This window comes from Leuconostoc sp. S50 (genome assembly GCF_016624925.1).
GTDB lineage: Bacteria > Bacillota > Bacilli > Lactobacillales > Lactobacillaceae > Leuconostoc > Leuconostoc pseudomesenteroides.
This window is the reverse complement of record NZ_JACVUE010000001.1, coordinates 288,358-346,028: the sequence shown is the minus strand read 5'-3', so window position 1 is coordinate 346,028 and position 57,671 is coordinate 288,358. Positions and strand designations below refer to the sequence as shown.

Below are 57,671 nucleotides of genomic sequence, written 5' to 3'. Positions count from 1 at the left end.
TTGATAACATATAGTTTATCCAAAAAACCATCTTGGACTAAGGACAGACTGGGATATGAGCCAGTCGCAACGACTAATTTATCAAAATGATCTTCTTTTTCCACACCATAAACCATGTCAACATAGTGAATTGACTTATGATTGAGATCAACAGCATCAATCACCGTTTGTGTTTTAACCGTAATATGTTTTTCTTCTAGTTCAGCAATTGTGGTATAACTTGATAACTTCAAAAAATTACTATCGCCACCTAAATAGAGCGGTATACTTTGCGCTACAAAACCAATACTTTTTTGCTTTTCATAAATGATAATGTTACTGTCTGGATTTTCTTCCCTCGCGCGTAACGCACACGCTATGCCGGCGTGACTAGCGCCGATGATTCTAATTTCCATATCACTTCTCCTTGCTCAATATTGGCTATTATAATGTTAATAATCTCCAAAATTTTACTCAATCATCATAAAACTAATATTATTACCTATTTACGTTCATTTTACATGATAAATGTGAATTTTATGTGATTTATAGGTACATTAGAACTAATGTTATTTAGAATGATTATTGATTAAAATGATTATTTAGCGTATGATAGCACTAGTTTAATAATTGGAGGGAAAAAATGACAGTTAATCCATTAAAAGCACAAGATGTTTGGAAAGATGTTGGCGAGCACGTTCAATTCACCGTGCTCAAGTTCAAGAGAATAGATCGCGCAAAGACACAAGCTGCGATTCAGGAATTTGCTGACCGTTCACAGGCAATTATTCGTTCGTTACGCATTCGTGATTCTCATTTGGCAACAGAATCAAGCTTGAAAGTTGCCATTGGATTTAGTGAAGCAGCTTGGGAATATCTTTTCCCAAATCAGCCAAAACCTTCTGAGTTAGAAACATTCAGCGGTGTAAAGGGCCCAGAATACGAAATGCCTGCTTCAACTGGCGATCTTTTTTTCCACATACGCGCTAGTAATGAGGCTGTTGTCTATGAAGCGCAGACACAATTTATGCGTTTTCTAAAAAATATCACTGATGTGGTTGATGAAACTAAAGGATTCCGATATTTTGAGGGACGTGCAATCATTGGTTTTATTGATGGTACGGAAGCGCCGGCCGTTGAAGATGCTGCTGGTTATGCCCTAATTGGTGAGGAAGATCCTAAATTCATCAACGGTGCTTATGCTTTTGCCCAAAAGTGGCATCACAATATGGATTTTTGGGGACATCTCAATAATGAAACCCAAGAAAAGGCAATCGGACGTGAAAAATTCACCGATTTAGAATTAGAAGATGATGATAAATTCAAGAACGCTCACAACGTTGCTTCTAAATTTGAAAAAAATGGCGAAGAACAAAAAATTGTTCGCATGAATGTACCATTTTCAGATCCAGCTTCAGGCAACACCGGTACTTACTTCATTGGGTATTCACGCTATTGGTCAGTTACCAAAGGCATGCTAACAAATATGGTAGAACAGTCTGATTATTTACTCACATTTTCAGATATTTTATCAGGTCAACTTTTCTTTATTCCTTCTCGTGATACTTTAGCTGACATCGCCGATGGTGTTTATAATCAATAAAAAAAGTTACTTCAGTTCATCACTGAAGTAACTTTTTTAGTCTAATAACTGGTTAAGTCCAATTACGAGATGATCTAATTTTGTAACAGCATTTAATGCCATAATGACACCTGGCACAAAAGCAGCACGACTTGTTGTGCTTTGGGACAATGTAAGTTGCTCATCAATGCCACCAAAGTACACTGTTTGTTGCGCAATGTAACCTGGTAAACGCATCGCGTGCACAGGCACATCATGAACTCTTTCGCCACGCGCTTCACCAACACTTGTTTGTGCTGGTGCTTTTTGTCGTGAACTCGCAATCATCCGTGCAGTCTGTTTTGCAGTGCCTGATGGTGAGTCCACTTTTTTGGGGTTATGTGCTTCAACAATTTCCACATCTGGAAAGTATTGCGCTGCCGTTTTTGAGAATTGCATTAACAATACAGCTGACAAACTAAAGTTTGGGACAATTAAAATACCATTTGTCGCTGAAGCTTTAAGGTGAGTGACTTGCGCATCGCTTAATCCTGTCGCACCAATGACTAATGCCATATGATGAGCAATTGCGTACTGGGCGTTCTCATATACGGTCGCTGGTGTGCTCACATCAAGCCAGATATCTGCTGATACATCAATGTCTGCAAGAGATGTCCAAACTGGTATGTCACTATCATGCTGATGACCACTTAAAATGCCAACAATTTCATAATCGGCCTTGAGACCATTTTGGATCGCCTCACCTAATTTGCCGAAACCACCTGCTAAAATAATTTTTGTCATGAATTCTCCAATAAATCATTCAGATGTGCCTTTTCAGCTTCAGCCAAGGCTAAAATAGGCAATCGAACATCTTCTCTAATCAAACCAAGATCAGCCAGTTTTGTTTTAACTGGTGCTGGAGATGGGTAAGCAAACAATGCATTCATTCTTGGTGTCAAATACCGTTGCAATCTGCCTGCTTCTTGCCAATTATTTGTAGCCATCGCTTTAAATAACGCTGTCATCTCATCACCATATAAGTGTGAAGCAACTGAAATAGTACCCGCCCCACCCACAACGTAAGCTGATAAGGTCATCGCATCTTCACCAGTATAAACTGAGAAATCAGTCGTACCAGCAACTTCAGCTGCAATTAAATCAACCGAAGTTGTTTCTTTGATAGCGTTAATGTTTGGATGCTTTGCAAGCTTTAAAACACTGTCTAATGTCAAACCAACCACGGTACGGCCCGGAATATTGTAAAGCATGACTGGTTTGCTAGCAGCGTCTGCTATGGCTTCAAAGTGGGCGATCATCCCTGCCTGACTGGGCTTATTGTAGTAAGGTGTAACCGCTAAAATACCATCAACGCCTGCAATAGCACTTAATTCGCGCGCTGCCATAACAGACTCTTTAGTATTATTAGAGCCAGCATTCGCAATTACTAACGCACGGCCGCTGACTTGTTCGACAATATGCGTGGTTAAAGCCAACTTTTCTTCGTGAGTTAGTGTGGGGGATTCGCCGGTTGTACCTGCAACAACAAAACCTTGCGTACCATGCTGCAACAAATGCTCTATCAAACTATCCAACGCGTTATAATCAATACTGTCATCGGCTGTAAACGGTGTTACAATTGCGGTGATTAAACGAATATTTTCGTACATTTTCAATCTCCTTGCGACATGCGATAAACTAAAAAGGATTTAAGGGCCAAAAATCCGGGCATCAGTGCTGCTTCATCAATGTTAAGCTTGGCACTATGAAGTGGATGGGAATCGTTTACGCCTAACCACAACATCACGCCAGGAATATGCTGTAATAAATACCCAAAATCCTCGCCTGTCATAGCTGGTTTGGCTAATTCAAAGTTGATATTGTCATCTTCCGTCATATAATTAATCAAGTTTTCAGCCAATTTTGGATCATTTTCCACTGGCAAATAACTGCCACTTTCCAAAGACACTTCGATAGTCAAATCGTCGGCTAAGGCAATACCATCAGCTATTTTTTGAATGCGTGCCATCATCGTTTTCAATCCAGCTAATGTCATGCTACGTACTGTACCTTCCAAATGAACACGATCTGGAATAACGTTATTTGCGAAGCCACCTTGGATTGTGCCAATACTGACAACCCCACCTTCAATTGGATCAACACCACGCGAAACAACTGTTTGTAACGTTGTGATCAACTCCGCGGCGCCTACAATTGGATCATGAACCAAGTGAGGATAGGCTGCATGACCACCTTGACCAATGACATCCACCTTTAACTCAGCAGTACCAGCAAATAAAGTGCCTGCTAACGTACTCAAAGTACCAGCAGGTAAATCAGGTTGATCATGAATACCATAGAATTCATCGGGGCGCCATTGCCCTTCAAATAAATTCAGTTCATAAGCTAATTTTCCACCACTCTTTTCTTCTTCTGCTGGTTGGAAAAAGATAATGACATGATCTTCTGGCTGATGTTCACTGAAATATTTAGTAATGGCCAAAGCCAAACTCATGTGAACATCATGCCCACAGGCATGCATGCGACCATCGTGTATTGAAGAAAAGGGTAGCTGCGTATCTTCTGTAATTGGCAAAGCATCAATATCTGATCGGTAACCAATTGTTCTTTTAGGATGGGAACCCTCAAATCTTACTAACAAAGCTGTTGGTAGCTCTGGTACCTCTCTTATAGTCATAAAATCAGTCTGCCATGACTGAACTTTTTTGAGCAAATAATCATGTGTTTGAAATTCGGATAAAGCTAGTTCTGGTATTTGGTGTAATTCACGCCGAAATGTCTGTATATCTGCTTCAGAAACTGTCATTAAAGACTCCTTAGTGCATCAATTAAAGCGGTTTTTTGTTGCGTTTGTTCATCGATTGTTTTGATTACTTTGGCAGGTACACCAGCAACCACCGTGTTTGCCGGTACATCTTTGGTGACAATCGCACCAGCAGCAACAACGGCACCGTCACCAACTTGCACGCCTTCAATGACGACCGCATTTGCACCAACCAAAACATTATCTCCAACTCGCACAGGTTGGGCAGATGCTGGTTCAATCACACCTGCCAGTACGGCACCAGCGCCAATATGTGAATTTTTACCAACAATCGCACGGCCACCAAGGACGGCTCCCATATCAATCATTGTCCCCGCGCCAATCTCGGCACCAATATTAATGACGGCACCAAGCATAATCACAGCTGAATCACCAATGCTAACTTGATCACGAATAATAGCGCCGGGCTCAATTCGAGCATTGATAGCCTTTTTGTCCAGCAACGGTACTGCTGAATTACGTGAATCATTTTCAATCAAAACACTGTCTTCTGGCAAATTTGAAATCAATGGCGCAACATCAGCCCAATCACCGATTAACTGACCAAAAATATCATTACCAAAATGTTTGACTTGGTCTGGCACCTCAGCATTAAGTGATCCTTTATAGGTCACTTTCACAGGTGTTTTTTTGGGTGCATTTGCAATAAAGTTGATCAAACGTTGTGCTTCGTTTTCAGGCATTCTACTATTCTCCTAGAGTATAATCTCGGTCTAATGACACTAAATGTTCAAATGTTTCTCGTTCTACAACCAATTGGTGTTGGCCGTTTTCGACAAATACTACTGCTGGTCTGGGATTGCGGTTATAATTCGAGGCCATGGCATAACCATAAGCACCCGTTGCATTTACCGCTAAGATATCCCCTGGTTTTGTGGCCGGTAAGGCTTGTTGCCAGACTAATACATCACCAGATTCGCAATATTTACCAGCAACCCGAACGACTTCTTCAGTTTGAGCATTCGGTTGATTGGCTAATACGGCTGTGTAATTAGCTTGATATAACGCCGGTCGAATATTATCACCCATACCACCATCAACGGCCAAATAATGACGAATATCAGGAATGTCTTTTCTTGAGCCAATTGTATACAATGTTTTTCCAGCTGGTCCAACAATTGAACGTCCAGGTTCAATCCATATTTCTGGCATTTTCCAATCATATTCAGCAGCTTTTGCTTTCAATACACGGATAATAGCCTGTGCAAATTCACTTTCAGGTAACGGCTTATCCTCATCAGTATATTTAATACCAAAACCACCACCGGCGTTAATGACTTCAGGTTGCCACCCCCAAGCATTAGCCGTATCAGCAAGAAGCGCGGCGTTTTGTTCAAAACCAGTGACATCAAAAATTTGTGACCCAATATGTGCGTGCAAACCACGTAAGTTTAAATGATCATCATTGATGGCAATATCAAAAGCTTCTTTCGCCTGCCCAGATATTAAATCAAAACCAAATTTACTATCTTGCTGACCCGTACTGATAAACTCGTGTGTATGTGCTGAAATGCCAGGCGAAATTCGTAACAGAATGTCCTGTTTAATGGCATTTTTTTCAGCAATTTCAGAAAGTAATTTTAGTTCTAAAAAATTATCGACAATGATAGTTCCGACACCTTCTTTAACAGCAAATGTCAATTCGTCATAACTTTTATTATTACCATTAAAACTTAAATGCGCTGCTGGGAAGCCAGCAGCTAGCGCTGTATATAATTCACCACCAGACACCACATCTGCATGAATGCCTTCCTGAGCGACAACTTGATAGATTGCTTTTGTGGCAAATGCTTTTCCAGCATAACTAATTACAAATGGAATCTTTTCTTGTTCAAATACTTGTTTAAAAGCACGGATTGTCTGTCTGATATGACTTACATCATAAACATACAGCGGTGTGCCATACTTTTGCGCTAATTCAATGGTATCGACGTCTTCAATTGTTAAATGCTGATTCGTATTCGTTGGATAACTCATGCTTTCCCCTTATTCACAATAAAAAGCCATTAGTCTGAGCCTCACGGTTACAGTCTAACGGCTTTTTAATTTACCAATTTTGACAGTTGCCATAGCTCACCGCACGTATGCGACAGTCTAACGGTTCTTAACCCTTAGCCCAACACGTTTCATTTGTAGATAAAACGTATTTCGGCGACGTCCCCTAACCTACCATCAACCCCTACAAGAGCTCCGGCAGGCGCAATGTCAATCGCAACCTCTATGTGAAATATATAAGTATTTAGACTATTATCCCTTGAAAATTAGAAAATGTCAAGGTAATTATTTACTTGTCTTTAATCTTAACTTATAACCTTATTTTGTGAACAAGATAATGATTAAAATTCTTGATCAATAAATGTTAGCCCAAGCTCTTTACCATAGCGTCTTATTGTTGATTCTGCTAAGTTCATTTCAAAAGCTAAATCAATGTAACTAGTCATCCCCTGATTAAACAAAACTTGCATTTGCGCTTTTCTTTCATCTTTTCCGATAGCTGATTCAGTGCCTAATGCTTTAATGCCACGACCAACCATACCCGTATCCGGTTCACTAATCGGTTGATGATCACGTTTATCACGTTGACGCCATGCTTGTGCTGCGGCTTTTTCATCTAGTCGGGTGACTTTGACTGACATATCGTCATCACTTGGTTGTTTACTAAAATGATAGTTTAATCCCACTTGTTATTAGTCCTTTCAATCATGATTGTTGGCGCGAGCCAATATGTCCGCACCATTAATTGGTGATACAATCCCATTATGGTAGACTACCTCTAATAGATCTTCACCAGGTTCGTTTTGCGAAACAGTGATGATTTTATGGTCACGCTGAATGACTTTCAAACGTCCTGATTTTGATGCCTTTGAGACATCAGTTTTAGGCATTTTTTGAATGTTGAGATGATCACCGTTAGATTTCTCGGCATACGCGGCTTTAATAGCAAACCGTTCGGTATCACGTGTGAATCCTTCTTGTAGCAAGCCACCACCAGAACCAACGACCAAATTATCAGCTGACCACCCTTCTGCCATCAGCTTTTCATAAAGTGATACGATGGTATCAGCTTTCATACCGTCACCTTGGATGATACCAACATTATGTTGAATCACGCGATAGCCTTTATCGTTTGTTTCAGTACCAAAAATGTCACCCAAACACCTTAATACCTCTAAATCAATCTGTTCTGGATCACCTGAATCAGGACGCAACACTATTCTACCTGAACGTTTCATAATTCTTGATTTAATTGAATCAGAGCCAATCACATTTTTGACAAAGTTGATGGCATCATAAGAATCAATCACGATCGACAAAACAGCATCTTCTGGTGCACGATCAAGTTGCGCATTCACGTAATCGAATTCACCTTGCCCATCACCATAAGCAGTTGCGACCGAATGTTCAGTCGCCCAAACAGACAAAGCCCGACCTGCAATACCATAAACGTTCTCGAAGTATTGCGACGCCGCCAAATTATCAGATCCTTGAAAATGTAACAAATGCGCAGCACCCCCGCGTTTACCAGATTCCAAACTCGTAGCGCCTCGCAGCCCAAAATCATTCACTGCTAAAAACAAATCATCAACTGAACCAGACTGCTCAAACAATGGCCGCAAACGTTTTTTAATCACCATAGAGTTAGTGGCAATTGTCGTTGGATACCAGACATGCATTAAAATGACTTCCAAAGCATTCAACGTTGTGGCGAACCACGGTGCTGTCGTTTCAATTGTAAATAACGCATTTCCCGTTGGCACAGTCATGCCTTCAGGTAATGCCTTGATAGTAACAGGAAAGTAGCCTAAGTCACGAACTTTTTCCCAGACAGCACGATTAAAGTAAGCTGATGTTCCAAATGTTTGTAAAGACATTTTTTCAGCTTCGTCTATCATATCATCAGTAATTTTGGTATGAAAATAATCATGCAAAATCATCCCCAAACCAAACCAACTGACTTGATCAAACTGACCACCGACACGTGCTTCGCCATAGGAATATAACTTAGTAATATCATCAGGATACTGTAAATGGTGAGTTAACTTGTAAGCATCTGTCGCTATAATTAAATTTTCAGCCATGCTTTATCTCCGTCAATTCAGTCGTGACAAGCATACGAGTCACGTCTGTAAACGTTTCGCCACTATGACGAATCAAGCGCCAATCATATTCTTTATCATCGTTAAATTCATCAATATAGGGTTCAAACTCACCATCAGTTTGTAAAATTAAATAGCCAGCAAAAGCGGCAACAAATTCTGACTCTGTTTCGATGATTCGTGTTAATTGATTGTTATCAAAAAAGCCAACTGCAAGTTTATCAGATTCCCACTGACCTTCAAATGCCCATTTTAAGGTTATCCAGTCTGACATTGTTATACCAAGATTCAACAAATAGTCGACAGATAGGCGAATGTGAATAGGGTGCGTTAGCTTTTGTGTCTCGATACCTTTGGCATCCAATTGCGCTGAAAAAATACCACTGAGCGCTTCTAGTTCACTGACCGTTGGCATGATGGCTTCATTTTCCCAAGCCAAAACGGTTTCACTTTCAACATCAAGTGCATCAGCAATTTCTTGACGGGTCATTTGGGTTAACTGTTGTAATTTTTCAATATTATTCATGGTTTCATCTCATACCATCGGTATTCCGAGGGCTTATCTCATTTTCTTTCTATTGTAACACGAGAGCAATCATTACTTAATTGAATTTATCATAAAACCACCTGATATAGTAGTACATCAGGTGGTTACGATATATTTTATTATTTAGATAACTTCTTTTGTCGGCGTGAAATCATCGCTGAACGAATGATACCAATAATCGTTGGCAACAATGTTACTAAGGCGATCCCTAAAATAATAATTGAAAAATGCGCCTTAACAAACGGAATATTGCCAAACAAGTAACCTGCCCCTGTGGCAATCAAGCTCCACGTAAACGCAGCAATCACGCTGTTTTTCAAAAAGCGGCTATACGGGAACTGACTAATACCTGCCACAAACGGCACAAAGGTTCTCACAATTGGCATGTAACGCGCAATAATGATGGCAACCGCACCCCTTTTCTCGAAAAAGCCCTCCGCTTCTCGAATATGCTCCTCTTTAATGAAGCGCCCAATTAAGGGGTGCCGAATCAGCTGATAACCACCTGTTCGGCCAATCCAAAAGTTCAAAGAGTCACCCAAAACGGCTGCAAAAAAGAAAACAAACATAAACACCCAATGATTTAGTCCGGCATTGAGTCCAGCCGGCGTGGCAGCAATTGCACCCGCAGCAAATAGTAAGGAATCCCCAGGTAAAAAGGGCATGATGACTGCACCAGTTTCAATAAAAATAACTGCGAATAAGATAAGATATGTCCATAAACCAAATGATTGCACCAAATTAGCAATATGAGCATCGATATGTAGAATAAAATCAATTAAAAAAGCCATGATGAGTTTGCGCCGGTCATAATCTGCAACAGCGACGCATTTTCCTTCCAATTTCAGTAATTCTATTTTACCATATCGTTGTTACAACAACGACGCAACTATTGATTGTCGCTTTACTTAGTCGAAAAAAGTCTTTCTAGGGTATTAACATCATCTTCAAAATTCGCAAAAGCACTATCAAGATACTCCCCACTGACCATATCAACCCCTGCTGACTTAATGAGATTAACTGGATAATCGACACCGCCTGAAGCCAAAAAACGATGATAGTGATCTAGCACTTGCTTATCGCCACTCAAGATTTTATTGGCAATCGCACTGGCCACCGCATACGATGTCGCATATTGATAGACATAGAAATTGTAATAAAAATGTGGCACGCTGGCAAAATGTACACTATAACTGTCATCCGGAAAATCATCAACAATCTGCTCACCATTGAATTGATGCTCTAATTGTGTCGCCATTTGATTCAATACTGTTAAAGACAATGCTTGACCATTTTGCTCTGTTTGGTATGTTAGTTGCTCAAATTCTGCAAACTTTACCTGAGTAACAAACGTTCCCAAAAAAGTAGCAATTGATTTGGTACGCAAATAAATTTGCGCGTCACGGTCATTTTGGTATTTTTTGATCAAATAATTTTGCAATAAAATCTCGTTGAGCGTGGAAGCAATCTCGGCATTGAAAGTTGCCGCTTCACTATATTGAACCGGTTGTGTTTGATTACTTCGGACACTGTGTATCGCGTGACCCATTTCATGCACCAAAATATTAGTGCTATACAATTTATTTGTCCAATTTAATAAAATATACGGATGAACTGTTGCAATACCAATTTCAAAACCACCAGAAGACTTGCCGACATTTTCTGCAACATCAATCCAGCGATTATTTAATGCCTCTTTAACTTGGTTAACGTAATCCTCACCAAGTGGCTGCAATGCCTCTAGTGCCAGCTTTTTTCCCTCTTCATAGGTTGTTGGCAAGAAATCTTTACCAGTTAATGGTACAGATAGATCATAGTGATGTAACTGCTCAACCCCAAGCACTTTTTTTCTTAAATCGTAATAGCGGTAAACCGTATTGATATGTTCATGGGTTTTACTGATGAGCACGTCATATAGTGCTTCGGGAATGTTATTTTGTGCTAATTGCTGTGAGCGCGCACTGTGATAGCCACGTAAAGCAGCAATCGTATTTTGACTGTGAACATGGGTATTATAAAGTTTAGCCATGGTGTGCGAAACGCTAATATGCGCATGCGCTATCATATCAACGGCCTTTTTTCTGATGTCACGATTTTGCGACTGAATAAACTGCGAAGCATTCCCCATGGTTAATTCAATTTCATCGCCATTTTCATCTTTCAATGTACCAAAATTCAAATCAATATCATTAAGCGTGTCAAAAATATCATTAGGACTCTGAAGAGTTGCGTTTAACGTACCCAATAATTTTTCTTCTGTCGCTGTTAATTGATGGGCACTATTTAAACGAATTCTGTCAAAATAAAATTGATAATTTAACAATTTTGGTTCTTGCGTCATATATGACTTCAATTTATCGGATTTAATACCTGATATTTCAATTTTGTAAAAAGCTGTCCCCGCGTAAAAAGTTGCCATGAGGTCCTCAGATGCCCCCTTAACTTGCTGGGCAACTGGATTGGTCATATCGCTAGCATACAAAAGTTCTGCATAAGCCCAAGTTTTATCAATATTAACGTCGATCACATTCACTAACTTTTCAGTTGCCAACAATAAATTTTGAGGACTATCACCCAGATGATCTTTAAAGTCCGCAAAATGTTTAATTGTAGCTGTCGTTTGTTGGCACGCATTATCGTAATCTGCTTTTGTTTTAAAAATGTCAGTTAAGTCCCAAGTCAAATTCACCGGAACTTCGGACCGCTTTAGTTTTCTTTTATGAGTCATGATGAGTTTTTCCTTTTCATATTCTAACATTCATCATATCTTTTTAAAATAAAAAAGCAAGCCATTAAGACTTACTTTGCAAAGCTAATTGTTTTAGGTTGTCTCATTGCAATGAGACCAAAGACAATGAGCCATATCGTTGACCCTAGCGCCGGAACACGGGATTCAGGATTGAAAAATAGCGTTATGAACACAAAAACAAAAAATACAATGGCCATTGGCACAAGCACTTTTGGTGCAATCACTAGGAAACCATCCGACATATAATCGTTCGATTGACGATAACGCATGTAGGCAATCAAAATGAGGACATAGATCATCAAAAACAGATCTGTGGATGCACTTGTCACGAAACTAAAAGCATTGGTGATCGTTGGAATTAATGAAATAATTGCAGAAAATGCAACCATTAGAGATGTAAACAAAATTGCTCTCACTGGTAATTTAGCATGAGACATTTTACGGAATGGTTTTATAAATGAAGCTTTTGACTGATAAGCCAAGGCGTAAAAATTACGACTAGCACTAAATAACACCGAATTGAGGGCCGACGCAGCACTAGTTAATACAACAAAGTTCACCAAGGCTGCCGCCCATTTAATGCCAGCCAATTGGAATACCATTACAAACGGGCTCTGATTAGCAGGAATTTTTTGCCAAGGATAAATCGTCATGATAATAAATAACGCACCAAGATAAAAGAACAAGATTCGCCATGGAATTTGATTAATAGCTTTTGGCAAGACAGCACGGGGATTCTCTGTTTCTGCCGTGGTCATGCCAATAAATTCCATACCAACAAAGGCAAACATCACCATTTGAAAAGCATTAATAAAGTTACCAACACCATTTGGAAAAAGACTAAAATGATGCCAAACATTACTGAATGCAACATCACCAACCGTTGTTTTAAAGCCCGTCAATGCCATGATGATACCTGTGGCAATCAGTGCCAAAATAGCTACGATTTTAATCATTGCAAACCAAAATTCCGTTTCACCATACAAAGCAACCGTAACCAAATTCACACATGTCAATAATACCAAAATCACGACTTGAATCAGCCAACTTGGCAAATCTGGCAGCCAAAACTGAATATATTTTGCAACAGCAGTCAACTCGGCCATGCCCATAAACACAATTGTTAGCCAATAAGACCATCGCGCAAAAAAGCCAGCACGATTCCCCATATATTTAGTAATGAAGGTGATAAAAGTATGTTGCGTTGGATCCGCATATAACAACTCACCAATAGCGCGCATCATCACAAACATAAAAAAACCAATGATGAGATAAACCAACAGGATAGATGGTCCGGCAAAATGAATGGAATTTCCAGCACCCATAAACAAACCGGTCCCAATTGTGCCGCCAATAGCAATTAGTTGCACATGTCGATTTTTTAGACCATGTTGCTGCGGTTGATGACTCTCTTTCGTTTCTGACATATTAATATTTAAATTCTCCTTTTACTGCAAAGCACCCTGCGAAATTCGTAGGGTGCTTTTATAACAACGCCATAATTGAACTTTTTAATCGTTAATCGTTTACTTCACGCGAATAGTGTGAAACATCAGTCAATATGATGTTTTGGAAGTCTTCAAATGACATGGTTTGTGTCTTGTCTTCGCCATATTTACGGACTGTGACAGTTTGACCATCAACCTCAGAATCACCTAGAACCAAAGTATATGGAATCTTGTTTGTTTGTGCTTCTCGGATTAAATAACCCATCTTGGCATCTTTAGTTTCAACATGTGCACGCAATCCAGCAGCTTGCAACTTTTGTTGAATATCTCGAGAATACTCGCCATGCGCATCAACATTCACGGGAATGATTTGCACTTGTAGTGGTGCTAACCATGTTGGGAAAGCGCCCTTATACATTTCAATCAAGTAAGCTGTAAAGCGCTCCATTGTGCCCACAATACCACGGTGTAACATAACCGGACGATGGTTATCTTGTCCATCAGCACCAATATAAGTCAAATTGAAACGTTCTGGTAACAGAAAATCAAGTTGAATGGTTGACATTGTTTCCTCACCACCCAATGCTGTCTTAGTTTGGACATCTAACTTGGGACCGTAAAAGGCAGCTTCACCTTCTGCTTCAAAGTAATCAAGGTTAAGATCATCCATTGCGCGTTTCAATTGTGCTTGAGACTTTTCCCACATGTCATCATCATCAAAATACTTTTCTGTATTTTTAGGATCACGATATGACAAGCGGAAACGATAGTCAGTGATGTCAAAATCACGATAAACTTCCATCATCATTGTCAAAATTGATTTAAATTCTTCTTCAAGCTTTTCGGGTTCAACAAATGTATGCCCATCGTTTAAAGTCATTTCACGAACACGTGACAATCCTGTCAAAGCTCCTGATTTTTCATAACGATGCATCATACCAAGCTCTGCAATGCGCATGGGCAATTCTCGATATGATCGTGGCTTATGTTTGAAGACCATAATATGTGAAGGACAATTCATTGGCCGCAACTCTAGGAATTCGCCATCACCCATATCCATTGGTGGGAACATATCTTCACGGTAGTGATCCCAATGCCCCGACGTTTTATACAAATTCAGGTTCGACAACACTGGTGTATAAACATGTTGGTAGCCATTTGCTAATTCTTTGTCGATAATATAACGTTCAACTTGTCGACGAATAGTTGCACCATTTGGTAACCACACTGGCAACCCAGAGCCAACTTCTTGGCTAGTGAAGAACAAGTCTAGATCACGACCAATGGTACGATGATCACGTTCTTTAGCCTCCTCACGACGTTTAACTTCGGCATCGACGTCAGCTTGCTTCCATTCGGCAATACCATAAATACGTTGCATCATTGGATTAGATGATTTACCACGCCAGTAGGCTCCGGCAACTGAAGTTAATTTGAAATGTTTTACCCAACCTGTTGATGGCACAAGTCCACCTTTGTCTAATTCAACATGATCGCCTTGAACAGCAATTGTGATTTTCTCATCGGCTGGCAAATCATTAATGAGTTCAATCTTGTATGGATCATTTTTAAATAATGTCAACGCTTCGTCACGTGAAATTTCGCGTGATACAATTGGCAAATCTTCTGCAACAATCTTGTGCATCATGGCTTCAATTTCTGCAAAATCGTCAATTGAGACTTGATTACCTGAACCGTTATCAGTGTCATAATAAAAGCCATTATCAATAAATGGTCCAACACCAAAGTGCATATTGGCAAACTTAGGAATACGTTTCAAAGCTTGCGCCAACAAATGAGATGCTGAATGACGTAAAAGTTCCAACGCTTCATCATCGCTTGTTGTAATTAATGCGAATTCACCATCATTTTCAAGTGCATCATTCATGCCAACATATTGACCATTCAACTTCGCGGAAACCGCTTTTTTGGCCAGAGACTTTGAAATGCCAGCTGCAACCTCAATTGGTTTTGTACCTGCTGCAAAAGATTTTACAGCGCCATCTGGAAATGTTAATTGAATTTCTGTCATATACTTTCCCTCTTCATATTAAATATCAAATTACGTTTTGAAACCCTGTTAAGTGCTTGAAAAAAGCGTCCCTCTGAGCCAAAAGGCTCAAAGGGACGCTTTACCGTGGTACCACCCAAGTTTTGCACCATTAAGATGCAACTTAAATGACAGCTAACGGCGTCACCCGAATGAATTTCGCTATATTCTACTCATCATCACTCAAAGGTAGTCTATCAAACCTACGTTGTTCATTTCCACCAAACATGAACTCTCTTTAAACGCACAGCAATCAAGTTGTCCTCATCAAAGTTTCTAAAAATAATCTTAGCACTTTTTTAGAATTTTTGCAATTTAATTTTTCAAATCCACCAATACCTGCTTCAAAGCATCATGGGCAACGTCATCATGATCAAGAATACCATTGTCATACACGTTTTGTAATGCTGCTATTTGTTCTTTTGATAATGCCATTATATTACTCTCCTTTTATATCACTTGTTTTACACTTACTGTTCAATACCAGAACTGCCATCCGAAACATTGACATGTCGTGGTCTGGAGCCATCAGCTGGACCGATATAACCACTTGCTTCTAAGTCATCAATTAGGCGCGCAGCTCGATTATAGCCAATCCTAAATCGTCGTTGTAATAACGAAGTCGATGCCTTTTGTTGTTCAATCACAAATTGCAATGCGTCTTGGAACAATTCATCCTCACTATTACCATCCGACATATCACTACTATCTTGAGCCACTTCTTCATCGGTCACTGTCATAGCTTCAGAATATTGAACCTCTTGCTGTGCTTTAACAAAATCTACTACACTAGTAACATCAGCGTTACTAATGAAAGCACCTTGTACACGTTGCGTCGGCTTGCCTGGTGGCGCAAAAATCATGTCCCCTCTGCCTAACAACTTTTCTGCACCGTTACTATCCAAAATCGTACGTGAATCAATGCCTGAAGCGGTTCTGAAAGCAATTCTTCCAGGAATGTTACTTTTGATAGTACCATTGACTACTTTAACATCTGGACGCTGAGTAGCCAAAATCATATGAATGCCAGCTGCTCTGGCTTTGGCACCTAATCGGGCAATAGAAACCTCAATTTCACTACCAACCGTGCTCATTAAATCTGCAAACTCATCGACAATTGCGACGATATATGGCATTTTTTGCATAATCGGATCACCTGTTTCAACGGCATCAGCATTTTGTTTATCAACTGCAGCGTTATATTCACCAATATTACGTTTGCCAAACTGTGCTAGCAATTTATAACGATTTTCCATTTCGTCAACTACTTTTTGCAATGATTTGGCAGCTTTTCTTGGCTCAGAAACAACCGGCGTTAACAAATGCGGAATGCCATTATAAATCGATAATTCAACTACTTTGGGATCAACCATCATTAATTTAACTTCATTAGGCTTGGCTCGAAGTAGAATTGAAATGATAATGCCGTTGAGGCCCACAGATTTACCAGATCCTGTTGAACCGGCAATTAATAAATGTGGCATGGCTGATAAATCGGCCATAATAATATTACCAGTAACATCTCTCCCAAGTGGCACATTTAATGGATTATCATCAAACGGTGCATGTTCAATCATATCTCGGAACCCAACAGTTGCCTGTGTATCATTTGGTACTTCAATACCAACATATGGTTTCCCTGGAATTGGTGCCTCTATACGTATTGATTTAGCTGCTAGTGCTAACGCCAAATCATCTGCTAAATTGGCTATACGATTCACTTTAACCCCTTGTCCGGGTTTTAATTCATACTGCGTAACAGTTGGCCCCAACGACACACTTGTCACTTCAGCTTCCACACCAAAACTTTGTAATGTGTCATGAACTAAGCGTGACTTCTCAGTCAAACTTTTAAATTCTTTTGTTTGATCCGCCGGAGGTACCTGTGTTAACAAGTCTGCTGACGGCAGCTGATAGTCTGGATTATTCGCCTCTGGTGTATCGGTCGCTAGTGAAACCTCTTCGTCGCCCTGTGACCCTTTTGGATCGGATTGAGGTAATTCATCTGATGGTTTGTCATCATCAGTCGGCACTGGTCCATTCCACTTGATTTCTGGTTCAATAAATTCATGCGTTTGAGGTTGAGAGACATCTTCATTTATATTGTCAGCCTGATTAGCTACTTCTGACGTAGTTGAATGATCAACACCTAAAGGATTGTCACCATAATCGGTAATATCTTTTTTACGGGTATTTCTTTTAAATAGTGGCTCGCGTTTTGGCGCGTTAGCCCTTTGTTCCTGAATATAGGCCACACCCTCTTGCGCTTTTTCAACACTTTTTTCAGCAATATCACGTGCTGGAATTCGGAAAAAGATAATCACACCAGCGAATAATAACAGAGTTGTGACAATCCAAGTACCAACATTTGACATTAACATGAACAAAACATGGTACACTATAGCACCAATCACGCCACCACCAACTGGGGTGTTAGCTGATTGGTTAACAAAATCTTGTTTAATAATGCGAATGACTTCATTTACATATCCGGTACCATCTTGCAGCGTATAGGTGAAGAACAGTAAAGAGGAAATAACTTCAATGGCAACAAATGCCATGCTGGCTCCTATCCAAAAATGCCCAGCAACTTTCGGCAACTTTCGCATGAGCATATAATATAGTACACCGACTGTTAAGGGGACAATAATTGCTAGGTAAATGTTTCCAAAGAAAAACCGGAAAATATTCGCTACAAAAATGCCAATTAAACCCAGTTTAAAAGTCCCTAAAATGCCTAGAATAGCGCTAATTAATAACGTCAAATTTCTAGCAAGTGGGTGTTGTTGTTTTTTTGCACGTGAACTCGTAGTTCGTCGTTTTCTGGTTGTTTTTCTGGTCGCCAAAATTATTACCTCAATATATTACTAACGCCCTATTTTATCATGTTTAAAATACGAACGCGTGTTCATCTCGAATTCTTAAGAATTGCTTAACTGTAAACGGGGTCGGAAAATTTCAACAATGAAACACAAAAAGCCGCAACCGAAGTTGCGACTTTTAGTAGCTCGTGAGAGAATCGAACTCTCGATTCCGCCGTGAAAGGGCAGCGTCTTCGCCACTTGACCAACGAGCCATGGTCTTTGTTATTTCGCTGTTGAAACAACTATATAATCATAACAAGTTTTTTTAGTGACGTCAACCCCCTATTTCAGTTTATCTTGTTCGTAGGTATGAACAGTATCAAGATTTGGAAACGACTGTTGACGTAGCGCCTCATAAATCACAATGGCAACAGTATTTGATAAATTCAATGATCGTATATGGGTGTCATCTTGTGGAATCCGAATGGCCTTTTCTGGATTTTGACGCATAAATACTTCTGGTAAACCAGTCGTTTCTTTACCAAATAGGAAGTAATTATCCCCATCTGTCTTTGTATAGTCAGGCTCTGTATAATCTTGGTTCGCAAATTTAGAAACCAGATACAATTGATCCGTAGGTGCCAACGTTTCCAAAAAATCCGGTAAGCTTGAATGCCTTACCAACTGCACGTGCTCCCAATAATCAAGTCCAGCGCGTTTAACATGCTTATCATCTAAATCAAAACCCAAGGGCTCAATTAAATGTAAAACAGCATCCGTACCAGCCGTTGTACGCGCAATGTTCCCTGTATTAGCAGGCATTAATGGTTCAAATAAAACAACATGATTAGTCATTTTTCAATAGTTCCTTCCACTTTAAACAATTCTGAATTATGTCGCCACCACTCGTAAATGTGCGTGACAAGGACTTTAACAACAGCGTATGCAGGAACGCCTAACACGACACCTAGTACACCAAAAATATGACCGCCGCTTAGCAATACGACGATAACTGTTACAGGATGAATAGATAACGCTTCACCTAGTATTTTTGGTGCAATAACATGCCCCTCTATTGGCTGTTCGATTACCAAAACGATTATCGCCAAAATCAGCAATTTTGGTCCACCAGCAATTAACGCTACTGTAAATACTGGTACTTGGGCAAGAATAGATCCCACATACGGGATCATATTAAAGAAGCCAGCCATTAAAGCCAATAATATACCATACGGCAATCCAATGACGGTGTAACCAATCGAGAACATAATGATAACCGCTAAAGCAACACCAAGTTGTCCACGAATGTATTGTGCCACTTGCGAGCTTACTTCTCTCAATAAATGATAAACTGATATTTGTGCTTTTTGTGGAAATTTATCAGCCACAACGGCCGAAAATTTATGCCCATCAAGTAACATATAATAAAGAATAAATGGCGTAGACACCATAGTGACACCAATTGAAGTCAATGTCGACGCAAACGAACTAATACCAGCGACACCGCTTGTCAAATACTTTTTGCTCCAGTCAATCACATTTTGGTTGATATCAGCATTCGTATGATTTAGGTAATCACGAATATATTTAAATTGATCAGAAGCAAATGTATCATTAATAAAACGTTCACTCGTGCGCCAATATTGTGGCCAATTATCAATAAATGATACAACTTGCGTGCGCAATACCATGTAAACAGCAACAATCACTCCAGCAATAACTGCTAAAAGTGCAATCAATACAATGCCAATTGACAACTTTCTAGGTAAATGAACATGCTTTTCCAACAAATTCACCAATGGGCTTAGCAAATAATATAAAACCCCTGCAATGATGATTGGGGCACCTACTGCCGTAAATAAAGCTCGCATTGGTTCAAAAACAAATCGAACCTGCCAAGCCAGAAAAATAATCAACAAAATTAGTAGTATGACAATGAGTCCATTGAGTAAGTTGTTGCCAGAAAACCATCGCCTATACCATGACTGTTGTTCTTGGTCTTTTAACATAAATATTCCCCGATTCATCACGTTTATTATTATTTTACCATAGAAATAACAATCATGTTGCCCGCCTGAACCGCGCAGTCTCATCATGCTTTTCAAGCTTATTGTCAGCCATGTCGACAAAGAAATTTGTGAAAAGGCTTACATTCGAGTATAATAAATTTAGACATTTTAAAGGAGTCCTATCATGGCAATTTATAAAATTTTGTTTGGCACCTACACAAAGAGAATCTCAAAGGGATTGTATGAAGCGGAACTTGATACTGAGAAAAAGCTATTACAAAACCCAACACTTGTTGGTGAACTCACTAATCCAACCTATCTTGCAGTCTCAAAGGCAAACAAGGTTTACGCGGTTGAAAATCGTGATGGTCAAGGCGGCGTTGTCACCTTTGATAATTCTGTACGCCCACTGGCTGAAATTGATGCGCAACTCAGTGAAGGATCTGCTCCAGCCTATATTGGCGTTGATGAAGTACGCCAATTAGTGTACGCTGGCTACTATCACCGCGGTACTGTGGAAATTTATCATATTAATGCTGATGGTAATTTGACATTAACTGATCAATGGCAAAATGAAGGTTCCGGTCCGCGCCCAGAACAAGGTTCATCACATATTCACTTTAGCAATTTAACACCAGATAATCGGTTGGTTGCTGTGGATCTTGGGGCTGACGAAGTCATTACTTTTGATGTTTCTGATGATGGCAAACTGACTGAAGCGTCACGCTTCAAAACTGAAGCTGGTTTTGGTCCAAGACATATTCGCTTCTCACCAGATGGTCAATACGCCTACCTGCTTGGAGAATTGTCAAGTTTGCTGAGCGTGCTGAAGTATAATTCTGAAGATGGCTCTTTTGAACACGTTCAAACTGCCTCTACAATACCAACAGACTGGACAGAACATAACGGATCAGCAGCTCTTCGTTTGAGTAAGGACGGACACTACATCTATGCCTCAAACCGTGGGCATAATTCAGTTTCCGTGTTCAAAGTTTCAAATCTTGGGGCAGAAATTGAACGAATCCAACTCATTAGCACTGAGGGAGAATTCCCACGTGATATGAATTGGGACAAGGACGAACAATTCTTAGTTGTTGCTAATCAAGATACAGATAACGTATCGTTATACGGTCGTGACAGCGAGTCCGGCGAACTGTCACTTTTGCAAAAAGACTTTGCTATTCCTGAGGGCGTCCGCGTGACTTTTGAGTATTAAATTCAACTACAAAACAACCACTTCGAGGGTACCCATCCAAGTGGTTGTTTTTATATTGCCCGGTTGCACTGACAAAAAATTAAGCGTATAATCAAATCGTTTGAACTATCACAAGACGTCGATAATTCTAACCAGCAAATAAAGATTACCTGTGAGTAATCATTTCAAGGAGAATTAATATGCAACAAACTGGTATGTCCCCGCTCAACGCGCATCACTTTAGTGGTTACCAAAAAAAGGTAATCGCTTCTACTGCAGCAGGTTTTGGGTTGGAAAACATGGATGTAATGTTTTTATCTTTTACACTATCATCCATGATTGTTGATTTGAATATATCAGGCGCAGCTGCTGGCTTGATATCATCAATCACAAACTTAGGTATGCTAATTGGTGGTCTCTTTTTCGGTATATTAGCTGACAAGTATGGTCGTGTAAAAGTCTTTACATATACTATCTGGATTTTTGCAATCGCAACTGCGTTAATGTTTTTTGCCAAGAATGTCTATTGGGTCTATGCCTTGCGTTTTTTGGCTGGAATAGGTGCCGGCGGTGAATATGGTTCTGGAATGGCTATTATCGCTGAAAGTTTTCCCAAAAGAGCCATTGCCAAAGTGACTTCTCTTTCAGCTATTGGTGGTCAAGTTGGCGCCATATTAGCAGCTATTTTGGCAGCTGTAATTTTGCCAATGTTTGGTTGGCACGCACTTTATGTTTTTGGTTTAGTCCCAGTCATCTTGATTTTTTTTATTCGCCGACACCTATCGGAAAGTAAAGTATTCACCGATATGAAAGCTAAACAAACCAGCACAGAGTATCGTCCTGGTTCAATTGCGGCACTATTTGCAACACCAGCACAAGCATGGCAAACAATCGCTTTAATGATTATGGTCATGGTTCAAATCGCTGGCTACTTTGGACTTATGAATTGGCTGCCTTCCATCATGCAAAAGCGAATTGGACTGAGTGCTTCAAGTTCGTCCCTATGGATGATCGCCACAATAATTGGTATGAGTCTTGGCATGTTAACCTTTGGCGCCATTATGGATAAATTTGGCGCAAGACGCGCTTATACCATATTTCTAATTGCTTCAGCACTCGCAGTTTTTGTGTTAACAATGGCATCAAACAAAGTAGAATTACTTCTAGCACAAATGCTAGTTGGTTTCTTTGCAAATGGTATGTACGGTGGCTATGGTGCAATTATGGGCCATTTATACCCCACGGAAATTCGTGCCACTGCCAATAACACCATCATGAATTTTGGTCGTGCAGTTGGCGGATTCTCGAGTGTTCTCATCGGCTTTCTAATGGATCGCTATTCATTGGTCATCGTCATGGGATTTCTATCTGTCTTGTACCTGATTAGCCTAAGTGTCATGCTAACCATTCCAAAATTAAAATCAAAAGCCATCTAAAAAGACTTGATTAAAAAATCAAGTCTTTTTTAATAGCTCTTAATATTAACGAGATGTCCTGTTCATACGATTTTCAGCATAACCCAACGCACGACTAATACCAAATGTTAAGACAAAGTAGATTAATGATGTAATCACCAATGGGAAAAATGGCTTAAAAGATGCACCTTGGACAACACCCGTTTGGAACATCAACTCACCAACACCAATGACGGATACAACAGATCCTTCCTTAATGACTGTCACAAATTCATTACCCAAAGCCGGCAAAATGTTTTTAACAGCTTGTGGCAAAATAATATAGCTCATTGCCTTGCCTTTAGACAATCCTAGTGAGCGAGCCGCTTCGTTTTGACCATTATCAACTGAGTTAATACCGGAACGGATGATTTCTGCCACATAGGCGGCAGAATTTAATCCCATTGCTAAAGCACCGGCCGCGAAAGCAGATAAATTAAAGCCAATCACTTGTGTACCGAAAAATACCATAAATGCTTGAACAAGCAGTGGCGTGCCACGGACATATTCGACGTATATATTACCAATTGCTTTTAGGATAAAATTAGGTGACAACTTAAATAATGCAAATACCGTACCTAATATAACGCCAATCACAACAGCAATAGCGGCTAACGCCAGCGTTAGCAATGTACCTTTAATAAATAAGTTACCGTACTTCGCCCAGAAAGACTGATCAGCAAACATTAACTTATTGGCTTTTTTCTGGTATGCTGCCAATTTTCCAGATTTGACAATCTTAGTGATGGAAGCATTAATTTTTGCCTTCAAAACTGGTGAGTTTTTGGGCATAGCTACTGAAACTGCCCCCTCGCCTGAAGCAGGCTTTGGATAAATAATTTTGAAAGTTTTATTTTGTTGTGTATATGCTTTAGAAATTGGTTCATTCAACACAATTCCAGCTATCTTGCCAGTTGATAACTGTGCAACCAAATCAGGCACTTTTTGCAGGCTAACTAATGTTGAACTACTCATGTTATCTTGAACGTAAGTTTCTTGAGTCGTTTGCTTTTGGGCACCAATTTTTTTACCAGCAAAGGAAGACAAATTACTCGAATACTTGCTAGCATCCTTTTTGAGAACCATTATTGTTTGTAATGGTTTCAAATACGCTTCCGAAAAGTCAACAACTTGTTCACGTTCCGGTGTTGCGTTGATACCTGAAATGATAACGTCGATTTTACCGGTCTGTAGGGCACCTATCAGGCCGTCAAATCCCATTTCTTTAATAACTGGCTTAACGCCTAAGTCCTTGGCTATTTGCTTAGCCATGTCAACTTCAAAACCAACAATTTGATCGCGACCATTAACGGTCGCATGAAATTCAAAAGGGGCATAATCAGCTGACAAACCAATGACTAATGTGCCTTTTTTCTTAATTTTAGTCAAAGCAGGATCAGTGGTTGCTGCGCTAACCTTGCTTTGACCTAAAATACCTGCAAATGGCATTAAAATAATTGAAAGCATTGTTACAATCATTATTTTTTTAATTATTTTCTGCATATCCGAATCTCTCCTTGTGCTGTATCACAATAATAACAGTTTACGCGATAATGAATTTTTATACAATGATATTTTCTGTTTATGCAAAAAATAACTGCATATTATTATTTTTTATTCACTAAAAAAACTCGCCGAAGCGAGCTCACCTGATATAAGTATCTGTAGGCCATGTTTTGTTCCAGTGATATGCAGGTACATATCACCTTCGGTAATCATCTATCTAAGTTCAATTGCTCAAACCATACCAATCATCGTTTCGTTTCACTAGATTAGCCGCCCCTACCAAAAGTTTGGGTTGCCCGCTTGTGGGGTTTACCTCGTCTCAAATGCCAATTTTCACTGACATATACGTTTCTATGGCACCTTCGTATCTATTCAGACATAGCTAGAAGCCTTAGCCTTTTCGATCGCCGTAACATTGCTGTCCCCGGGTTTATTCTTTATCCCGGCACAAACACTACACCCATCTCAGAGTGTGCGAGCATGGACCTTCCTCACGCCAGAAATATGACGCGCAATTACCCGATACTTATACAATACGAATTATATTTTACGCATTTTCAGAATGGTCACGACCAAAAACAGCTCGTTCCAAGTTAGCAACACGTTTAATCAAATCAAGATTAGTCACAGTATTAGCTGAAGGTGCAACCGGTTTTACTTCAGGTGTAACAACAGGTGCTACTGTCTCAACAACAGGCGCAGGTGTAACATTTGCAGCTTGAACGCTCTGTTGTTTGACAAGAACTAACTGATCCTGCGCATCTTTTAGCGCTGTCTGCAAACGCGCGACTTCACCTTGAAGTTGTTCAATACGTCCACCAAAGGCACCGTAGTCTTTGATGATATCATCTAAAAAGCTGTCAACATCGGCGGGATCATATCCAACGCCCATGCGCTTTTGTTTAAAAACACGTTCTAAAATATCTTTTTGCGTGTATTTTACTTGTTCCACAAGAAACACCTCGTTTAATTTTTTAACTTAATTTATATTACCAATAAATTCTCAGAATTACAAGAAAAATGAACAATTATTCATCAAATATTATATTTTCTATACGTTGCTCCTCGTAATCCGTCGCATAATCTTGTAATGCTAACATGTCAATTTGTGTCAATGGATAAGGCGTTTTTTGTTGATATATCTGAATAGTTTGACTATCAAATTGTGTTTTCCCTGGGTAGTCTGTATCGTAAACTAATAAAGCGCCATCCGTGTGTGACAGCATGAATTGTTGATAAGCTCTAAGCTGACTTGCACTTTGATACTCTTGTGTAGAGACACTCTCTGCAAAGTCACTCTGTGTGATTAAGTCTCGCAACTTTTCTTGATTAGATGACTGCCATTGATTTCCAAAATTTTTGAAAGGGAACATCATAGCAACTTTTAAATCTGGATAATCATTTTTTAACTCTTGAACGACTGACACTACCCACTGTTCAATTCCCAACTGACCACCAGTAATAACCCACTCTAACCCTTCATCTAATTGCGCCTTTAATACCTGCTTTAAGGCAAATTTAATTACCTTAATTTTTGGATCTTGATCACCAAAAGTACCAAGCTCATAACTACGATATCCGGTAACCCATAGACGCATTTTCTCCTCCAAATATAAAGAACAATCAAAACCATTTGCGGTCAGATTGTTCGATCAAATTCTGATTAATTGTTTCCTGTTGTAGACCCAGTTGATGCAGAGTTCGCCGAAATACCCGCTTCAGCCGGTGTTTCCCCCGACTGAGCAATAGAAGTTACACTCGGCAGACCACCATTACTCCAAGAAGCATTTTTAACTTCATATTCAACGATATTTCCCTTGACAGTTTGTTTAACTGTATCAGGCACGGTCCAGTCCGTGTTGTCCTTGTTTTGCATAGCATAAGCCATTACTTTGGCATAGTATTGTGCTGGCAAATCTTGTTCTGTCCATGGAATGTAGTTTTGCTTTGGATAATCAAAACCGGTCCAAACAGATAATGCATATGATCGTGTGTAACCAGTGAACCAGGCGTCAGAAATGGCACGATCAGGCATATTATCATCTTCATCATACCCAACTAAGCCAGATTTACCGGCTTGATGTAGACCAGTAATTGCAGCATCAGCAGCTGTAGCATTAGGTTTAATAACACCCTTTAACATATCTGTCAACATGAAAGCGGTGCTCGTTTTCATCGCGCGTGTGCCAGTAGTTGTGTAGTTATGTGTAGTGCCATCAGCCGTCACTACTTTGGTAATATAAGTTGGTTTGTAATAAGTACCGCCGTTAGCAATAGCGCCAAAAGCAGCTGCTTCTTGTTCTGATGTTACCGGAATACCAATGGCATCCGAACCACCAGGCGTTCCGTCTGTTGTAATGCCTAAGCCATTAACAAACTTTTCAGCATTAGCGCCACCAACTTCTTCAAGTGTCCGAGCAGCAGGAATATTACGAGATTGGGTCAGGGCAGTACGCATAGTGATATTGCCCATATACTTTTTATCCCAATCATAAACATCTTTATCGGTACCGACATACTTATATTTTTTATCGACAACTGTTCGATACGTCGGCCAATTCAAATACTCAATCGCTGGTCCGTAGTCAAGCAGCGGTTTGATAGATGATCCTGATGAACGTGAGGATTGTGTCGCACGGTTTAAGCCAAATGTTGTCGTGACATTACGACCGCCAATTTGTGCCACAACACGTCCATTATTAGGATTGGTCATCGTTGCACTAATCTGCAAGTTAGCACTAGAAAAAGCAACTGATCCATCGTTCGCATTATCGTACAAAGATTGTTGCAAACTAGAATCCATACTTGTATATATCTTCAGACCGGATTTAGAAGTATCATATCCAAGTTTCTGAGCTTCAGAAATGACTGATTTAGCATAAGCATCAACCACCTTGCGATTTTGGTCTGCATTTTCTGCTTTCGTTGTTAAATCTTGTAAGCCATCATTAACAGGAGTAGCAATGGCTGCTTTGGCTTGCTTTTCAGTAATAGCACCATATTTAACCATTGCTTCAATAACAGTATCCCGTCGTTCTTTGGCAGCAGAATTATTTTTTAAGTAAGGATCATAATAAGTTGGCGATTGTGGCATTCCCGCCAGTAATGCTAACTGTGGTAACGACAGTTCTGTTAACGGCTTGCTATAAAAATATTCAGCAGCCGTTTTCATGCCGTAAATACCATGACCCATATAAACTTTATTGATGTAGAAAGTCAGAATTTCGTTTTTAGTAAAATTCTTTTCAACTCGAAGCGCAAGCCACGCTTCTTGAGCTTTACGTTTTAATGTTTGGTCGGCTGATGATGTACTGAAGACAGATAACTTAACTAGTTGCTGAGTTAATGTTGATCCCCCCTGCATCCCCAGAGAAGACCCTTTAATGTTAGCTAATGCGGCACCCATAATACGAATTGGGTCCACACCATTGTGCTTATAAAAACGTCGATCTTCAATTGAAACAACCGCCTGCTTCAACGTTTTAGGAATTTCGTTTGCATTCGCATAATCACGCTCCTGCGTGGCCATAGTCCAAAACACATTCCCTTGACTGTCTAATAATTGTGTTGAATTCTCAGAAGCTAAATCTGATTCAGTAATATTAGGTGCATCAGTGGCGTAAGTGAAAAATAACGCAGCACCGGCCAAGCTTCCAATAATTCCAAGTGTTAATAGCCAAAGGAAAATGGCAAGTATCCATCTTCGTTTTTTTCTTGGCTTACGAGGTTTTTTTGGTCCGCTACCCTTGCCTTTGGGTCTGGGCCTTGGTGGTTCTTGACCTGGCTGATTATCGTACATATTTTGGTTGCGATTAACACGCGACCATTGATTTGAATTATCATTTGCCATAATACTGGGAAAACTCCTACATATTTATTTTAACGATTCAAGCATTAGATCAACAGCTTTTAGATAATCCAAACTTGGATTTAAGCTTTCTGGAATGAGGTACCCTTGTGCCACAATGTCACGATATGAAATTGATTGTTTACCCTTTAAATCTTGCCATTGCTTGATCAATGAACTTGCGGGGTAAACATATCCCTCATTTAAGGTCGTAAATTTGATAATTACAAAACCAATACCACCTTGAGATAAAATGTTTGCTAAATGTGTGATTTGATGTGGATGAAAATTTTTCAAAGGAAATGATGTTTTATTTTTAGTTTCCTTGGCATCAAAATCAATATAACGTCCCTGATAAACACCATTATAATCTGTCGTCGAAGCCTGCTTGAAGTATGCTTCCGTAATTTTAGCTGCAGCTCTTGCTGGGTAGTCAACTTTTACAATTGTAATAGGTGTCGGCTTTTTGTGGACAACAGCAAGACGATTGGCCAAGTAATAATCGTTGGCCTCATTAATTTCATCTTCCAATCCCATTCCACGCTTACCGAAAGTCAAGGCTTTTTTTGTTGTTTTGCCCGTTCGTATTGTATTTTGAACAGAGTTGTTCTGGCGTGTGCCTGCTGGATATTTAATGGTCATCACTGCTCTCATCACTTTTTTAAATATATATCTTTTATTTTACCATAAAAAAATGACTAAACCACAATTGTATAACCTTTGAAATCACGAATGGCCGCAAAAAGCAACGCATGATTATTTTCAACTGAAGTTACTATCTTATTTTGTTAATCAACTCGCTAACATGTAAAGATTGACAATACTAACTTTTTTATGTTAGGCTGGAAAAATTTGAATTTTTCGAGGTAATTTAAGTATGAAGAAAATTAATAGACATGTCATTCACACTTTTTTTGGCATGAGTACAATGGCCATCCCCTTATTAATTAGTGGGCTATTTAATAATCTGTGGTTAGGCGTGATGAGTTGTTTTGGTGCATTGATATTTATGTATTACGTACCTGCTAATCAGCAAAAAACAATGTCACAGCTGCTGATAGTAGACGCTATTTCTGTTCTAGCTTTGCCTATCAGCGCGTTATTAGCTGGATCAATGGCTACCGTATTGTGGATTGGAATATTAGCCTTTAGTTCACAATATATACTAACTAAAGAAAAAATGTTTGGCCCTCAAGCTTTTTTTATCTTGATGATTAATGGTATGTTATCCAGTCTGGATCAAATATCAATCATAACAAGACTTTTACTCACTTTATACATTATTTTTGGGATAGGCATTGCAACTATTTTCGCACTAATCGAAAATTGGTGTTATGACAAATATGCCATCACAGTTCGTTTAACAAGCGTAAAATTTACTCAAAGAATTGAATTTATGCGTGCTGTTAACTATTCTCTTTTTGCTATGTTAGCTTATTTTATTGGTATTCATAGTCACCTCAATAACTATTATTGGTTGTTAGTATCTGCTATCACCATTTTACAAGCAGAGAATATACCCACTGCTAGACATCGCCAATATCACTACGTGATTGCTGGTGTTGTTGGTTGTATCTTTGCATTGTTAATCTATACTACAATCCACGAAACATTCTTATTGATGATTCTTGCAGTTATATTGATGGGAATAATTTGTTTCACGATGCCAAAAAGTTACTTGGTTGGCAATTTTTTTACAACACCAATTGCACTTATTCTTTTCAAACTGGTTCGACCTGAATTAGGAACAAATTTAATCATCACGCGATTAATCGCTATTTTAATTGGTACCAGTATTGGCATTGTTGGTGTTGTTGTTTTTGATATTATCATGCGCCAAATTAAGTCACTCTAGTATCGTCTAACTATTCACCGGCCGTCATTTTAATGCCAATAATAGCCACAATCAATAGAACCACAAAAAACCAAGTGGCGCCAGAAAATTTATCATGAAACAATGATACACCGATGATTACCGAACCAACTGCACCAATACCTGTCCAGATAGGATAAGCCAAGCTAAACGACAAATGTTTGACTGCTTGGAGCAAGAACAGCATACTTGCAATCAATCCAACTACTGTTACGATAGCCCAACTAACTTTCGAAAAACCATCGCTCAGCTTCATTGCAGTTGACCAAAGTATTTCCGATAAACCAGCCATTAGTAAAAAAATCCACGACATGTCAGACCTCCAAATAAAAAAAGTTGTAACGCCTTACTGGACAAAATTTGTTCATTAGGTGACACAGCTTTGTTGACATTTCCCTTTATGGGACTCACAATGACTATCATTTTATCACATGACAATAGGTTAGCCAAATTATGATATCATCAAAGTAATTTCATTAAAATATGACTGTTGCAATGTTTATTCATCACAACTGTCATCGAATACAACAGCGCTGAAATAAGAAGTAACATAGCATTTCTCAGCAACCCTGCTTTAGCAATTGATGAATCAACTTTCTTTTGAACAAAAGCACGAGCACTGCCTAAAATTAGATCACTGATCGTTAGTAATGCTAAAAACGTGTCAGAGCAGATACCTTTACCCAAACCACTAAATAAATGTTTGATATTTTCCATGCAACCACAGTGCATTAAAACAAAACGTTGTTTAAATTTTTCTGTGAGTTATTTTGAATGGTGAAACGGTGGTGTTAAATCGGCCAATTAAACCGTACTTTTTAAGGGTCCACTGTATTTTTTGATAAACCGAGTCGCGTATCTTATTACCAACTTTTCGAATGACCACGATTTTAGATTTGTGGCTGAAACGAATTTTCCGCATCATCATGTCAACTAATTTCAACGCAACCACTGATGATTTGCTGCTCAACCAGCTTATCATTTTGTGGATAACGTTTCATAATATCCCGCATAGCACTAATTTGTATCTTGAAATCAGCCGTTTTTTCAGTCTTTTCTATCCCAATAGGTGTTGCCACAACGACAGTTTCTGTTATATCACTGCTAACTATACTCGTTAGTCTTTCAAGCACTTGTTGCGCTGTCATAATTTTTGGTGAAGCGATTTGATTCAAACGCCTTCTGCTATGTACACATTGTGCGAATACACCTCGGATATCGCTCTATTCAATTGTCTATGTCTTGAGTGCCCTTGTTGCATAACGTCCTCCTCATTCACTGCAAAATAAAAAGCGCTTATAGCACTTAGTTAAAAATTATTTAGTTACTTTAAAAAAAATAAAGATGTATAATCAATCATTTACCCAAGTCATGTGCTTTTGATAATTAATATTATTATTTCCTAAAATTTCAGCTTTACTTTGTTCTTTAGATCGCAAACGACGTTCTTTACTGGCTTGTTTTAGCTCTGTAGCATGTCGCTTATTAATTTGGGTCGCGTTGACAATATTGTCTTTCGTTAATTCTTTTTTTATAGATTCACTCATGATCATCCTCCGGAAACTTGTTTTTAGATTTAACTGTTTTAATATAACGTGTCCGTCCGCTCTTATATTATTAATTTTTTGTTTTATTCTAAAAAAATTCCATAATCACAGATAATCTTGATTAGTACTTAGACAAGTCCTTGTTCAATTGATTTACTTCGCCTACTTTTACATTAAACATAACTGTGCCATCTTCATTGACTAGAAAATTAGCAAACTCTTGTTCAAAATTGGTCAGTACTTTGGAATCTAGACGCTGTCCAAGTAACGCATATGTCATTGTTTTTCCGTTTGATTTCAACGTGTAATAGCTATCACTTTGATGGCTCTTTTTAATAATCATTGTCATGTTAATATTCTCCTTCTGATGATTATACTACTAACGTTTTATTCAGCTAAATAAAGTGTTCAACTTCCCAGCGGTGATCATTGTACGCAAGTGAATAATCTAAATCTATTTTCATAATTTTTTTCCAAACAAAAACCGCCGTTAGATTTAACTAACGAACGGTTTTAAATACCTATTAGTTTTTCAAAGTAAAGTACTGGATTAACTTGAAAATGCCAATAACTAACAATGCCATTCCAAAGAACGTCAAGACAATCAATCCACCTAATACTGGACTGAATAGGAGACTTAATCCTCCCAATATACTAATCAACGCAGAAATAATTGACCACGTCTTATTCGTACTAATTTGGTTGATGATTGTGATTTGAATGAAGCCTTCAATTAACCATGTCATACCTGTTAATATACCAACAACTAGAATTAACGAAATAGCTGCTGATTGCATGTCGATAAAAATGAAAATACCGGCAACAAGATAGATAATCGACACGATCAGGTTTCCTAATCTGGCCATGCCATTTTCTACATCACGTTTGAATACAGCTAGTAACTTGAACAATCCAACAGCAATTAAGGCAGCACCAATCATTCCAGCGGCTGCTCTAGCACTACGATTAGGCAAAAATACGATCAAAGCACCAATTATAGTTGAAATCAAACCATCAAATCCTATTGTACGACGCAACTTATTAAAGAATTCATCTGACATAAAATATCTCCCTCTAATCTAGAACCTTACAAGCACTATTTTACGCTATTTATTAATTATATTGCAAAAGTAATTAATTTCGATAAAAAAGCACCCGTTAAGGTGCAGCTATTAAGGATTGCTTAATAGATCGACTATTTCCAAAATGGAAACTGTCATGGTTGTAAACCATTAGTTGACTACCAATATACCATCAACCTAGTGACACTTGTGCGACATCAAAGTGACATTTTTCACTCGTCGTAAATATGAAAATCGTGTACTGTTTCAAACGTATCAGCGAAATACAAAAATGCTAAATCACGCTTGAATTTGCTTAGTCAGGCGTTCGTCAACATGATTGCCATTGCTAGCTGATTTTGGCATATCAGACATCATTGGGGATTTTAGACCACTAAGGTCTTCTTGTGCCACCCTGGCAATGCGATCCACTTCATTCTCAAAGAAGCGTCGAACATTATTGATTGTCGCCTTTTCATCAATCTCTGGTAGTAGCATTTTGTCATCCCTCGTTTCGCACTCAATCTAAAGTAATGGTGATTGTTTAATCCAATTGGCTGGCACACCATCTTTAATCAAATAATCTCGTGTCCCGGTGCTGTCTGTATACTCCAACGTTATGCGATCTCCATATTTATGTTGAAAGCTAGACACAATCACATCAGCCATATTAGTAATGCTCATACCAAGATTGTCCTCTTCAATCAAAAAATAATTAGTATTTATTTTTTGACACGTTGTAAAACCCATAATAAAAACTGCTATTCAATTTTTCAATTGAATAGCGGTGTTACTTGAAAAACATTTGCAACATGCGTAACGTTTTTTGTAATGTTTCATCATCAATTTTTTTAACGAAACTGATTTTTCGTGCTGTGTAATCAATGGACCGTGTTTGCTCTGGATGCAATTTCCCATCACTCTGTAGTGATTGATTAGTTGGAAGTTTGATGTGTGTGGCAAACTCCCAATCACCGTGAATTATTGGCGTCACAATGGCAAACTTCGAATTATTTTGAATGTGATTATCACTCACAACCAAAGCAGGTCTTGTTTTCCCTTTTTCTGCACCTATGGTTGGATCAAAGTCAAGCCAAATGATGTCACCTTGCCTAGGCTTGTAACTCATAGCTCATCACCTACAGAACCCATTGAATCCCAATCATCTGCTTCCCCAGTTGGCGCATAGTAACCGTGCCAATCCTTGAACACATCATCAAGCGACTGTGGTTGCTTAGGCTCAACGACAATTCGTCCACTTTGAATAGTCAATTGAATTTCATCATGTTCTGATAAGCCACTTGCTGCTAACATTTGTTTAGTCAAACGAATGCCACTACCATTGCCCCATGTTTTGATACTAGTTGTTGAAACCACCATGTTTACACCTCCGTTTATACTTAAAGTATAAACAAATGTTAATACAATGTCAGTCCCGCTATTCAGTTGTCAATGTGTTGTACTGAACCATTCGTCATATCAACAAATTACTCATACTCTCCGCGTAATAATCCAATGATTGCATCACTATTTGAATTTATTTTATACTAAATATTGTGTTTTGTGGTTTTCCATATTCACTGGCTTTTCTAAAATAAACTTCTTGGTAAACAGCAATCCAACTTTAATTTGCATAGCCGCTCAAATATAACATTCACTTTGCAAGTAAATGCTCACTTGCGAAAAGAAAAAGAACAAGCGCAAGATGCACTTGTTCTAGAAATTCTTTCATGATAAGAATTTTCTTGTGTCCCAAAAGAGCCCTATGAAATAGCGGTATTAAAGGGTGCATTTTATTCCCACTCAACAGTTGCTGGTGGCTTAGCAGTAATGTCGTACACGACACGATTAATATGCCCTACTTCATTAACGATTCGTGCTGAGATTTTTTGAAGTAACTCCCACGGAATATGAGCAAAGTCAGCCGTCATACCATCAACAGATGTGATTGCGCGAATGGCAATTGTATAATCATACGTACGATAATCTCCCATCACACCAACTGAACGAACACCAGTTAATACGGTGAAGTATTGCCAAATATCACCTTCAAGTCCAGCTTTAGCAATTTCATCACGCAAGATCCAATCAGAATCACGCACAATTTCTAATTTATCTTCAGTAATGTCGCCAAGAATACGGATACCCAGTCCCGGTCCTGGGAAAGGTTGACGCCAAACCATCTCATGAGGCATATTCAACTTTTCACCAAGTTCACGCACCTCATCTTTGAACAAAGTATTAAGAGGTTCAATCAACTTAAATTGCAGGTCTTCAGGTAACCCGCCAACGTTATGGTGAGACTTAATCGTTTGTGCAGTATCTGTGCCTGACTCAATGACATCTGTATATAGTGTGCCTTGTGCTAGAAATTCAATCCCATCAAGTTTTTTTGCTTCATCATTGAAAACTTGAATAAACTCATTACCAATAATTTTACGTTTTCTCTCAGGATCAGTTACACCAGCCAACTTGTCTAAGAAACGCGCTTGTGCATCAACTTTGATAATATTCAGACCAAATTTACCACCAAGCATGGACATGACTTGTTCTGCTTCGTTTTTACGCAACAAACCATGATCTACAAAAATAGAAGTTAACTGATCCCCAATTGCGCGGTGTAATAAAACACCAACGACGGAAGAGTCAACACCACCTGACAAACCAAGTAGCACTTTTTTATCACCAACAATTTCACGAATTTTGGCAATTTGATCATCAATAAAGCCACTCATGTCCCAATTTGGCGTCGCACCAGCAATATCTTTAACAAAGTTCTGCAAGATTTGCTTCCCGTTCTCCGACAATGTTGTCTCGGCATGGAATTGGACACCGTAGAGACGCCGTTTCTCATCAGCAATAGCTGCGATCGGCGTTTTTTCCGAACCACCAATTACTTCAAATCCTGCTGGCAATGCTGTCACATTATCAGAATGACTCATCAGAACAGTCTGTGAAGCTGGTGTGTTCGCCAACAGTCGACCAGCATATTCAGTGTGATTTAATGTGGTTTGACCAAATTCACCGTTTCCCGGATTTGCTTCAACTTTTCCACCTAGGTTTTGTGCCATTAACTGCATGCCATAACAAACACCCAAAACTGGAACACCTAACTCAAATATTTCATTATCAATTGTAAAAGCATTTTCTTCGTAGACAGACTTAGGACCGCCAGAAAGAATAATTGCCTTTGGATTGTATTCTCGAATTTCTGAAGCCGTCATTTTTCGTGATTTTAATTCAGAAAAGACCCCCATCTCTCTAATTCGACGAGTAATGAGTTGATTATATTGACTACCGTAGTCAAGAACTAAAACTTTATCTAGTGCGTCAGCCATGAATTATCCTTTCGCGTAGTTAGGGGCTTGCTTGGTAATTTCAACGTCATGCGGATGTGACTCACGCAGACCATTATCTGTAATCTGCACAAATTTAGCATGTAATTTTAAATCTTGAATTGTTGCAGACCCAGTATAGCCCATGCCAGCTCGAAGACCACCATCAGTTTGGAAGATGGCATCATCAATTGCCATATCACCGCCTTTAAATGAGCCATCTGCTTCAAGAACTTCGCCTTTTAACAAATCAGAAACAAGCGTTGCATCTGCTCCAGCAGCCAATGCCTTCACGACATCCCCAGAATAATGGACACCGCCAACGGCAATGACTGATTTATTGTCATAATTTGATGCCACATCTGCTATGCCCATTGTCACTGTCAAAAATGGATAAGTCAAATCATTTGGCAAAGGTGAGTTGACGCATCGTCCTGCAAGAACAGCATCTGCTCCAGCCTCATAGATTTGCGCAGCAACATCAGGATCTTCGACAACACCAACAGCTACCAGCAATTCTGGGTGTGTTTGTTTTGTTGCTTTAATAATTGCTGTTGCACTATCATCCAAAGCAGCATGCAAGTAAAAGAAAATAGCATTGACGCCAGCACTGATAAGAGCATCTACCCGTTGGTTGGCTTCAGCGCCCAACCAAACTTCAGCACCAACAACTAATTTTCCTTGTTCATCTGTTAAAGCATTTGGAAATTTTTGTTCGTCAATAACAGTAGCTTTTGCTGATTTGATTAATTCAACTTGTTCATCCACTGATTCTTGTTGCACCAAGATACCCAAACCACCATTAAGTGCAATTGGTATAACACGTTGATCTGTTTCAGCATCATAAGCCTCAGAAATTAGTGGTATGTTTAATTTAAAATTTGGTGATAAATGACTGGCTAATGATACTGTATGTGGTAAAACATTTGAAGCGCCCGGTACAAGTAAAGCTTGATCATAACCAAGGCCGATAAATTGAGTTGATTCAGACATGATTTCTCCTAAGATTAATTTAAAGAACAGTGGATGCTTTTTGTGTCAATAGGGCTTCAAAATCAACAGCTTGCGTTGACTTTGCTAAATGGCCATTTGCCACTAGTCCAATTACCGCTGATTCACCTAATGAGGCCATTTCTTGACGCATACCTGTCAAAATATCATTTAACACATCCACTAGTGCACCTTTATAGGCCACTCTTGCTTCAATACCTTCGGGTACCATCTTGTTAGCTTCATTGACTTCCCCTTGGAAATAACGGTCTTTCGATCCATTTTCCATAGCCGCAATTGATCCCATACCACGATAACTCTTATAAAGATGACCATTATCTTCAAATGAATCACCTGGTGTTTCTTCTGTGCCTGAAAACATTGATCCAAGCATAACCGCATTGCCACCTGAAACCATTGCTTCGATAATATCTTCAGGTGTTTTGGCGCCACCATCCGCTATGATTTTTTTACCGCGCACATCAGCTTCTTTTGCAGCTTCACGTACAGCAGAAATTTGTGGTACACCAATACCTGCCACAACTCGAGTCGTGCAAATTGAACCAGGACCAATGCCTACTTTGACAACATCCGCTCCGGCATCATATAACGCCGCAGCGCCTTCACGTGTCGCAATATTACCAGCAATGATGTTGAGCTTTGGAAAAGCTTGACGTACTTCTGAAACCTTACGCAAAACGCCTTCTGAGTGCCCATGAGCAGAATCTAAAACAATTGCATCAACACCAGCGTCTGCCATAGCCGCAACACGATCAACAGTGTCATTTGTCACGCCAACTGCACCAGCAACCAGCAAATGACCGTCGGCATCTACAGCAGCCTGAGCATAGGCTTGGTGATCAAATTTTGCTGTTTTAACCTGGCGTACTTGTTCAGCCTGTTGCGCAATCGTCATATTCTTATGAATGACACCTAATCCGCCCAATTTAGCAATTTCAATGGCAAATCTTGCCTCGGTCACCGTATCCATTGCAGCAGAAAGCAGCGGGATATGCAAATGCAACGTAGGTGTCAAATCGATTCCTAAAGCAACCTCATCCGCCTTGACTGGCGAATTTTTTTCTGGCACTAGCTTGACATCTTCAAACGTTAATCCCATTGGGACGAATTTACCTTTTGAATTAAACTTTTCCATCACATTCTCCAAAAAAATTATAGTCGTAGATCACACCGTCGCTCATTATAAAACCAATTGAGAAATCGTTGTAATATACTTTCGCTAATCAGGCCTTTTTGCCAACAAAATTGTCAGCAGATCCGCCAAAAATACAAATAAAAAAACACTTGGGATACACAGATCCACAAGTGCTTTTGAACGGTCAAAAACACTTGCGGATAGTCACGACGTTTGGTGCGTGGTAGAAACTGCTGGCCATTTTCCAGCACTATATCTGCAAAGTAATGTTTTAATTATTGGTTTCATGTTACACGCTTTTATGAGAAAAAGCAACTGGTCAAATCAGAACAAACAGTTGCTTTTACATAAATTATTGTACACTGCCTGCAAAACTAGGCATAAAGTTCGCCGAAATTGTTTCCACGCGGACGTTCATTCCTGGTTGTGGCGCAGCAACGTATTGATTGCCTCCAATGTAAATGGCCACATGATACGAAGCGCCCTTGGTTCCCCAGAACAGCAAGTCACCAGGTTGTGCCTGTGAAACGGCTTTAGTTTTTGTGTAAGACTCCTGCGCAACAGATGAATGAGGCAACGAAATACCAGCCGCATTTTGGAATACATAGCTGACCAAACCGGAGCAATCAAAACCAGTTTGTGGTGTAGCCCCGCCCCATACGTACGGAATATTTTGAGTTGCTAATTGCTTGGCCAATGAAACAATAGCCGCACTGGCAGCTGTAACATTTTGATTGGCCGCTGGTGTTGTAGTCTCTGATTGTTCAGGCTGTGGCGCAGTTGATGATGAGCTTGAACCTTGCGTTGCAGAGGCAGCTGATGATGCGCTGGAGCTTGGCGTTGCAGAGGTAGCTGATTCTTGGCTTGCCTCGCTGACAGTAGAAGCAACTGGTACATTTGCAGATGAGGATGTGACAGGTGTTGGCACATTAGCACTGCTGGCAACATCTGTTACAGGCGCGGTAGAAGAAGCGGCACTCACCGCTGACGTCACAGCAGCTGCGCTAGAAACTGAAGCATCGGAAGTCGCTGGCTTACTAGCTACTGCGGCAACAGTCGATGTTAGGTCAGTAGTTGTCCCTGTACTAGCCTCATTAGCAGGAGAAGCCACATCAGCACTACTCAAACTAGTATCTAAGGAACTGTCTGAACTTGTTCCTGTTGAAGTGGTAGAAACCACTTCAGGTACCACAGATGTAGCATTCTGAGATACTGATTCATCTGTTGGTAAAGTCAAAATTTGACCGGCAGAAATCAAATCAGAATTATTGTTGTTTGCAACTAATGTATCTACACTCACTTTATGAGCTTGCGCAATTGACCAGAGTGAATCACCCGCTTTGACGCGGTATGTAGTGGTTTTCTTTATAGTATTAGTCTGCGCAGCTTTCGTTTCTGCTGGCGTGTTAACGTGTAACACCTTATCTTTTGGAATCGTCAAATTTGTCTTTGACAAACTGACCTCATTCGTGTGCACTAAACCAGTTGCTTCAGCAACTGAGCTTACGGCTTTGTCCACTGCGTTTTTCACTTGATCAGCATTGACAATACTTGAACCAACACCAACAAGTCCGAGCACGCCAAGGCCAGAAGCAATAATTTTTTTATCCAGACGTTCCATATACTCACCCTTTCTGCCTATATCAAAACAGTCATAGCCACTTTGACAAAATTCTCAAATCTTAAGTTTCTCTTAACATATTAAGTTTATCACGTAAAACCTTAAGAAAATACTAAAACTTGATTATTTCATCAAATTGTCACATTTTGATAACATTACACAAAAAAACAACCCCATGGGATTGTTTTTTAATGACTTATTGGTCACTCTTCAAAACGCCACCGACTGCGTAATGGTCTTTTGGCATTTCTCTTAAAATGACATGTACGGCTTCACGTGAAGCCCCAGCATCGGCAACGATTACATCAGTGATATCTTTAACCATTTTAGCGAGTTGTTCGTGTGAACGTCCTTCTAGTAGTTCAACTTGTACGATAGGCATAAATAGCCCTCCTTAATATTTAAAATCTATTTTACCTGATTATCAGTCACATTTTCAAGCTGGGATTCTAGTTGTTTCTCAGCTTCAATCTGTGCCTCAATCGTCTCTACTTTGGGAACAGTAATCGCTTTTTTCATTTGTAATTGTCTATCAGAGTCTAAGAACTCACCTGACACATTAACTGTGTTCAATAAATTAACAAAGGCCTTAGGATCAGCGCGATGGACAATTTCTTGCATTTCAAATAATTCGTAGCGCGAAATCACCATCATCAAGGTAGTGGATTCTCTTTTTGTGTAAGCACCTTTAGATGGCAGAATAGTAATACCACGTATCAAATCTTTATGAAGAGCTTCTACAACGTCATCCCCTTTTGCGGTGACAATCATCGCAGTTAATTTCTGATATCCCGTATACAAAGTATCCACAACTCGACCTGTTGCGTAAATACCAATTAACGTAAATAGGGCATTTTGCCAACCAATGAAGAAACCGGCAACAATGACAACAACACAGTTAATGATATTCATCAACGCGCCAACTGATTTTCCTGTTCGCTTTTGAACAACCATGGCAACAATGTCCATGCCACCAGTCGAAAAGCCATACCGCATTGCCAAACCAATTGCAACACCTAACAGTAGTCCACCAAATAGTGCTGCTAACATTGGATCAGTCGTCAACGCTTTTGTCGGTGCTATAATTTGAATTGTTGACACAAATATGGCATTTAAAAAGCTTAAGATCGTAAACTTACCACCAATTAATTTCCAACCAACAATTCCAATTGGTATGTTAAACACCATCATAAACGTTCCAGTTTGAATGTCCATATGAAAAGTATGTTGCGCAAACAATGACAGCAACTGTGCAATACCATTAAAACCACTTGAAAAAATATTATTAGGAATTAAAAATGCATTCAGCGAAATGACTTGAATGATAGAACTGACAATGAATACAACTGTTGTTAAAAAAATTTTGCGCCAATTAAATTGAATATTTGCCATTGATATGATTCTCCTAAAATACGTGGTCACTTACCTACTAATCATATCAAATTGTGTTTGCTTTGTATGCTTTTTATATGAAATTAGTCACTAAAAAATAGACTCATTTCCGGTACATTTAAAGTTAAACGATCAACATTTTGGTTGGTTTTACCATAAATCGTGAAATCAGATAGGCAATAATATACAAAATGCTAATTGCCAAAAAGACAGTTTGGTATGGCATACCTAAGACGTGCACAATATAACTTGCTAATTGATTACCAGAAAGACCAGCAGCTGCCCAAGCAGTTAGTGCTAATCCATGGATTTTAGAGATTGCTTTCATACCGAAACGATCTGCCAATAACGGTGGCAAGGCCGAAAAGCCGCCACCATAACCAGCATTAATTAAAAAGAATGTTCCAACCAATATAATTGGCATTAAAAAGTTACCACTAGGCAAAAAATAAGACAGTAAGGACATCCCAATTGAAATACCGAAAATCAACTGATACACACTGTTTCTATCTTTAAGTCGATCAGATAGTGTCGCAAAACCAATTCGACCAGAAGCATTAAAAAAAGCATCAACGCTCAAAATGGTCGTAATCGCGCCAAGCGAAAACACCGCACTCCCGTTTTGTAATGTTAAATTAGATAAAATATCTTTTTCTTGTGAAATAATCGCTAAACCTGCTGTTATATTCAGATAAAACATCAACCAAATCCCAACAAATGTCATGTTCCCCATTACTTTTAGTGGTTGGAATGGTTTTTGTAGCGGTTTTTCTTGCCAATCAATTGGTTTATGAATTAGCAGAGTTCCAATCAACATCATGATTGCAAAGACTGCCGACAACAAGATAAACATCTGCCATAAACCAATTGATTTTTGCAAAGTCATCATAACAGGAGAAAACACCATTTTCGCAAGACCGAATCCAGCAACCGCCAAGCCGGTTCCTAATCCCTTATTGTCCTTAAACCATAGCATCAAATTTTTGACTGGGGTCAGATAACCAATTCCTAAGCCAATACCCATCACAATACCGTAAAAAATATAAATACCGATTAATGATCGCTGTTGAATGCTAAAACCTGTTCCTAACATACCAGCCACAAAAAATAATGTTGCTAACAACGCCGACCGCTTAATATTTTTTTCAACATAGTGTCCCAATACAGCAGCGGAAAGTCCTAAAAATAATATTGCGATAGAAAATGCCCATTCCACATCAGGTACGCTGGCACCAATATAATCTGCAACTGATTGTTTAAAAACACTCCAGGCATAGACTGTGCCTATACTGCCATGAATTAGAAGTGCCGGTAAGGCAGCTCGTAACCATTTATTTTCCATTGGATTATTTCTCCCGTGTGTTATACCCTGAATTTGTTACCTTTATATTTAACCATATTCGCAATAATATTGTAAAGCATTTTACGTATATTGTATTATTAATAAATATAAAATACGGTTATTTTGCGAACTATAATTAGTTTATATTTAAAATATCATATCATAAAACAAACTTTAATGATTTTGAAACAAAAAAACGTCCAATAAATGGACGCTTACTAGAGAATTACATTTTTTCTAACCGCGCAATTCGTTCTTCAATTGGTGGGTGTGTATCGAATAAATGTTCTTTATTTTTTAAGGGGTTGCTTATATATAGCGCTGCTGACGATGGATCGACATCCTGCATTGGTTCTGAACCACCTAATTTTCGCAAAGCTGATATTAATCCTTGTGGATTTCTTGTCAGTTCAACACTGCCAGCGTCAGCTAAGTATTCTCTATTTCGAGAAATAGCCATTTGTACGGCTGCTGCAGCTAGTGGCGCAAGTACCATCATCAAAATCGAAAATATCATCAGGATTGCCTGCAGCCCACCACTATTGTTGCGATCATTGTCTCTGCGCCTTTCCCCACTTCCCCAAAACCACCAGTTGCCACCAATATTGGTGAGTAAGGTAATAGCTGCCGACAATGCTAAAGCTATTGTAGAGATACGAATATCATAGTTACGAACATGACTCATTTCATGTCCGATAACGCCTTCCAACTCGCTGCGAGTCATTATCCGTAAAAGACCAGTTGTTGCTGCTACTGCAGCATGTTCTGGGTCATTACCCGTCGCAAAAGCATTGGGACTGTCATCAGAAATAACAAATACTCTTGGCATAGGAACTTGCGCAACCATTGCCATATCCTCTACGGCGTGCCACAGTTCTGGCTGTTGATCAGCATTCGTTATTTCTTGACCATGGTTCATAGCCATCACAACAGCAGTTGAATTACTAATCATAATTGCTGTGTAAATGACACCAATAATAATCGCACCTACAATGCCATATACCAAAGAACCAAGCAATAGATAGCCCACGGCTGCGCCTACAAGTGCAACTAAGACAAAAAAGGCCAACAACAAAACAATGGTCCGTCTTTTATTTGATTGTATTTGTTGATACAACATTAAAATTTAACCGTTGGTACTTCTTTCTCTGCTTCAGGAACTTGCAAAAATTCGCTAGGTTGGAAATGATGAACGCCGGCAACAACATTAGTAGGAAATGATTGTAATTTTGTATTATAGTTGGCGGTTGTGGCGTTAAACAATTGTCGTGAATAAGCAATTTTGTTTTCAGTATTTGTCAGCTCTTCTTGAAGCTTGTTAAAATTAGTATTGGCTTTTAAATCTGGATAAGCTTCAGCACGGGCAAAAAATCCTGATAAAACACCACTTAATTGATTAGAAGCCGCCATTTTATCAGCTGGCGTGTTTGCTGCTGCCACATCTTGACGTAACTGTGTCACTTTGGTTAATGTTTCACTTTCATGCTTGGCATAGCCTTTAACCGTTTCAACCAAATTAGGAATCAGATCATTTCGACGCTTTAATTGTACGTCAATTTGACTCCATGATTCTTGGGTTTGCATTCTAGCTTTAACAAGCCCGTTGTATATACCAATCCAAGCCAACACGAGGATTGCGATAATTACTATTACAATGATTATTGTCATGATTTCCCTCTCATTCTACAAAAACTTCTCGATGATCTTTTAAACCAACTTGTTCTAACCACATGTTGTACCACTGTGCCAAAAACGGTAATTGTTGAAGTAACGAATACAGTGTCACATCTTGGCTATTATCTATAATATCATAATGCCAAAAGCTATGCCCCTTCTCATCACGATTTTGAATAATATCAAGGGTTACATCGGCAATTTGTAGCGTGGCACCTGTTTTTTGTCCTTGATGACTTTTTAGCACAAAATGCTGCTTTGCAGCCGCAACAAACAAACTATCTAAAACATCAACTGGTAGATCCTTACCTCTCATGGTTAAATCAAGGCTATTTTTAGCGTCAATTCCGATTACATCGACATCGTAATCCACTTCTCTAAGCTGATCAGCAATACCGGTCAAGCGCTGTTGAAACGATTTCAAAGCAGGTAGCCCCGCCAACTGTAATGCTTCTGTTTGGACTAATTGACCAAACTGGTTAGTATCCAGATAAAAACGACGACGCGACATATCCCAATACAATACACGCAAGTTTTGTGAAATTTCTTCTAGGTAATAACCACCTGCTACAAGAGGTGCTGATGTGAATCGAAATGATGCATTAGGAAACTCAGCAAAATGCAATTCCGCCACCTTTTGCAATTGTGGCAGCACAACGCTTGTCTCAGATAAAGAAGACATGCCAGCGAGCTTCGCGAAAGCCAATGTTACCCAGTGCGTACTGGGATACCAATGCTCACTGGCAACACGAAGAATTGTAGCCTCACGAACATCAAATGCCAGTATCTTATCAACGACTTCTAGGATGTCAGTTGTTGTCTCAGCTTGAGACAATGTTTCAACTAATACCTGCCATCGCTGCATCACCATTAAATCTTTTTTCAATTGTTGGGCATACTCAAAATTATCGAAAGTCATATTACTTCTTCTGCAATAATGCGTTTAAATAATCTACATAAAGATGACTAATCTTTTCACCAAATGCTTTGACGCTGTCAAAATATGTTAAAATTTGTTCCAGCTCTAGGCGATGAATCGCATCATCTTTTTCTAATTTTAAAATTTCAGCTTGATGTGACTGCAATTTTTCTTTGACTTCAGGCACTCGTTGTTGAGAAGCAAGCAATAATTCTCGCTTGTTTTCAAGCTCTTCACGGGCTTTCTTGTCCGTACGTCCAAGTAAACCTGACTTATTTTCTTTCAATTGCGCTAATTGATCTTCAATCACTTGAACCTCAAGTTTTCGCTTCGTCTCATCATCTAAAAATGCCTGCAACCCCGTCATGATTTGTTTAATTTCACGGACTTGATTATCGTTATTGTTCACCCCATCTGGTAATTGCGAGACATTGTGCAAGGTCAACATCATTTTTTGATCAACCTCTAAGGTCAAAGCCAAAACATCAAGCGTACCAATTTGGCGATGGTTCCACCAATCACCTATGAAAACTTGATAAATTGCGGGCTCACCATCAATAGCTTCAAATACTAGAAATTGAAAATGCGCCTTTAAATAGTGGATCAATTCGGGCGCAAGAAATGTAGCTAACTCATTGTGAATGTCAACAACCATTTGTGCTAGGCTGGCATTACTATCTGCATGTGCTCTTTGCCGAATTTGTTCATTAAACTGCTGAGAATCAATTAATTCATAGATTTGCGGTATTTGATGAGCCATAATTGCGGACTGTAATTGTCCAAGATACATTATCTTACTATCGAGCCGATTAATTAATTCCGGCTGCAATACAGTTTGTGATTCTGTCATTTGATATGCCTCCGTTGAAACACTAGTTTAAAACCTAATTTTAGCATACCGTATAAAACGTCTAAAAAATACCATCTTTAGAATATTTTATGTTATCAAAAAAGCGATGAATACTCATCGCTTTGAACGTAATATTTTTGGCACAAATCGCATCTTAGATCCTAATAATTCATCAGCTAACCCGATACGAAGGTAAGTCATAATTAGAACAGTGCCTCCAACTAATACGGCAACAAACGTTGTAACCGTAACAGATAGTTTAGTATCCATCGGGAATACAAAGTTGCTGAAAAAGAAAACGACTAATCTGGCAATTACTGCCATTACAGCAGATGCCACAAACATGCGCCACAATTCACGCCCAATTGTACTAAATGATACGCCATACATTGATTTTAAGAAATCAAGCATGTAAGCGATCGCAACCGCCATGCCAATGACGCTGGCCATTAAAGCACCCATTCCTTCGAAAAAACGAATTAACGGTATTTGCAAAACAATTTTAATTACAAATCCTGCTACAAATGCTTTCATCACGATCGACACTTCCGACAATGCCTGTAACACGAATGATAGTAGCATGAATAGACTGAACACAATGGCCAAAATAGTCGAATATTGAAGCAAATAGATTCCATCTTGATTTGAGGGTCCAATTGGATAAAACATTTTATATAAAGGTCCCGCAACAGCATACATTCCCAAAGCACTTGGTAACATGATTAAAGCAAACAATTTCATAACTTGTTTCAATTGCGTCTGTATATCCCCATGAGTTAGTGTTGCTTTACTGCCCGATAGCATTGGCAAGGCCGTAGCTGCAATGCTAGTAGAAAACGGCACAATAATCATGATTAACTTGTTAGGGTTGGCACTAAACAATGCAAATTGATTGAGTAGTTCAGTGTTTGAATTGGCAAAAAAATGATTCATAATGTCAAAAAAAGTATACTGATCAACCAGTTGGAAAAGCGTGATTGCTGATCCAATAATAATAAACGGCCATGACTCTTTTAAAATATTCAAAACCAAACCAAATGTTGGGGCATGATTTGTCGATTGCACATTTTCAATTGGTTGCACCAAAATGTGACGATACTTTGCCCATCCCCATATCAAAACCAGCATACTGAAAATAGCACCGATGAATGCGGCAAAAGTTGATTGCACGACAACACCTGTCCAATTTGTCGGGTTCGACTTTAAAATAATCACTGCCGTGACAAGCATATAAGCGACGCGAGCAATTTGCTCAATCACTTGTGACATCGCTGACACACTCATTAATTGGTGCCCCTGAAAAATACCCCGAATCATCGACATGAGTGGAAAAATCGCTACTGCTGGCGCCAAAGAATGTAGTACTGGTATGACATTAGCATTTCCATTAGACAACCACGGCGCTGCAATATATAAAATGGCGCCAAATAGAATGCCCAAACCAATTCCAAGCCAAATTGACTGCCTAGTGAGTTGTCTCGAACGATAAATGTCCTGTTTAGCAGTAAGTTCGGCAACAATCTTTGAAATCGCCGCTGGAATGCCAAACGTCGCGATAGCCAAAAAGACAGCATAAACATTGTAGCCCTGTGTAAATAAACCATTTGCTCGGTTACCGTACACACCCAACATTGCCATCCAAGGCAAAATGTACAACGCACCCAAGATACGCGACACCATATTACCAACTGACAGCCATGCGGAACCTTTTACCAATGTTGCCTGGTTGTCGTTAACATCTGGCATAGGTGAAGGTACAACAGTTTGTGGTTGCGTATTTGTGGTCTCTGTTACCGTCAAGTTAGGCTTTTTTTGGATAATATTTTTGCGCGCTCGATCATTTTTTTGCTTTAATAACGCAATATCAGCATCGGACATCACTTTTTGTTGATGAGACTGAGGTACTGAAACACTGGCATTTGATGGTGATTGTTTATTTTGCACACGTTTACGTGCACGTGCCAAAATTTCCTCAGCACTTAACATTTGTCCATCCACATTGATTTTATCAACACGATTTCCGCTATTGAGATTTTCTGGACGTTGATCATCCGACATATTTAGTGACTCCATTTTTTGATATGTACCCTCACCTAGGTGAGGATTTACGTAACATCATTGATATAAATGTCACAACGTTTAAATTTTTAGCCTACTACAATATTAACAAACTTACCAGGAATCGCAATAACTTTACGAATTTCTTTGCCGTTAATAAAGTTTTGGACATTATCGTCTGCTTTAGCAGCTTCGACCATAGCATCTTTATCAATATCTATGGCAACAGTTGCTTTGCCACGCACTTTACCGTTGACTTGGAAAATAATTTCAACCGTATCCTCGACAAGCTGGTTTTCATCATAAGTTGGCCATGGTTCGTAACTCACACCTTCAGTATTGCCTAATTTCTGCCATAATTCTTCTGCCAAAAATGGTGCGATCGGTGCTAACATTTGTACAAAGCCATTCATATACTCAATTGGTAAAGCATCTGACTTATAAGCGTCGTTAACAAAAACCATCAATTGCGAGATTGCCGTATTGAAACGCATGTTCTCTAAATCATCAGTGACTTTTTTGACAGTCTGGTTATAAACTTTATCCAGATCGCCAGGATTTACCGTTGTTACATGGTCACGCAACTTGCCCTCATCATCAACTAGTAATCGCCACACACGATCCAACCAACGACGTGACCCAGCAACGCCTTCTTCAGACCATGGCTTGCTTTGTGTTAATGGTCCCATGAACATCTCATATACACGCAGTGTGTCGGCGCCATAGTCATTAACAATCTCATCTGGATTAACCACATTGCCTTTTGATTTAGACATCTTCTCGTGATTTTCACCTAAAATCATACCTTGGTTGACAAGCTTTTGGAACGGTTCTTTCGTTGGTACAACACCTAAATCGTACAAAAACTTATGCCAGAAACGAGCATACAATAAGTGCAGAACAGCGTGTTCAGCACCACCAACATATAAATCAACATTCATCCAGTATTTTAACTTTTCTGGATCTGCCAAAACCTTTGAGTTATGTGGATCAACATACCGTAAGAAGTACCAAGAAGATCCGGCCCATTGTGGCATGGTGTTGGTCTCACGTCGTCCTTTAACACCATCTTCTCGTGTCACGTTCAACCACTCCGTCGCATTTGCAAGTGGTGATTCACCAGTACCTGAAGGCTTCAATTGATCTTGCGTCATTTCTGGTAAGCGAAGTGGTAACTCTTCCTCAGGTACGAGAGTTTGTGTCCCGTCTTCCCAATGAATGACTGGGATTGGTTCACCCCAATAGCGTTGACGAGAAAAAATCCAATCCCGTAATCGATAATTGACTTGTTTATGTCCAGCGTGATTGTCTTCCAACCAGTCAATCGCAGTGTTAATAGCCTCTTGCTTATTTAATCCGTCCAAAAAACCAGAATTAATATGCGTGCCGTCACCTGTATATGCAGCTTCATTCACATCACCACCAGCAATTACTGGTGTAATTGGTAAATCAAACTTCTTAGCAAATGCAAAATCACGTTCATCATGAGCTGGAACCGCCATAATCGCGCCTGTACCATATGATGACAACACATAGTCGGCAATCCAAATTGGCAATTTTTCACCATTTATTGGATTAATACCATAAGCACCTGTGAAAGCACCCGTTTTGTCTTTGTTAAGATCAGTTCGCTCCAAATCAGACTTAGTTGCAACCATAGCTTGATAGGCGGCAATGGTCTCTGCTTGATCTGGCGTCGTAATTTTTTCAATTAAGTCGTGTTCGGGAGATAATACCATATATTTGGCCCCGAACAGAGTATCAGGTCGCGTTGTGTAGACTTCGATTTCTTCATCAAAGCCATCAACTTTGAAGTTAACAGAAGCCCCAGTTGATCGACCGATCCAATGCCGTTGTTGTTCTTTAATCGCTTCAGGCCAATCTAGTTCTTCTAAATCATCTAACAAGCGATCTGCGTATGCAGTAATACGTAAAACCCATTGCTTCATGGGTTTGCGATACACTGGATAACCACCTCGTTCAGTTTTACCATCAACCACTTCTTCGTTGGCAACAACTATACCACCGCCTGGAAAATCAGGCGCCCAGTTAACCATAATCTCATCTTCATATGCCAAACCTTTTTCGTACAACTTCTCAAAAATCCATTGTGACCATTTATAGTATTCCGGATCAGTTGTATTAATTTCTCTTGACCAGTCAATCGAGAAGCCTAAAGCCTTAATTTGTTTTTTAAAAACTTGGACGTTCTTGTTTGTAAAGCCAGCAGGATTATTACCCGTTTTAATAGCGTATTGTTCAGCAGGCAGCCCAAAAGCATCCCACCCAATGGGATGTAAGACATTAAAACCCTTAGCACGCTTGTAACGACTAACAATATCCGTTGCTGTATAACCTTCTGGATGGCCGACGTGCAGTCCTTGCCCTGAGGGATAAGGAAACATATCCAAAACATAATATTTAGGTTTATCTGATTTATCTGGCGCTTTAAATGTCTGATTATCATCCCAATATTTTTGCCACTTATGCTCAATTTCTTTGTGATTATATGCCATAAATTTATTCCTTTGTGTGATTTATTCCAAGTGAAACATCAAGCACTCTTTAGATTAGCCGTCTTCAAATAAAAAAACCTATGCCATGCAAAAAAGCATGACATAGGGCGAAATTTGAATTCACGGTACCACCTATGTTCACGTACGACTACGTCTCTATTTGCCTTAACGCGGGCAAACGTTACAGACTACTTGATGTTTCACCCGTAATTCAATCAACCGAGTTCCGTATTTTGTTTGATAAGTTTTCAGCGCCACTTATTCTCTACAACCCCGCCATACGTACTAATGTTGACTATAATGATTTCATTATATCACATCTCTACACAATCGGGTATAATCATTGTATGCGTAAATTACACACAATCCCTATTCTGCCTTGGATATCTTTGATAACTTTTATGACTTTAACAATTGGTGTTTTGTTGAAAGCTAAATTCATACGACAATTTGACACCTTTGGGCAACGATTAATTCAACATTACGATCATCAATATAACTGGTTTTTCACAACAATTACTAGTATTGGTAATGTCAGTTGGAGTGCTATTATTCTGGCAACTATTTCACTTTGGCTCATCTATCACCACTTTTATCGTGAAACGCTATTCATTGGATTTAATGTGATTGTGTTTGCGGGTTTAAGCAACCAAATCTTTAAAAATATTATTGCTCGACCGCGTCCAACACCTCATCTGGTTCCTGCATCTGGATTTAGTTTTCCTTCGGGACATGCGATGGTAGCCGTTTTACTATATGGCAGCCTAATTATCATTTTACATCGTCACCTAAAATCTAATTGGCTATGCCACTTAGCTTCCTATCTGCTGATTGGATTAATCATTTTAATTCCCGTTAGTCGCGTCTACGTCAATGTTCACTATCCGAGTGATATCTTAGCTGGCATGACAATAGCATATACCATGCTCTTTGCCAGTCAACAATTATTTTTCAAAAATAAAGGAGTACATGATGATTCCGTCAAGTAATACATTTACACATCAATTAATTGAACAAAATATTAAAATTGGTGATTTGGTTTTGGATGGGACAACAGCTAATGGCGTTAATACACGCTTTTTAGCAACGCGTGTTGGTAACGAAGGTCATGTATTGAGCTATGCAACCACAAAAGATAACGCCAACGCCGCAGCCGCCTCACTCTTCATGAGCGGTTTATCAGAACGTGTCACTTTGCTTGGCCACCAAATTACACAACAATTACGTACTGATATGGGCGAACGAAAACAAATTAGTGTTGCAATTTTTGATTATTCGTCTGATACAGAAAACACACATGATCAGCCCTCAAATCTGATTGATCAAATTGCGTTAGTTTTGCCAAAACTAACGCATGGTGGTCTCTTGGTTACAAAATTTAATGCAACGCCAAAAGATTGGCTAGATTATTTGTCAGAACTTATTCCAGAAGATTTCAGTCAAGCAAACTATACGACATCCACAACTCAGACATTTGTCATCGAAAGGATTTAATCATGAAAAAATTCGCCCCACAAATCATAATGGCAGTGATTCTTGTACTGCTAATCGCTGGTATTGTTGGCTACCAGCATTTCGCTAACTCATCCAACTCAGAGACGTCAACCACAAAAAAGGATCCAAAGTTAGAAAAAGTTGCTTTACCTCAATTGACTAATACTGTGTCTGAGAATGAAAGTGAAGTCACGCTGCATACGAGTTATGGCGATATCACTATCAAATTATTTAACAAATATGCACCATTAGCTGTTGAAAACTTTATCACCCATGCTAAACAAAGCTACTATAACAATACAATCTTTCACCGTGTGATTAACAATTTTATGATTCAAGGTGGCGATCCCAAGGGTGACGGCTCAGGCGGAGAGTCAATTTGGAAAGGCAAAGACAGTAGCATTGATAGTGGTAATGGTTTCAAAAATGAAATTAGTAAATCACTTTATAATATTCGAGGCGCAGTATCAATGGCTAATGCTGGAGCAGACACAAATGGTAGTCAATTTTTCATCGTTCAAAACAAAAAAAATCTTTCAAAGCAAGTCGACGCCAATAATTACCCTTCAAAAATTTATAATGCCTATAAAAAAGGTGGTGTCCCTAGCCTAGATGGCGATTACACTGTCTTTGGTCAAGTAATCAAAGGCATGTCAGTAGTAGACAAAATTGCTGAAGCAAAGGTTAAGGATAACGCTTCTGGAGAAGCATCAAAACCAGTTGATCCTGTCAAAATTACTAACATCACGATTATTAAAGAGGCCAAGTAAAAAACACCAAATGTTGAAAATCATTTGGTGTTTTTTTACTTTTCAGAAGTACGCATGATGAGAACATCTGTATTAGCAACTTGTGTCACAAATGATGGAACGGTTCCTGCCATTGCCCGTTGCAGTCGACTCAACCCTGTTTCCCCAATCACAATCAAATCATTTTTGTGATCCTTAGGAAAGTGACGAGCAATTACTTGCTTTGGTGATCCAAAACGAACATGAACATCGACATTGGTATGACCTAAACTCTGCGCATACTCATAAGCCTTGTTGATCGAAGCTTCAGCGTCTTGCTCCATCTGATATACAACATCATCACTCATCGCAATTGAACCAAAATAGCCACCGCCATTGGTATCGACAACAGTTAAAATGTCGATATGTGCTTCTGGAGCAAATTCAATCACCTTTTTAATTAGAGTGTTCGATACCTCTGAACCGTCGATTGCTACTAAAATATTCTGATATGCCATGACCCAACCTCTTATCGTTCTTGATACTTTTATTATAACGCTATTTCTCCAAAAATGTAAGCGCTTTTAATAAGTTACATCATTTTCAGTAAATTTAAGTATCAATCGCAGTCATAAGATTATAGAACTTTCTGTAAAAAGTCTCGCGCTCGTTCTGTTTTGGGCGTTTCAAAGAAAGTTTTTGGTTCAGCAATTTCTTGAATACCACCGTCAGCCATAAACCACACTTGATCCGCAACTTCTCGTGCAAAACCCATTTCATGTGTGACCACAATCATCGTCATGCCATCCTCTGCCAGTTGCTTCATTACTGCCAAGACTTCACCAACCATTTCCGGATCTAATGCACTTGTTGGTTCATCAAAAAGTAACATATCGGGGGACATTGCCAGCGCACGTGCGATTGCCACACGCTGTTTTTGACCACCAGAAAGGCTTGCAGGATATTGGTCTGCCTTGTCAGACAATCCGACTTGTGCCAATAACCGTTTAGCTGTTTCTGTGGCAATTTTATCATCTTGCCCCTTTACTTTAAGGGGTGCTAATTTGATGTTTTCAAGAACTGTCAGATTTGGGAATAGATTGAACCCTTGAAAAACCATACCCATTTTTTCACGAAGCTGATCAAGCTGAATTTCTTTTAAATTGGTTAGTTGGTTTCCCTCGAACAAAACCTCGCCACTTGTCGGGGCATCTAACATATTAATCGCTCTCAAAAATGTTGATTTACCTGCACCTGATGGGCCTATGACAGCAATCACTTCACCTTTCTTTACAGTAACGTTAATACCTTTAAAAACTGTTTTGTCACCAAATTTCTTTGTTAAATTTTCAATCACCAATAAATCAGCCATATCGCTCTCCGTTTCGAATTATTAAATTATATTATACATGTCTATCATAAATATGCACTTTATATACATTATAATTTGAATAAAATGTATATTTTTGCATAAAAAATAATGTAAAATTAAGAAAAAGTGGAGGACCATAATGGCAAAAATTGTTAATCGTGAAGAAACTCAAACAACCCCGATAGATGACCTTTTCATTTTACCAAATGCAAAGGAAGATGATGTTGCACGAACGGCTGCTTTAGGTCGAGACAACAAGACTGAGACACCTAAATAATCACACCAAACAAGTATGCTAATGCGTACTTGTTTTTTTATTAAAAAAAGAACATGCAATGCATGTTCCTTTAAAACTAATAATATTAGTCTTCGATTTCAGTAACTGTTCCGGCACCAACAGTATGGCCACCTTCACGAACAGTAAACTTCAAACCTTGTTCAATGGCAACTGGTGAGATCAATTCGATTTCGAATGTCACTTGGTCACCAGGCATAACCATTTCAACACCTTCTGGCAATTCAACAACACCAGTAACATCTGTTGTGTGGAAGTAGAATTGTGGACGGTAGTTTGTGAAGAATGGTGTATGACGACCACCTTCTTCTTTACTCAAGACATAAACTTCGGCCTTGAACTTCTTGTGTGTTTGAATTGAACCTGGCTTTGCCAAAACTTGACCACGTTCGATTTCGTTACGATCAACACCACGCAACAATGCACCAATGTTGTCACCCGCTTGAGCTTCTTCCAAAGTCTTACGGAACATTTCGATACCAGTTACAGTAGTCTTCTTAACTTCATCCTTCAAACCAACGATTTCAACTTCAGTACCAGTAGTCAATACACCACGGTCAACACGACCAGAAGCAACTGTTCCACGACCAGTAATTGTGAAGACGTCTTCGACAGGCATCAAGAAAGGCTTGTCAGTTTCACGCTTTGGTTCTGGAATGTATGAATCAACAGTATCCATCAATTCTTCGATAACCTTAACTTGTTCAGGGTCACCTTCCAAAGCCTTCAATGCTGAACCCTTGATAACAGGAATATCATCACCAGGGAAGTCATACTCAGACAAAAGTTCACGAACTTCCATTTCAACCAAGTCAATCAATTCTTCATCATCAACCAAGTCTGTCTTGTTCAAGAACACAACAAGATAGTCAACACCAACTTGACGTGCCAACAAAATGTGTTCACGTGTTTGTGGCATAGGACCATCAGTTGCAGCAACAACCAAAATAGCACCATCCATTTGAGCGGCACCAGTGATCATGTTCTTAACGTAATCCGCGTGACCTGGGGCATCAATGTGGGCATAGTGACGCTTCTCAGTTTCATATTCGATGTGAGAAGTGTTAATAGTGATACCACGTTCTTTTTCTTCAGGCGCGTTATCAATTTCAGCAAAATCAGTTGCTACTTTACCTTGCTTTTCAGACAATACCTTTGAAATAGCAGCAGTCAAAGTCGTCTTTCCGTGATCGACGTGTCCAATAGTACCAATGTTAACGTGGGGCTTAGTGCGAACGTAAGTTTCCTTAGCCAATGTAGTTTCCTCCAAAATTCATTTTTCAGTAATTCTGAAAAATGTTTATAAATATATTTTACAACGCAAGCCGTCAAAAGACAACAAGTAACTTGCATTTTTCCGGCTCTTGAAGCCAAAAATTATTATACCGACTTATTAAGAAAATGTAAATACTTTTAAAATTAATTTTCAAAAAAGCTGTTTGTAATTTTATTTACTTTGTCATGCCAATATTTTTGCAGTCCAACTTCAGTATGATTTGATTGTCCATAGTAGCGATCCAAACTACTATCGACCCAACTGTCAGCATCGATAATTACATCATCAGTTTGCGGGTATAAGAGTGTTAATTCTAACCGCATTTGATGCGCTAGCATTTCCAAGGCTACGGGATCTTCTTGTCCAAGTCGGTCATCAATTAATGTTGCAATTTTTTCAAAAACTTCGGAACTCGTCAACGGATTAATTTGGTCCAGACGGATAGTGTAAAGTTGATCATCTAGCCAACGATATTGAATAGGTTCTTGAATATCTAATTTTTGCAAGTCCTCTAATAAAGTAGCACGTATTAATGGCAAAGCAAACGGATCAACTAATAAGAATTTGGCCCCAATAACAAAATCAGCTACCGGTAATCTTCTAGCAGCTTCATAACGATTACGTTGCGCATCCAAATCATAGTCGCTCATGTGATAAAACTGACGACTAATCGTTGCTAAAGTTGTTGCCATTGTGTCTTTGGCGTGATTTTCAGCAGTTCTAATTTCATCTAGAATATCTGACTGTGTTTGTTCATCATCCCATAACATTGCTAATTGTTGCGCGTAAACAAAGCTCTGATTTTGGATTGCTAGTGCCACTATCATTCGAAAATGTGTTTCATCGTCGAGATATTCTGCCAAAAAATCGTCAGCATAGGAGGAAGCTAATTGATATTGTTTATCCATAAATAAAGCTGTCACTAAGCGATAATTAATGTCAAAGGTCTGCAAGTTTTCATATAAGTCAGCAAGTGTTTCCGCAGCATCGTGCCAGTTTTCTTGTTTCATCTCTAGTCGCGCACGGTCAATAAGTGCTTGTGTTTCTGGCGTAATATGGTCGGTCATTTTTTTCGGTCACATAACAAATTATGAAAATTAAAAATCAACTCATAATTGTTACGATACTCCTTTCTTGATTAGTCAAAAACCCAACTCAATTGAGTTGGGGTTTTTATTATTCAGCCGTTTTGGGTTGCGGACGGCGATTGTTTGGACGACGTGGTCCCTTCTTAACAGTCTTTGTCACCTTAGTAACATTGGGATTATTTGGTTTTTTTGGTGTTTGACGCTTATTTGATTGCGCTCCCGATTGTGTCGTTGTTGACTTATGGTTATTTGGTCGTCTGTTTTGATTAACTTCCATTACCACGGGCATCACCATTGGGCGACGACGAGTCTGTTCAAACAAGAATCGTGAAAGTACTTCTCGAACACTATTTTTCAGCTCATTCCAGTCAAAATTTTTAGTATTACTAAGGTAATCTTCAATTTGTTTAACTGTTAAGTCTGAGGCTTCCTTCATCAAATCACGATTTGCTTTAACATACACAAAGCCGCGCGATGTTAACTTGGGTTTTGAAACAACTTGCCGCTTTTTGCGATCAATCGTCACGACGGAAACAAAAATACCATCTTCAGATAAAATGCGCCTATCGCGAAGCACTACATTACCGATATCACCGATTCCTGCGCCATCAATCAGTGTTTCGCCAATTGTAAATGAATCTTGTAACTCAAAGTGATCATCCAGCCATTTGAATTGATCACCTTTCATAGCCATCATGATATGGTCTTCGGGAATATTGACTTCCTCAGCAGCATCTTTTGCAGCTGTCATCACACGATACTCACCTTGAATAGGCATAAAATAATCCGGTTGCATGATGTTAATCATCATTTGTAGATCATTGCGAGAGGCATGACCACTTGACCGCATATCATTACTGATTTGCTTGACATCTGCTCCCTGCTTAAACAACATATCCCGCGTCTTCGCAACAACGCCCTCCATTGCAGTTGAAGGCGTCGTCGTTATAAATACGAGGTCTTCTTCACCAATATGAACGTACTTATCCTCGC

At 39.2% G+C, this 57,671-nt stretch carries 58 protein-coding genes, 1 tRNA gene, 1 other RNA gene, 2 riboswitches and 2 other annotated features (2 of these 64 only partly in view); of the genes, 8 read left to right on the top strand and 52 right to left on the bottom strand.

Going from position 1 to position 57,671, the window contains the following annotated elements; all coding sequences use genetic code 11:
- Window positions 1-395, bottom strand: partial view of an FAD-dependent oxidoreductase gene (locus IAE53_RS01615; protein ID WP_200135836.1) — the 5' portion only. The gene continues 967 nt to the left of window position 1, outside the view; only the first 395 of its 1,362 coding nucleotides appear in the window; its start codon is at window positions 393-395; the stop codon falls past the left edge of the window.
- A 227-nt stretch (window positions 396-622) separates the two neighbouring features.
- On the opposite strand from IAE53_RS01615, the gene IAE53_RS01610 reads away from it, so the two are divergent.
- Window positions 623-1,582 carry a Dyp-type peroxidase gene (locus IAE53_RS01610; RefSeq protein ID WP_200135835.1) on the top strand — a complete coding sequence of 320 codons (960 nt, stop codon included), beginning with the start codon at window positions 623-625 and terminating at the stop codon, window positions 1,580-1,582.
- 36 nt (window positions 1,583-1,618) lie between these two features.
- Here the strand turns inward: IAE53_RS01610 and dapB are convergent, their stop codons facing one another.
- From dapB to IAE53_RS01530, 16 genes are all read right to left on the bottom strand, one after another.
- A complete protein-coding gene (gene dapB, locus IAE53_RS01605; protein ID WP_200135834.1) occupies window positions 1,619-2,344 on the bottom strand; it encodes a 4-hydroxy-tetrahydrodipicolinate reductase in 726 nt (241 codons plus the stop codon).
- Window positions 2,341-3,210, bottom strand: a complete 870-nt coding sequence (gene dapA / locus IAE53_RS01600) for a 4-hydroxy-tetrahydrodipicolinate synthase (RefSeq protein ID WP_188352728.1) — start codon at window positions 3,208-3,210, stop codon at window positions 2,341-2,343. The genes dapB and dapA overlap by 4 nt, the downstream gene beginning before the upstream one ends.
- A gap of 2 nt (window positions 3,211-3,212) precedes the next feature.
- Window positions 3,213-4,367, bottom strand: coding sequence for an N-acetyldiaminopimelate deacetylase (locus IAE53_RS01595; RefSeq protein WP_148423029.1), 1,155 nt, complete (start codon window positions 4,365-4,367; stop codon window positions 3,213-3,215).
- Window positions 4,367-5,068, bottom strand: coding sequence for a 2,3,4,5-tetrahydropyridine-2,6-dicarboxylate N-acetyltransferase (dapD, locus tag IAE53_RS01590; protein ID WP_114666548.1), 702 nt, complete (start codon window positions 5,066-5,068; stop codon window positions 4,367-4,369). Before dapD ends, IAE53_RS01595 begins: the two co-directional genes overlap by 1 nt.
- Before the next feature lie 4 nt (window positions 5,069-5,072).
- Window positions 5,073-6,362 carry a diaminopimelate decarboxylase gene (gene lysA / locus IAE53_RS01585; protein ID WP_114666547.1) on the bottom strand — a complete coding sequence of 430 codons (1,290 nt, stop codon included), beginning with the start codon at window positions 6,360-6,362 and terminating at the stop codon, window positions 5,073-5,075.
- Window positions 6,363-6,446: 84 nt separating this feature from the next.
- Window positions 6,447-6,614: riboswitch (Lysine riboswitch) on the bottom strand.
- Window positions 6,615-6,721: 107 nt separating this feature from the next.
- The gene (locus tag IAE53_RS01580; protein WP_148423032.1) at window positions 6,722-7,066 is read right to left on the bottom strand and encodes a hypothetical protein; all 345 of its coding nucleotides are present in this window, start codon (window positions 7,064-7,066) and stop codon (window positions 6,722-6,724) included.
- A 15-nt stretch (window positions 7,067-7,081) separates the two neighbouring features.
- A complete protein-coding gene (locus IAE53_RS01575) occupies window positions 7,082-8,464 on the bottom strand; it encodes a nicotinate phosphoribosyltransferase (protein ID WP_200135833.1) in 1,383 nt (460 codons plus the stop codon).
- Complete coding sequence (locus tag IAE53_RS01570) at window positions 8,457-9,008, bottom strand: XRE family transcriptional regulator (protein WP_200135832.1); 552 nt, start codon at window positions 9,006-9,008, stop codon at window positions 8,457-8,459. The genes IAE53_RS01575 and IAE53_RS01570 overlap by 8 nt, the downstream gene beginning before the upstream one ends.
- Window positions 9,009-9,148: 140 nt before the next feature.
- Window positions 9,149-9,820: a VTT domain-containing protein gene (locus IAE53_RS01565; protein ID WP_139967479.1), complete on the bottom strand. Its 672-nt coding sequence runs from the start codon at window positions 9,818-9,820 to the stop codon at window positions 9,149-9,151.
- Window positions 9,821-9,933: 113 nt separating this feature from the next.
- Entirely contained in the window at window positions 9,934-11,757 is a 1,824-nt protein-coding gene (pepF, locus tag IAE53_RS01560; protein ID WP_188352731.1) for an oligoendopeptidase F, read from the bottom strand.
- Between the two features lie 71 nt (window positions 11,758-11,828).
- Entirely contained in the window at window positions 11,829-13,205 is a 1,377-nt protein-coding gene (locus IAE53_RS01555) for an amino acid permease (protein WP_188352732.1), read from the bottom strand.
- Window positions 13,206-13,296: 91 nt separating this feature from the next.
- The gene (thrS, locus tag IAE53_RS01550) at window positions 13,297-15,258 is read right to left on the bottom strand and encodes a threonine--tRNA ligase (protein WP_010279162.1); all 1,962 of its coding nucleotides are present in this window, start codon (window positions 15,256-15,258) and stop codon (window positions 13,297-13,299) included.
- An 88-nt stretch (window positions 15,259-15,346) separates the two neighbouring features.
- Window positions 15,347-15,556, bottom strand: a binding site (T-box leader).
- A gap of 190 nt (window positions 15,557-15,746) precedes the next feature.
- On the bottom strand, window positions 15,747-18,122 hold the full coding sequence (locus tag IAE53_RS01545) for a DNA translocase FtsK (protein WP_200135831.1): 2,376 nt from the start codon (window positions 18,120-18,122) through the stop codon (window positions 15,747-15,749).
- A 158-nt stretch (window positions 18,123-18,280) separates the two neighbouring features.
- Window positions 18,281-18,352, bottom strand: a tRNA-Glu gene (locus IAE53_RS01540).
- A gap of 70 nt (window positions 18,353-18,422) precedes the next feature.
- Window positions 18,423-18,935, bottom strand: coding sequence for a tRNA (cytidine(34)-2'-O)-methyltransferase (locus tag IAE53_RS01535; protein WP_200135830.1), 513 nt, complete (start codon window positions 18,933-18,935; stop codon window positions 18,423-18,425).
- Window positions 18,932-20,089 carry an AI-2E family transporter gene (locus IAE53_RS01530; RefSeq protein WP_148423041.1) on the bottom strand — a complete coding sequence of 386 codons (1,158 nt, stop codon included), beginning with the start codon at window positions 20,087-20,089 and terminating at the stop codon, window positions 18,932-18,934. Before IAE53_RS01530 ends, IAE53_RS01535 begins: the two co-directional genes overlap by 4 nt.
- A 184-nt stretch (window positions 20,090-20,273) precedes the next feature.
- On the opposite strand from IAE53_RS01530, the gene IAE53_RS01525 reads away from it, so the two are divergent.
- Window positions 20,274-21,305, top strand: a complete 1,032-nt coding sequence (locus IAE53_RS01525) for a lactonase family protein (RefSeq protein WP_200135829.1) — start codon at window positions 20,274-20,276, stop codon at window positions 21,303-21,305.
- A 179-nt stretch (window positions 21,306-21,484) separates the two neighbouring features.
- Window positions 21,485-22,720, top strand: a complete 1,236-nt coding sequence (locus IAE53_RS01520; protein ID WP_200135828.1) for an MFS transporter — start codon at window positions 21,485-21,487, stop codon at window positions 22,718-22,720.
- 45 nt (window positions 22,721-22,765) lie between these two features.
- On the opposite strand, the gene IAE53_RS01515 is transcribed toward IAE53_RS01520, so the two are convergent.
- The 6 genes from IAE53_RS01515 to recU form a co-directional block, all read right to left on the bottom strand.
- The gene (locus IAE53_RS01515) at window positions 22,766-24,241 is read right to left on the bottom strand and encodes an ABC transporter substrate-binding protein/permease (protein WP_200135827.1); all 1,476 of its coding nucleotides are present in this window, start codon (window positions 24,239-24,241) and stop codon (window positions 22,766-22,768) included.
- 157 nt (window positions 24,242-24,398) lie between these two features.
- Window positions 24,399-24,771, bottom strand: an RNA gene (rnpB, locus tag IAE53_RS01510) — RNase P RNA component class B.
- A gap of 20 nt (window positions 24,772-24,791) precedes the next feature.
- The gene (locus IAE53_RS01505) at window positions 24,792-25,196 is read right to left on the bottom strand and encodes a DivIVA domain-containing protein (protein WP_148423045.1); all 405 of its coding nucleotides are present in this window, start codon (window positions 25,194-25,196) and stop codon (window positions 24,792-24,794) included.
- Between the two features lie 76 nt (window positions 25,197-25,272).
- Entirely contained in the window at window positions 25,273-25,842 is a 570-nt protein-coding gene (locus IAE53_RS01500) for a DUF1273 domain-containing protein (RefSeq protein ID WP_200135826.1), read from the bottom strand.
- Between the two features lie 65 nt (window positions 25,843-25,907).
- Window positions 25,908-28,094 carry a transglycosylase domain-containing protein gene (locus IAE53_RS01495; RefSeq protein WP_148423047.1) on the bottom strand — a complete coding sequence of 729 codons (2,187 nt, stop codon included), beginning with the start codon at window positions 28,092-28,094 and terminating at the stop codon, window positions 25,908-25,910.
- A gap of 24 nt (window positions 28,095-28,118) precedes the next feature.
- Window positions 28,119-28,733 carry a Holliday junction resolvase RecU gene (recU, locus tag IAE53_RS01490; RefSeq protein WP_010279121.1) on the bottom strand — a complete coding sequence of 205 codons (615 nt, stop codon included), beginning with the start codon at window positions 28,731-28,733 and terminating at the stop codon, window positions 28,119-28,121.
- A gap of 235 nt (window positions 28,734-28,968) precedes the next feature.
- Here recU and IAE53_RS01485 point away from each other — a divergent pair, with 235 nt between their 5' ends.
- The gene (locus tag IAE53_RS01485) at window positions 28,969-29,946 is read left to right on the top strand and encodes an FUSC family protein (RefSeq protein WP_148423048.1); all 978 of its coding nucleotides are present in this window, start codon (window positions 28,969-28,971) and stop codon (window positions 29,944-29,946) included.
- Window positions 29,947-29,956: 10 nt separating this feature from the next.
- On the opposite strand, the gene IAE53_RS01480 is transcribed toward IAE53_RS01485, so the two are convergent.
- From IAE53_RS01480 to leuS, 24 genes are all read right to left on the bottom strand, one after another.
- Window positions 29,957-30,277 carry a multidrug efflux SMR transporter gene (locus IAE53_RS01480; protein WP_148423049.1) on the bottom strand — a complete coding sequence of 107 codons (321 nt, stop codon included), beginning with the start codon at window positions 30,275-30,277 and terminating at the stop codon, window positions 29,957-29,959.
- A 149-nt stretch (window positions 30,278-30,426) separates the two neighbouring features.
- Window positions 30,427-30,681, bottom strand: coding sequence for a phage holin family protein (locus tag IAE53_RS01475; protein WP_188352743.1), 255 nt, complete (start codon window positions 30,679-30,681; stop codon window positions 30,427-30,429).
- 31 nt (window positions 30,682-30,712) lie between these two features.
- Window positions 30,713-30,886 carry a phage terminase large subunit gene (locus IAE53_RS01470; protein WP_233610640.1) on the bottom strand — a complete coding sequence of 58 codons (174 nt, stop codon included), beginning with the start codon at window positions 30,884-30,886 and terminating at the stop codon, window positions 30,713-30,715.
- A 7-nt stretch (window positions 30,887-30,893) separates the two neighbouring features.
- Window positions 30,894-31,139 carry a hypothetical protein gene (locus IAE53_RS01465; RefSeq protein WP_200135905.1) on the bottom strand — a complete coding sequence of 82 codons (246 nt, stop codon included), beginning with the start codon at window positions 31,137-31,139 and terminating at the stop codon, window positions 30,894-30,896.
- A gap of 177 nt (window positions 31,140-31,316) precedes the next feature.
- Window positions 31,317-31,511: a hypothetical protein gene (locus IAE53_RS01460; RefSeq protein ID WP_148423053.1), complete on the bottom strand. Its 195-nt coding sequence runs from the start codon at window positions 31,509-31,511 to the stop codon at window positions 31,317-31,319.
- A gap of 121 nt (window positions 31,512-31,632) precedes the next feature.
- On the bottom strand, window positions 31,633-31,860 hold the full coding sequence (locus IAE53_RS01455) for a hypothetical protein (RefSeq protein ID WP_200135824.1): 228 nt from the start codon (window positions 31,858-31,860) through the stop codon (window positions 31,633-31,635).
- 175 nt (window positions 31,861-32,035) lie between these two features.
- Complete coding sequence (locus tag IAE53_RS01450) at window positions 32,036-32,572, bottom strand: HdeD family acid-resistance protein (protein WP_200135823.1); 537 nt, start codon at window positions 32,570-32,572, stop codon at window positions 32,036-32,038.
- A gap of 300 nt (window positions 32,573-32,872) precedes the next feature.
- Window positions 32,873-33,070 (bottom strand): hypothetical protein, encoded by a 198-nt coding sequence (locus IAE53_RS01445; RefSeq protein ID WP_233610636.1) that lies wholly within the window; start codon window positions 33,068-33,070, stop codon window positions 32,873-32,875.
- A 27-nt stretch (window positions 33,071-33,097) separates the two neighbouring features.
- A complete protein-coding gene (locus IAE53_RS01440) occupies window positions 33,098-33,256 on the bottom strand; it encodes a hypothetical protein (RefSeq protein ID WP_200135822.1) in 159 nt (52 codons plus the stop codon).
- Window positions 33,257-33,362: 106 nt separating this feature from the next.
- Entirely contained in the window at window positions 33,363-33,701 is a 339-nt protein-coding gene (locus tag IAE53_RS01435) for a type II toxin-antitoxin system PemK/MazF family toxin (RefSeq protein WP_200135821.1), read from the bottom strand.
- Window positions 33,698-33,952, bottom strand: a complete 255-nt coding sequence (locus IAE53_RS01430) for a hypothetical protein (RefSeq protein WP_200135820.1) — start codon at window positions 33,950-33,952, stop codon at window positions 33,698-33,700. The genes IAE53_RS01435 and IAE53_RS01430 overlap by 4 nt, the downstream gene beginning before the upstream one ends.
- A gap of 413 nt (window positions 33,953-34,365) precedes the next feature.
- Window positions 34,366-35,910 carry a glutamine-hydrolyzing GMP synthase gene (gene guaA, locus IAE53_RS01425; protein ID WP_200135819.1) on the bottom strand — a complete coding sequence of 515 codons (1,545 nt, stop codon included), beginning with the start codon at window positions 35,908-35,910 and terminating at the stop codon, window positions 34,366-34,368.
- Between the two features lie 3 nt (window positions 35,911-35,913).
- A complete protein-coding gene (locus IAE53_RS01420) occupies window positions 35,914-36,900 on the bottom strand; it encodes an IMP dehydrogenase (RefSeq protein ID WP_200135818.1) in 987 nt (328 codons plus the stop codon).
- Window positions 36,901-36,919: 19 nt separating this feature from the next.
- Complete coding sequence (locus IAE53_RS01415) at window positions 36,920-38,053, bottom strand: IMP dehydrogenase (RefSeq protein WP_200135817.1); 1,134 nt, start codon at window positions 38,051-38,053, stop codon at window positions 36,920-36,922.
- Between the two features lie 181 nt (window positions 38,054-38,234).
- Window positions 38,235-38,331: riboswitch (purine riboswitch) on the bottom strand.
- Window positions 38,332-38,405: 74 nt separating this feature from the next.
- Window positions 38,406-39,674, bottom strand: coding sequence for a C40 family peptidase (locus IAE53_RS01410; protein ID WP_200135816.1), 1,269 nt, complete (start codon window positions 39,672-39,674; stop codon window positions 38,406-38,408).
- Window positions 39,675-39,870: 196 nt separating this feature from the next.
- Window positions 39,871-40,056, bottom strand: a complete 186-nt coding sequence (locus tag IAE53_RS01405; RefSeq protein WP_010279086.1) for a 2-hydroxymuconate tautomerase — start codon at window positions 40,054-40,056, stop codon at window positions 39,871-39,873.
- 26 nt (window positions 40,057-40,082) lie between these two features.
- On the bottom strand, window positions 40,083-41,066 hold the full coding sequence (locus tag IAE53_RS01400; RefSeq protein ID WP_148423063.1) for a YitT family protein: 984 nt from the start codon (window positions 41,064-41,066) through the stop codon (window positions 40,083-40,085).
- Window positions 41,067-41,190: 124 nt separating this feature from the next.
- Complete coding sequence (locus IAE53_RS01395) at window positions 41,191-42,408, bottom strand: OFA family MFS transporter (protein ID WP_148423064.1); 1,218 nt, start codon at window positions 42,406-42,408, stop codon at window positions 41,191-41,193.
- Between the two features lie 226 nt (window positions 42,409-42,634).
- On the bottom strand, window positions 42,635-43,528 hold the full coding sequence (gene htpX, locus IAE53_RS01390) for a zinc metalloprotease HtpX (RefSeq protein WP_010279077.1): 894 nt from the start codon (window positions 43,526-43,528) through the stop codon (window positions 42,635-42,637).
- Entirely contained in the window at window positions 43,528-44,076 is a 549-nt protein-coding gene (locus IAE53_RS01385; protein ID WP_010279073.1) for a LemA family protein, read from the bottom strand. The genes htpX and IAE53_RS01385 overlap by 1 nt, the downstream gene beginning before the upstream one ends.
- Window positions 44,077-44,086: 10 nt before the next feature.
- Window positions 44,087-45,001, bottom strand: a complete 915-nt coding sequence (locus IAE53_RS01380; protein ID WP_200135815.1) for a hypothetical protein — start codon at window positions 44,999-45,001, stop codon at window positions 44,087-44,089.
- Window position 45,002: 1 nt separating this feature from the next.
- Complete coding sequence (locus IAE53_RS01375; RefSeq protein WP_148423066.1) at window positions 45,003-45,851, bottom strand: hydrolase; 849 nt, start codon at window positions 45,849-45,851, stop codon at window positions 45,003-45,005.
- A gap of 114 nt (window positions 45,852-45,965) precedes the next feature.
- Window positions 45,966-47,909, bottom strand: coding sequence for a polysaccharide biosynthesis protein (locus IAE53_RS01370; RefSeq protein WP_200135814.1), 1,944 nt, complete (start codon window positions 47,907-47,909; stop codon window positions 45,966-45,968).
- Between the two features lie 89 nt (window positions 47,910-47,998).
- Window positions 47,999-50,425, bottom strand: a complete 2,427-nt coding sequence (gene leuS / locus IAE53_RS01365; RefSeq protein ID WP_200135813.1) for a leucine--tRNA ligase — start codon at window positions 50,423-50,425, stop codon at window positions 47,999-48,001.
- 100 nt (window positions 50,426-50,525) lie between these two features.
- Window positions 50,526-50,735, bottom strand: a binding site (T-box leader).
- 91 nt (window positions 50,736-50,826) lie between these two features.
- Between leuS and IAE53_RS01360 the strand changes: the two genes are divergently transcribed.
- The 3 genes from IAE53_RS01360 to IAE53_RS01350 are packed head-to-tail and all read left to right on the top strand — an operon-like array spanning window position 50,827 to window position 52,689.
- Window positions 50,827-51,414 carry a phosphatase PAP2 family protein gene (locus tag IAE53_RS01360; RefSeq protein WP_200135812.1) on the top strand — a complete coding sequence of 196 codons (588 nt, stop codon included), beginning with the start codon at window positions 50,827-50,829 and terminating at the stop codon, window positions 51,412-51,414.
- Window positions 51,398-51,919 carry an SAM-dependent methyltransferase gene (locus IAE53_RS01355; RefSeq protein WP_148423305.1) on the top strand — a complete coding sequence of 174 codons (522 nt, stop codon included), beginning with the start codon at window positions 51,398-51,400 and terminating at the stop codon, window positions 51,917-51,919. The genes IAE53_RS01360 and IAE53_RS01355 overlap by 17 nt, the downstream gene beginning before the upstream one ends.
- A 2-nt stretch (window positions 51,920-51,921) precedes the next feature.
- On the top strand, window positions 51,922-52,689 hold the full coding sequence (locus IAE53_RS01350) for a peptidylprolyl isomerase (protein WP_148423070.1): 768 nt from the start codon (window positions 51,922-51,924) through the stop codon (window positions 52,687-52,689).
- 35 nt (window positions 52,690-52,724) lie between these two features.
- Here IAE53_RS01350 and IAE53_RS01345 read toward each other — a convergent pair whose 3' ends face one another.
- Together IAE53_RS01345 and IAE53_RS01340 are read right to left on the bottom strand one after the other, a co-directional pair.
- Window positions 52,725-53,165 (bottom strand): universal stress protein, encoded by a 441-nt coding sequence (locus IAE53_RS01345; RefSeq protein ID WP_200135811.1) that lies wholly within the window; start codon window positions 53,163-53,165, stop codon window positions 52,725-52,727.
- Window positions 53,166-53,284: 119 nt separating this feature from the next.
- Entirely contained in the window at window positions 53,285-54,019 is a 735-nt protein-coding gene (locus IAE53_RS01340) for an amino acid ABC transporter ATP-binding protein (protein ID WP_148423071.1), read from the bottom strand.
- Window positions 54,020-54,158: 139 nt separating this feature from the next.
- Between IAE53_RS01340 and IAE53_RS01335 the strand changes: the two genes are divergently transcribed.
- The gene (locus tag IAE53_RS01335; protein WP_167497498.1) at window positions 54,159-54,296 is read left to right on the top strand and encodes a hypothetical protein; all 138 of its coding nucleotides are present in this window, start codon (window positions 54,159-54,161) and stop codon (window positions 54,294-54,296) included.
- An 85-nt stretch (window positions 54,297-54,381) separates the two neighbouring features.
- On the opposite strand, the gene tuf is transcribed toward IAE53_RS01335, so the two are convergent.
- The 3 genes from tuf to IAE53_RS01320 form a co-directional block, all read right to left on the bottom strand.
- A complete protein-coding gene (tuf, locus tag IAE53_RS01330; protein WP_080519256.1) occupies window positions 54,382-55,569 on the bottom strand; it encodes an elongation factor Tu in 1,188 nt (395 codons plus the stop codon).
- Between the two features lie 164 nt (window positions 55,570-55,733).
- The gene (locus tag IAE53_RS01325) at window positions 55,734-56,657 is read right to left on the bottom strand and encodes a type I restriction endonuclease subunit R (protein WP_200135810.1); all 924 of its coding nucleotides are present in this window, start codon (window positions 56,655-56,657) and stop codon (window positions 55,734-55,736) included.
- A gap of 109 nt (window positions 56,658-56,766) precedes the next feature.
- Window positions 56,767-57,671, bottom strand: the end of a protein-coding gene (locus IAE53_RS01320) for a ribonuclease J (RefSeq protein WP_188352754.1). Its footprint extends 943 nt past the window's final position; 905 of the gene's 1,848 nt are visible here — the last part of the coding sequence; its start codon lies off the right edge, out of view — the gene reads right to left on this strand; its stop codon occupies window positions 56,767-56,769.

Excerpts from the sequence above, each read along its gene's own strand:
- IAE53_RS01610 (WP_200135835.1), top strand. The coding sequence starts at position 623 with ATGACAGTTAATCCATTAAAAGCACAAGATGTTTGGAAAGATGTTGGC.
- dapB (WP_200135834.1), bottom strand. The coding sequence starts at position 2,344 with ATGACAAAAATTATTTTAGCAGGTGGTTTCGGCAAATTAGGTGAGGCG.
- dapA (WP_188352728.1), bottom strand. The coding sequence starts at position 3,210 with ATGTACGAAAATATTCGTTTAATCACCGCAATTGTAACACCGTTTACA.
- IAE53_RS01595 (WP_148423029.1), bottom strand. The coding sequence starts at position 4,367 with ATGACAGTTTCTGAAGCAGATATACAGACATTTCGGCGTGAATTACAC.
- dapD (WP_114666548.1), bottom strand. The coding sequence starts at position 5,068 with ATGCCTGAAAACGAAGCACAACGTTTGATCAACTTTATTGCAAATGCA.
- lysA (WP_114666547.1), bottom strand. The coding sequence starts at position 6,362 with ATGAGTTATCCAACGAATACGAATCAGCATTTAACAATTGAAGACGTC.
- IAE53_RS01575 (WP_200135833.1), bottom strand. The coding sequence starts at position 8,464 with ATGGCTGAAAATTTAATTATAGCGACAGATGCTTACAAGTTAACTCAC.
- IAE53_RS01570 (WP_200135832.1), bottom strand. The coding sequence starts at position 9,008 with ATGAATAATATTGAAAAATTACAACAGTTAACCCAAATGACCCGTCAA.
- IAE53_RS01565 (WP_139967479.1), bottom strand. The coding sequence starts at position 9,820 with ATGGCTTTTTTAATTGATTTTATTCTACATATCGATGCTCATATTGCT.
- pepF (WP_188352731.1), bottom strand. The coding sequence starts at position 11,757 with ATGACTCATAAAAGAAAACTAAAGCGGTCCGAAGTTCCGGTGAATTTG.
- IAE53_RS01555 (WP_188352732.1), bottom strand. The coding sequence starts at position 13,205 with ATGTCAGAAACGAAAGAGAGTCATCAACCGCAGCAACATGGTCTAAAA.
- thrS (WP_010279162.1), bottom strand. The coding sequence starts at position 15,258 with ATGACAGAAATTCAATTAACATTTCCAGATGGCGCTGTAAAATCTTTT.
- IAE53_RS01535 (WP_200135830.1), bottom strand. The coding sequence starts at position 18,935 with ATGACTAATCATGTTGTTTTATTTGAACCATTAATGCCTGCTAATACA.
- IAE53_RS01530 (WP_148423041.1), bottom strand. The coding sequence starts at position 20,089 with ATGTTAAAAGACCAAGAACAACAGTCATGGTATAGGCGATGGTTTTCT.
- IAE53_RS01525 (WP_200135829.1), top strand. The coding sequence starts at position 20,274 with ATGGCAATTTATAAAATTTTGTTTGGCACCTACACAAAGAGAATCTCA.
- IAE53_RS01520 (WP_200135828.1), top strand. The coding sequence starts at position 21,485 with ATGCAACAAACTGGTATGTCCCCGCTCAACGCGCATCACTTTAGTGGT.
- IAE53_RS01515 (WP_200135827.1), bottom strand. The coding sequence starts at position 24,241 with ATGCAGAAAATAATTAAAAAAATAATGATTGTAACAATGCTTTCAATT.
- IAE53_RS01500 (WP_200135826.1), bottom strand. The coding sequence starts at position 25,842 with ATGCGTCTATGGGTTACCGGATATCGTAGTTATGAGCTTGGTACTTTT.
- IAE53_RS01495 (WP_148423047.1), bottom strand. The coding sequence starts at position 28,094 with ATGGCAAATGATAATTCAAATCAATGGTCGCGTGTTAATCGCAACCAA.
- recU (WP_010279121.1), bottom strand. The coding sequence starts at position 28,733 with ATGACCATTAAATATCCAGCAGGCACACGCCAGAACAACTCTGTTCAA.
- IAE53_RS01485 (WP_148423048.1), top strand. The coding sequence starts at position 28,969 with ATGAAGAAAATTAATAGACATGTCATTCACACTTTTTTTGGCATGAGT.
- IAE53_RS01480 (WP_148423049.1), bottom strand. The coding sequence starts at position 30,277 with ATGTCGTGGATTTTTTTACTAATGGCTGGTTTATCGGAAATACTTTGG.
- IAE53_RS01475 (WP_188352743.1), bottom strand. The coding sequence starts at position 30,681 with ATGGAAAATATCAAACATTTATTTAGTGGTTTGGGTAAAGGTATCTGC.
- IAE53_RS01470 (WP_233610640.1), bottom strand. The coding sequence starts at position 30,886 with ATGCGGAAAATTCGTTTCAGCCACAAATCTAAAATCGTGGTCATTCGA.
- IAE53_RS01460 (WP_148423053.1), bottom strand. The coding sequence starts at position 31,511 with ATGAGTGAATCTATAAAAAAAGAATTAACGAAAGACAATATTGTCAAC.
- IAE53_RS01455 (WP_200135824.1), bottom strand. The coding sequence starts at position 31,860 with ATGACAATGATTATTAAAAAGAGCCATCAAAGTGATAGCTATTACACG.
- IAE53_RS01450 (WP_200135823.1), bottom strand. The coding sequence starts at position 32,572 with ATGTCAGATGAATTCTTTAATAAGTTGCGTCGTACAATAGGATTTGAT.
- IAE53_RS01445 (WP_233610636.1), bottom strand. The coding sequence starts at position 33,070 with ATGCTACTACCAGAGATTGATGAAAAGGCGACAATCAATAATGTTCGA.
- IAE53_RS01440 (WP_200135822.1), bottom strand. The coding sequence starts at position 33,256 with ATGAGCATTACTAATATGGCTGATGTGATTGTGTCTAGCTTTCAACAT.
- IAE53_RS01435 (WP_200135821.1), bottom strand. The coding sequence starts at position 33,701 with ATGAGTTACAAGCCTAGGCAAGGTGACATCATTTGGCTTGACTTTGAT.
- IAE53_RS01430 (WP_200135820.1), bottom strand. The coding sequence starts at position 33,952 with ATGGTGGTTTCAACAACTAGTATCAAAACATGGGGCAATGGTAGTGGC.
- guaA (WP_200135819.1), bottom strand. The coding sequence starts at position 35,910 with ATGGCTGACGCACTAGATAAAGTTTTAGTTCTTGACTACGGTAGTCAA.
- IAE53_RS01420 (WP_200135818.1), bottom strand. The coding sequence starts at position 36,900 with ATGTCTGAATCAACTCAATTTATCGGCCTTGGTTATGATCAAGCTTTA.
- IAE53_RS01415 (WP_200135817.1), bottom strand. The coding sequence starts at position 38,053 with ATGGAAAAGTTTAATTCAAAAGGTAAATTCGTCCCAATGGGATTAACG.
- IAE53_RS01410 (WP_200135816.1), bottom strand. The coding sequence starts at position 39,674 with ATGGAACGTCTGGATAAAAAAATTATTGCTTCTGGCCTTGGCGTGCTC.
- IAE53_RS01405 (WP_010279086.1), bottom strand. The coding sequence starts at position 40,056 with ATGCCTATCGTACAAGTTGAACTACTAGAAGGACGTTCACACGAACAA.
- IAE53_RS01400 (WP_148423063.1), bottom strand. The coding sequence starts at position 41,066 with ATGGCAAATATTCAATTTAATTGGCGCAAAATTTTTTTAACAACAGTT.
- IAE53_RS01395 (WP_148423064.1), bottom strand. The coding sequence starts at position 42,408 with ATGGAAAATAAATGGTTACGAGCTGCCTTACCGGCACTTCTAATTCAT.
- htpX (WP_010279077.1), bottom strand. The coding sequence starts at position 43,528 with ATGTTGTATCAACAAATACAATCAAATAAAAGACGGACCATTGTTTTG.
- IAE53_RS01385 (WP_010279073.1), bottom strand. The coding sequence starts at position 44,076 with ATGACAATAATCATTGTAATAGTAATTATCGCAATCCTCGTGTTGGCT.
- IAE53_RS01380 (WP_200135815.1), bottom strand. The coding sequence starts at position 45,001 with ATGACTTTCGATAATTTTGAGTATGCCCAACAATTGAAAAAAGATTTA.
- IAE53_RS01375 (WP_148423066.1), bottom strand. The coding sequence starts at position 45,851 with ATGACAGAATCACAAACTGTATTGCAGCCGGAATTAATTAATCGGCTC.
- IAE53_RS01370 (WP_200135814.1), bottom strand. The coding sequence starts at position 47,909 with ATGTCGGATGATCAACGTCCAGAAAATCTCAATAGCGGAAATCGTGTT.
- leuS (WP_200135813.1), bottom strand. The coding sequence starts at position 50,425 with ATGGCATATAATCACAAAGAAATTGAGCATAAGTGGCAAAAATATTGG.
- IAE53_RS01360 (WP_200135812.1), top strand. The coding sequence starts at position 50,827 with ATGACTTTAACAATTGGTGTTTTGTTGAAAGCTAAATTCATACGACAA.
- IAE53_RS01355 (WP_148423305.1), top strand. The coding sequence starts at position 51,398 with ATGATTCCGTCAAGTAATACATTTACACATCAATTAATTGAACAAAAT.
- IAE53_RS01350 (WP_148423070.1), top strand. The coding sequence starts at position 51,922 with ATGAAAAAATTCGCCCCACAAATCATAATGGCAGTGATTCTTGTACTG.
- IAE53_RS01345 (WP_200135811.1), bottom strand. The coding sequence starts at position 53,165 with ATGGCATATCAGAATATTTTAGTAGCAATCGACGGTTCAGAGGTATCG.
- IAE53_RS01340 (WP_148423071.1), bottom strand. The coding sequence starts at position 54,019 with ATGGCTGATTTATTGGTGATTGAAAATTTAACAAAGAAATTTGGTGAC.
- IAE53_RS01335 (WP_167497498.1), top strand. The coding sequence starts at position 54,159 with ATGGCAAAAATTGTTAATCGTGAAGAAACTCAAACAACCCCGATAGAT.
- IAE53_RS01325 (WP_200135810.1), bottom strand. The coding sequence starts at position 56,657 with ATGACCGACCATATTACGCCAGAAACACAAGCACTTATTGACCGTGCG.